At 44.8% G+C, this 57,671-nt stretch carries 59 protein-coding genes and 1 tRNA gene (2 of these 60 running past the window's edge); 6 read left to right on the top strand and 54 right to left on the bottom strand.

Features of this window, described 5'->3' with window-relative positions; genetic code table 11:
- The 11 genes from A8709_RS05555 to A8709_RS05605 form a co-directional block, all read right to left on the bottom strand.
- Positions 1-154, bottom strand: partial view of a glycosyltransferase gene (locus tag A8709_RS05555; RefSeq protein ID WP_065851173.1) — the 5' end (the start) only. 950 nt of this gene lie to the left of the window's left edge; only the first 154 of its 1,104 coding nucleotides appear in the window; its start codon is at positions 152-154; the stop codon falls past the left edge of the window.
- A 222-nt stretch (positions 155-376) separates the two neighbouring features.
- Positions 377-2,116 carry an ABC-F family ATP-binding cassette domain-containing protein gene (locus A8709_RS05560; RefSeq protein WP_065851174.1) on the bottom strand — a complete coding sequence of 580 codons (1,740 nt, stop codon included), beginning with the start codon at positions 2,114-2,116 and terminating at the stop codon, positions 377-379.
- A gap of 136 nt (positions 2,117-2,252) precedes the next feature.
- A complete protein-coding gene (locus A8709_RS05565) occupies positions 2,253-3,032 on the bottom strand; it encodes an APH(3') family aminoglycoside O-phosphotransferase (RefSeq protein WP_065851175.1) in 780 nt (259 codons plus the stop codon).
- 396 nt (positions 3,033-3,428) lie between these two features.
- Positions 3,429-3,638 carry a hypothetical protein gene (locus tag A8709_RS34425; protein WP_065851176.1) on the bottom strand — a complete coding sequence of 70 codons (210 nt, stop codon included), beginning with the start codon at positions 3,636-3,638 and terminating at the stop codon, positions 3,429-3,431.
- A 71-nt stretch (positions 3,639-3,709) separates the two neighbouring features.
- Positions 3,710-4,513, bottom strand: coding sequence for an HAD-IIA family hydrolase (locus A8709_RS05575; protein ID WP_065851177.1), 804 nt, complete (start codon positions 4,511-4,513; stop codon positions 3,710-3,712).
- Positions 4,514-4,531: 18 nt separating this feature from the next.
- Positions 4,532-5,503 carry a metallophosphoesterase family protein gene (locus A8709_RS05580; protein ID WP_065851178.1) on the bottom strand — a complete coding sequence of 324 codons (972 nt, stop codon included), beginning with the start codon at positions 5,501-5,503 and terminating at the stop codon, positions 4,532-4,534.
- Between the two features lie 23 nt (positions 5,504-5,526).
- The gene (locus A8709_RS05585) at positions 5,527-6,819 is read right to left on the bottom strand and encodes an ABC transporter substrate-binding protein (RefSeq protein WP_065851179.1); all 1,293 of its coding nucleotides are present in this window, start codon (positions 6,817-6,819) and stop codon (positions 5,527-5,529) included.
- Between the two features lie 60 nt (positions 6,820-6,879).
- Positions 6,880-7,707 (bottom strand): carbohydrate ABC transporter permease, encoded by an 828-nt coding sequence (locus A8709_RS05590; protein ID WP_065851180.1) that lies wholly within the window; start codon positions 7,705-7,707, stop codon positions 6,880-6,882.
- Between the two features lie 19 nt (positions 7,708-7,726).
- Positions 7,727-8,617, bottom strand: a complete 891-nt coding sequence (locus A8709_RS05595; protein ID WP_065851181.1) for a carbohydrate ABC transporter permease — start codon at positions 8,615-8,617, stop codon at positions 7,727-7,729.
- A gap of 217 nt (positions 8,618-8,834) precedes the next feature.
- On the bottom strand, positions 8,835-9,422 hold the full coding sequence (locus A8709_RS05600) for a glycerol-3-phosphate responsive antiterminator (protein ID WP_065851182.1): 588 nt from the start codon (positions 9,420-9,422) through the stop codon (positions 8,835-8,837).
- 513 nt (positions 9,423-9,935) lie between these two features.
- Positions 9,936-10,697 carry an SDR family NAD(P)-dependent oxidoreductase gene (locus tag A8709_RS05605; RefSeq protein ID WP_065851183.1) on the bottom strand — a complete coding sequence of 254 codons (762 nt, stop codon included), beginning with the start codon at positions 10,695-10,697 and terminating at the stop codon, positions 9,936-9,938.
- A 238-nt stretch (positions 10,698-10,935) separates the two neighbouring features.
- On the opposite strand from A8709_RS05605, the gene A8709_RS05610 reads away from it, so the two are divergent.
- A complete protein-coding gene (locus tag A8709_RS05610; RefSeq protein WP_065851184.1) occupies positions 10,936-11,526 on the top strand; it encodes a TetR/AcrR family transcriptional regulator in 591 nt (196 codons plus the stop codon).
- 224 nt (positions 11,527-11,750) lie between these two features.
- Here the strand turns inward: A8709_RS05610 and rlmH are convergent, their stop codons facing one another.
- On the bottom strand, positions 11,751-12,230 hold the full coding sequence (gene rlmH / locus A8709_RS05615) for a 23S rRNA (pseudouridine(1915)-N(3))-methyltransferase RlmH (protein WP_065851185.1): 480 nt from the start codon (positions 12,228-12,230) through the stop codon (positions 11,751-11,753).
- Positions 12,231-12,499: 269 nt separating this feature from the next.
- Positions 12,500-13,813 carry a purine/pyrimidine permease gene (locus tag A8709_RS05620; RefSeq protein WP_065851186.1) on the bottom strand — a complete coding sequence of 438 codons (1,314 nt, stop codon included), beginning with the start codon at positions 13,811-13,813 and terminating at the stop codon, positions 12,500-12,502.
- Positions 13,814-13,927: 114 nt separating this feature from the next.
- On the opposite strand from A8709_RS05620, the gene A8709_RS05625 reads away from it, so the two are divergent.
- Positions 13,928-14,803 (top strand): LysR family transcriptional regulator, encoded by an 876-nt coding sequence (locus A8709_RS05625; protein ID WP_065851187.1) that lies wholly within the window; start codon positions 13,928-13,930, stop codon positions 14,801-14,803.
- 140 nt (positions 14,804-14,943) lie between these two features.
- On the opposite strand, the gene helD is transcribed toward A8709_RS05625, so the two are convergent.
- From helD to A8709_RS05640, 3 genes are all read right to left on the bottom strand, one after another.
- Positions 14,944-17,367, bottom strand: a complete 2,424-nt coding sequence (gene helD / locus A8709_RS05630) for an RNA polymerase recycling motor HelD (RefSeq protein ID WP_065851273.1) — start codon at positions 17,365-17,367, stop codon at positions 14,944-14,946.
- A 944-nt stretch (positions 17,368-18,311) separates the two neighbouring features.
- A complete protein-coding gene (locus A8709_RS05635; RefSeq protein ID WP_065851188.1) occupies positions 18,312-18,479 on the bottom strand; it encodes a CxxH/CxxC protein in 168 nt (55 codons plus the stop codon).
- A gap of 60 nt (positions 18,480-18,539) precedes the next feature.
- Positions 18,540-19,769: a S1C family serine protease gene (locus tag A8709_RS05640; RefSeq protein WP_065851189.1), complete on the bottom strand. Its 1,230-nt coding sequence runs from the start codon at positions 19,767-19,769 to the stop codon at positions 18,540-18,542.
- A gap of 274 nt (positions 19,770-20,043) precedes the next feature.
- On the opposite strand from A8709_RS05640, the gene A8709_RS05645 reads away from it, so the two are divergent.
- On the top strand, positions 20,044-20,253 hold the full coding sequence (locus A8709_RS05645) for a hypothetical protein (protein ID WP_065851190.1): 210 nt from the start codon (positions 20,044-20,046) through the stop codon (positions 20,251-20,253).
- Here the strand turns inward: A8709_RS05645 and A8709_RS05650 are convergent.
- From A8709_RS05650 to rpsF, 21 genes are all read right to left on the bottom strand, one after another.
- Entirely contained in the window at positions 20,222-21,022 is an 801-nt protein-coding gene (locus A8709_RS05650) for an MBL fold metallo-hydrolase (RefSeq protein ID WP_065851191.1), read from the bottom strand. The genes A8709_RS05645 and A8709_RS05650 overlap by 32 nt on opposite strands.
- Before the next feature lie 63 nt (positions 21,023-21,085).
- Positions 21,086-21,910, bottom strand: a complete 825-nt coding sequence (yycI, locus tag A8709_RS05655) for a two-component system regulatory protein YycI (RefSeq protein ID WP_065851192.1) — start codon at positions 21,908-21,910, stop codon at positions 21,086-21,088.
- A gap of 30 nt (positions 21,911-21,940) precedes the next feature.
- Positions 21,941-23,230 carry a YycH family regulatory protein gene (locus A8709_RS05660; protein WP_065851193.1) on the bottom strand — a complete coding sequence of 430 codons (1,290 nt, stop codon included), beginning with the start codon at positions 23,228-23,230 and terminating at the stop codon, positions 21,941-21,943.
- The gene (walK, locus tag A8709_RS05665) at positions 23,227-25,062 is read right to left on the bottom strand and encodes a cell wall metabolism sensor histidine kinase WalK (protein ID WP_065851194.1); all 1,836 of its coding nucleotides are present in this window, start codon (positions 25,060-25,062) and stop codon (positions 23,227-23,229) included. Before walK ends, A8709_RS05660 begins: the two co-directional genes overlap by 4 nt.
- Positions 25,063-25,064: 2 nt before the next feature.
- The gene (gene yycF / locus A8709_RS05670) at positions 25,065-25,784 is read right to left on the bottom strand and encodes a response regulator YycF (RefSeq protein ID WP_065851195.1); all 720 of its coding nucleotides are present in this window, start codon (positions 25,782-25,784) and stop codon (positions 25,065-25,067) included.
- A gap of 182 nt (positions 25,785-25,966) precedes the next feature.
- The gene (locus A8709_RS05675) at positions 25,967-27,511 is read right to left on the bottom strand and encodes a M23 family metallopeptidase (protein ID WP_065851196.1); all 1,545 of its coding nucleotides are present in this window, start codon (positions 27,509-27,511) and stop codon (positions 25,967-25,969) included.
- Positions 27,512-27,874: 363 nt separating this feature from the next.
- The gene (locus tag A8709_RS05680) at positions 27,875-28,549 is read right to left on the bottom strand and encodes a hypothetical protein (protein ID WP_065851197.1); all 675 of its coding nucleotides are present in this window, start codon (positions 28,547-28,549) and stop codon (positions 27,875-27,877) included.
- A gap of 151 nt (positions 28,550-28,700) precedes the next feature.
- The gene (locus tag A8709_RS05685) at positions 28,701-29,987 is read right to left on the bottom strand and encodes an adenylosuccinate synthase (RefSeq protein WP_065851198.1); all 1,287 of its coding nucleotides are present in this window, start codon (positions 29,985-29,987) and stop codon (positions 28,701-28,703) included.
- Positions 29,988-30,536: 549 nt separating this feature from the next.
- Entirely contained in the window at positions 30,537-31,910 is a 1,374-nt protein-coding gene (gene dnaB, locus A8709_RS05690) for a replicative DNA helicase (RefSeq protein WP_065851199.1), read from the bottom strand.
- A gap of 118 nt (positions 31,911-32,028) precedes the next feature.
- Complete coding sequence (rplI, locus tag A8709_RS05695; RefSeq protein WP_065851200.1) at positions 32,029-32,478, bottom strand: 50S ribosomal protein L9; 450 nt, start codon at positions 32,476-32,478, stop codon at positions 32,029-32,031.
- A complete protein-coding gene (locus A8709_RS05700) occupies positions 32,475-34,436 on the bottom strand; it encodes a DHH family phosphoesterase (RefSeq protein WP_065851201.1) in 1,962 nt (653 codons plus the stop codon). Before A8709_RS05700 ends, rplI begins: the two co-directional genes overlap by 4 nt.
- An 18-nt stretch (positions 34,437-34,454) precedes the next feature.
- The gene (locus A8709_RS05705; protein WP_084224691.1) at positions 34,455-35,369 is read right to left on the bottom strand and encodes a DUF2232 domain-containing protein; all 915 of its coding nucleotides are present in this window, start codon (positions 35,367-35,369) and stop codon (positions 34,455-34,457) included.
- 6 nt (positions 35,370-35,375) lie between these two features.
- Positions 35,376-35,687 carry a MazG-like family protein gene (locus A8709_RS05710; protein ID WP_065851202.1) on the bottom strand — a complete coding sequence of 104 codons (312 nt, stop codon included), beginning with the start codon at positions 35,685-35,687 and terminating at the stop codon, positions 35,376-35,378.
- Positions 35,688-35,889: 202 nt separating this feature from the next.
- Positions 35,890-36,585 (bottom strand): response regulator transcription factor, encoded by a 696-nt coding sequence (locus A8709_RS05715; RefSeq protein ID WP_065851203.1) that lies wholly within the window; start codon positions 36,583-36,585, stop codon positions 35,890-35,892.
- Between the two features lie 17 nt (positions 36,586-36,602).
- Positions 36,603-38,030: a sensor histidine kinase gene (locus tag A8709_RS05720; protein ID WP_065851204.1), complete on the bottom strand. Its 1,428-nt coding sequence runs from the start codon at positions 38,028-38,030 to the stop codon at positions 36,603-36,605.
- A gap of 12 nt (positions 38,031-38,042) precedes the next feature.
- Complete coding sequence (locus A8709_RS05725) at positions 38,043-38,795, bottom strand: ABC transporter permease (RefSeq protein ID WP_065851205.1); 753 nt, start codon at positions 38,793-38,795, stop codon at positions 38,043-38,045.
- A complete protein-coding gene (locus A8709_RS05730) occupies positions 38,782-39,507 on the bottom strand; it encodes an ABC transporter ATP-binding protein (protein WP_065851206.1) in 726 nt (241 codons plus the stop codon). The genes A8709_RS05725 and A8709_RS05730 overlap by 14 nt, the downstream gene beginning before the upstream one ends.
- A gap of 62 nt (positions 39,508-39,569) precedes the next feature.
- Complete coding sequence (locus A8709_RS05735; protein ID WP_065851207.1) at positions 39,570-40,811, bottom strand: hypothetical protein; 1,242 nt, start codon at positions 40,809-40,811, stop codon at positions 39,570-39,572.
- 187 nt (positions 40,812-40,998) lie between these two features.
- A complete protein-coding gene (rpsR, locus tag A8709_RS05740; protein WP_028557221.1) occupies positions 40,999-41,286 on the bottom strand; it encodes a 30S ribosomal protein S18 in 288 nt (95 codons plus the stop codon).
- Positions 41,287-41,311: 25 nt separating this feature from the next.
- Positions 41,312-41,803, bottom strand: coding sequence for a single-stranded DNA-binding protein (ssb, locus tag A8709_RS05745; protein WP_065851208.1), 492 nt, complete (start codon positions 41,801-41,803; stop codon positions 41,312-41,314).
- Positions 41,804-41,837: 34 nt separating this feature from the next.
- Positions 41,838-42,125 (bottom strand): 30S ribosomal protein S6, encoded by a 288-nt coding sequence (gene rpsF / locus A8709_RS05750; RefSeq protein WP_028557223.1) that lies wholly within the window; start codon positions 42,123-42,125, stop codon positions 41,838-41,840.
- Between the two features lie 241 nt (positions 42,126-42,366).
- Here rpsF and A8709_RS05755 point away from each other — a divergent pair, with 241 nt between their 5' ends.
- Positions 42,367-42,555 (top strand): YjzC family protein, encoded by a 189-nt coding sequence (locus tag A8709_RS05755; RefSeq protein ID WP_065851275.1) that lies wholly within the window; start codon positions 42,367-42,369, stop codon positions 42,553-42,555.
- 90 nt (positions 42,556-42,645) lie between these two features.
- On the opposite strand, the gene A8709_RS05760 is transcribed toward A8709_RS05755, so the two are convergent.
- The 5 genes from A8709_RS05760 to A8709_RS05780 form a co-directional block, all read right to left on the bottom strand.
- Positions 42,646-43,083: a hypothetical protein gene (locus A8709_RS05760; protein WP_065851209.1), complete on the bottom strand. Its 438-nt coding sequence runs from the start codon at positions 43,081-43,083 to the stop codon at positions 42,646-42,648.
- A 189-nt stretch (positions 43,084-43,272) separates the two neighbouring features.
- Positions 43,273-43,360, bottom strand: a tRNA-Ser gene (locus tag A8709_RS05765).
- 75 nt (positions 43,361-43,435) lie between these two features.
- A complete protein-coding gene (locus A8709_RS05770) occupies positions 43,436-43,651 on the bottom strand; it encodes a DUF951 domain-containing protein (RefSeq protein WP_065851210.1) in 216 nt (71 codons plus the stop codon).
- 1 nt (position 43,652) lies between these two features.
- Entirely contained in the window at positions 43,653-44,540 is an 888-nt protein-coding gene (locus A8709_RS05775) for a mechanosensitive ion channel family protein (protein WP_244163102.1), read from the bottom strand.
- Between the two features lie 12 nt (positions 44,541-44,552).
- Positions 44,553-44,795, bottom strand: coding sequence for a putative Se/S carrier protein (locus tag A8709_RS05780; RefSeq protein ID WP_065851211.1), 243 nt, complete (start codon positions 44,793-44,795; stop codon positions 44,553-44,555).
- A gap of 97 nt (positions 44,796-44,892) precedes the next feature.
- Here A8709_RS05780 and yyaC point away from each other — a divergent pair, with 97 nt between their 5' ends.
- A complete protein-coding gene (yyaC, locus tag A8709_RS05785) occupies positions 44,893-45,516 on the top strand; it encodes a spore protease YyaC (protein WP_065851212.1) in 624 nt (207 codons plus the stop codon).
- Here the strand turns inward: yyaC and A8709_RS05790 are convergent.
- From A8709_RS05790 to rpmH, 12 genes are all read right to left on the bottom strand, one after another.
- The gene (locus A8709_RS05790; protein WP_065851213.1) at positions 45,491-45,982 is read right to left on the bottom strand and encodes a DUF4446 family protein; all 492 of its coding nucleotides are present in this window, start codon (positions 45,980-45,982) and stop codon (positions 45,491-45,493) included. The two genes, yyaC and A8709_RS05790, sit on opposite strands and share 26 nt — an antisense overlap.
- A 15-nt stretch (positions 45,983-45,997) precedes the next feature.
- Positions 45,998-47,158, bottom strand: coding sequence for an aminotransferase class V-fold PLP-dependent enzyme (locus A8709_RS05795; RefSeq protein WP_065851214.1), 1,161 nt, complete (start codon positions 47,156-47,158; stop codon positions 45,998-46,000).
- A 426-nt stretch (positions 47,159-47,584) separates the two neighbouring features.
- Positions 47,585-48,457, bottom strand: coding sequence for a ParB/RepB/Spo0J family partition protein (locus A8709_RS05800; protein WP_065851215.1), 873 nt, complete (start codon positions 48,455-48,457; stop codon positions 47,585-47,587).
- Entirely contained in the window at positions 48,454-49,212 is a 759-nt protein-coding gene (locus tag A8709_RS05805) for a ParA family protein (RefSeq protein WP_065851277.1), read from the bottom strand. The genes A8709_RS05800 and A8709_RS05805 overlap by 4 nt, the downstream gene beginning before the upstream one ends.
- A 163-nt stretch (positions 49,213-49,375) precedes the next feature.
- Positions 49,376-50,191, bottom strand: coding sequence for a nucleoid occlusion protein (gene noc / locus A8709_RS05810; protein ID WP_065851216.1), 816 nt, complete (start codon positions 50,189-50,191; stop codon positions 49,376-49,378).
- 305 nt (positions 50,192-50,496) lie between these two features.
- Entirely contained in the window at positions 50,497-51,222 is a 726-nt protein-coding gene (rsmG, locus tag A8709_RS05815) for a 16S rRNA (guanine(527)-N(7))-methyltransferase RsmG (protein WP_065851217.1), read from the bottom strand.
- A gap of 3 nt (positions 51,223-51,225) precedes the next feature.
- Complete coding sequence (gene mnmG / locus A8709_RS05820; RefSeq protein ID WP_065851218.1) at positions 51,226-53,121, bottom strand: tRNA uridine-5-carboxymethylaminomethyl(34) synthesis enzyme MnmG; 1,896 nt, start codon at positions 53,119-53,121, stop codon at positions 51,226-51,228.
- 46 nt (positions 53,122-53,167) lie between these two features.
- Positions 53,168-54,544: a tRNA uridine-5-carboxymethylaminomethyl(34) synthesis GTPase MnmE gene (mnmE, locus tag A8709_RS05825; RefSeq protein ID WP_065851219.1), complete on the bottom strand. Its 1,377-nt coding sequence runs from the start codon at positions 54,542-54,544 to the stop codon at positions 53,168-53,170.
- A 73-nt stretch (positions 54,545-54,617) separates the two neighbouring features.
- Positions 54,618-55,235, bottom strand: coding sequence for an RNA-binding cell elongation regulator Jag/EloR (jag, locus tag A8709_RS05830; RefSeq protein ID WP_065851220.1), 618 nt, complete (start codon positions 55,233-55,235; stop codon positions 54,618-54,620).
- Positions 55,232-56,005: a membrane protein insertase YidC gene (gene yidC, locus A8709_RS05835; RefSeq protein ID WP_065851221.1), complete on the bottom strand. Its 774-nt coding sequence runs from the start codon at positions 56,003-56,005 to the stop codon at positions 55,232-55,234. The genes jag and yidC overlap by 4 nt, the downstream gene beginning before the upstream one ends.
- Before the next feature lie 71 nt (positions 56,006-56,076).
- Positions 56,077-56,436, bottom strand: coding sequence for a ribonuclease P protein component (gene rnpA, locus A8709_RS05840; RefSeq protein ID WP_065851222.1), 360 nt, complete (start codon positions 56,434-56,436; stop codon positions 56,077-56,079).
- A 140-nt stretch (positions 56,437-56,576) separates the two neighbouring features.
- Positions 56,577-56,711, bottom strand: coding sequence for a 50S ribosomal protein L34 (rpmH, locus tag A8709_RS05845; protein WP_028557239.1), 135 nt, complete (start codon positions 56,709-56,711; stop codon positions 56,577-56,579).
- Between the two features lie 627 nt (positions 56,712-57,338).
- On the opposite strand from rpmH, the gene dnaA reads away from it, so the two are divergent.
- Positions 57,339-57,671 carry the 5' portion of a chromosomal replication initiator protein DnaA gene (gene dnaA, locus A8709_RS05850; protein ID WP_065851223.1) on the top strand. 1,035 nt of this gene lie beyond the right edge of the window, so 333 of the gene's 1,368 nt are visible here — the first part of the coding sequence; it begins with the start codon at positions 57,339-57,341; its stop codon lies beyond the right edge, outside the window.

The following is a 57,671-nucleotide window of genomic DNA, read 5'->3' on the forward strand; positions in this document are numbered from 1 at the left end:
TAAATTGATTTTCGAGCGGCCCAGGATCCCCTGTTACAAACACTGAAATACCTTGTTCTATCAATTCTTTCGCAAGTGATAGAACATGCGTCTCCGTTCCTCCAATATCAAAAGCATCCAGCACCAATAGCACTCTTACGTCTTGACCTTCCAAATCTTCATCTCCTTCATTCCTCAGGTAACTATCAATTAACCTTCATAATGTAATAAGTAATGAAAATAGTAGAAGATATGAAGCGGCTGCTAACTATATCCTTGTAATATGTATAGTTGCCTTTATACGGTTCACCGCGAAGTCTGTAACAGCAAGTAAACATATAAAAAAGCCTCCCTTAGACCCAAAGTCTTCAAGGGAGGCCGCAACAATTGTTGTCATTTAAAGCAACTTAATTTGCTCTTCTAGCTCTTCAACCAATACTTTTGCAAGTTCGAAATTCGTATCTTTTAAAGCCAATTCTATTTTCATTTCCAGCGCTTTTTTATTTTGTTCCTTTTCTAGATAGTCTCTGTCAAAATGACTAGCATAAATCATCTGTCTAAATTTGCGCATACTCATTTTTCTAATCGTCTTATCGTCAATGATTAACACATAATCCATACCATTAACGACCGAATAGAAATCATGAGAAATCATGAGAATCGCGCCATTATAGTCTACAATGGCTTTCTCCAAAGCTATTTGTGTATAGATGTCTAAATGGCTTGTCGGTTCATCAAGAAGCAATACGTTTGCTTTACTGGCAGCAACTTTAGCCAATTGAAGCATATTTTTTTCTCCACCAGATAAAGAAGCTATCTTTTGATTAACGATTTCTCCTTCAAAGCCATAGTTTGAAAGGTACGATCTAACCTCATCATACGTTTGAAACCCAGCATCGATGAATTCTTCTAGTATGGTATTCGAATCCGTTAGCACTTCGCCTTGATTCTGAGATAAATAAGCTACTTTCACATCCGCATTGATTTCAATGGAAGCCTGATTATTTATAAATATATCTCGGAGTAACGTCGTTTTCCCGGTACCGTTCGGACCAATAATGGCTACTTTATCCGTAGATTTGATCTCAAAGTTCACGTTGTCTAAAAGCAGCTCATCAAAGGCAACACGATAATTATTGACATTTACAACAACGGTGTCTTCCATTTCATGATCGATACCGAAATTGATCGTCGGCTGCTTAATATCAACAAATGGCGCTTTAATTCTACGCGCTTCCAATCTCTCTTGAAACCTAACTCTAGCTTTTAACGCTCTACCTCTAGAGGCTTCTGAATTATACGTTGCGATAGCTCTAAGATTATCAATAATGTTATCGTATCTCTCAATTTCTTCTTGTTCAGCGACTGCGATTTCTTGCAACTCCATTTTAGTCTGAAGTAACGAGAAGTTATAATCTATATATCGCCCATCAAACTCTTGGATCTCCGTGTTTTCAAGGTGTATAATTTTGTTGAAGCAATGATTCAAGAGATATCGGTTGTGCGTAACAACTAGCAGCATGCCTTTGTGAGAATTAATCAGATGTTTAAGCGCATTTAGGTTTTCAAAGTCTAAAAATACATCGGGTTCGTCCATAATGATTAAGTCTGGATGACTAAGCATTTCCTTCATCACTTGAATAAGTTTGAATTCCCCACCACTCAGATCGGATACCTTAACATCTTTTAGCTTCATGAGGTTGGCTAGATTTAGTTTCTTATTCATGTTACTTTCAAAATCAGCCCCACCCATGGAATCAAACGCGTCTAAAGTGAATTGATACTTTTCTAGTAACGAATCCAGATCTGTTGATGTTTCCATTTCCGTACAAATAGCTGTTATTTCATTTTGTAACGTAATAAATTCTTCCCCTATATATTCAAAAACCGTTGTTTCCTTCGTCTTGTCTAGTTGTGAGAATTGACTCACATGCCCGATTTTGCAAGTCGGGTCTATTTCTAACTTGCCCTCGAATAAATATCTTTCTGGATCCATGAGTATATCGATCAGTGTACTTTTCCCACTGCCACTTGTTCCTATAAAAGCGCAATGTTGTCCCTCTTCAAGCGTAAACGAAATGTTGGTATATAGTTCTTTTTGCGGAAATGAGAAGGATAAGTTTTCAACTTTTATCATCGTATTACCTTTCTTTATAACTAAATTTGTGGCTATTATTTAGAAGAATTGCAAAGCGTAGATTCCGAGTTTACCGTTGTTAGAGTAACACTGTTTACAATTAACTTCAATTGATTTGTATTCCCTGTTTTAATGATTAAAAGAACTCGTCCATGAGCTGATAGTAAAGTGCTTTTGTTTCATCTAATTCTGTTAAACCATAATGTTCAAGAAAGGCATGTATAGGCTCATCACCAAAGTTATATTTTATACTTCTGATTGCCAAGGCTATATCCTGATACCTGTCTGCAACCCCAGCCCTGCCCCAATCAATAAAACCATGAACCTTCCCATTATTTATTATGATATTAGGTAAGCAGAAATCGCCATGGGTAAAGACTAAGTCCTCCTTAACGGGCTTTTTGCTAAGTAGCTCATGAAATAAGTCTTTAGCCTTCAAACCTTGTCTATGTGGATCAAAATTTTCTTCATCAACCAGATTATCTTCTACTCGCTTCTTGGCTTCCTTTATCTTACTGTCTAATCTTTGATTAAAAGGGCAACCTGCAACATGTATGTCATGAACCGCTCTCAGACCATAAGCCAATTGCTTCATTAACTGTGGTAAGATGATTTCGAATGACTTTTCAGAAGCATTACTACCCTCGATTTCAGTTATGAGTAAGTATTCATTAGAATCGTCTTGACCGTAATAGACCACTTCTGGGACAGGCAGTTTGCCTTGTAACCATTCCAATCGTTCTTTCTCATTCAATAGGCTTTCAACAGCGGCGAGGGATTGGATTTTCAAGTATAGATTACATGAACTGCCTATCAATAAGTACGTTTTTGATTCTGAATGACCAATAGTATTTCTTCTCCACGTATATCCGTTAATCATTTTAGATAAGTTCTCTGGAAGTGCAAATTCCTCCATGTATTGTTCCCCTCACCTTCAATAAAGAGTCTTTATCATTCCACAAATCATAAAAATACTGTATATAATAAATCCAATCAAAATGGAACCGAATATTGTGTGTAAGGTTGTTCCCTGATTCTTTGCAATGGGTACAAAGTTTATAAAAAACAAAATAGATGCAATAACAGTTGCAATCACCCAAAACATTCCAGCATCCCCTCAATAAAATCATTCTATTCTTACTAACTTATGCTTATCGATACCCCTTATTATAACATTCACTTACAAATTAAGGATATTGGCGGTATTCTTACACAAATAAAACAAGGGCACTCATTAGAGTGCCCCCGGGATAACCACTATTTTCAGTTTGTTGACCGATCGCTTCGACGTAGGAATTGCGTGACGATTTTTTTATGATGTAATATCATCAAAATTCTGCACTACCGAGATATTCACCGCTGCACCATCCAAATCACCGAGCTCATTCCAGCTAAAAAAGTTGTTTGGCACATTACAGACAACTACTTTAACTTCGTAAAGGACGAGAGCGAGTGGAAGGATACCGACATTATCTTTGAAATTTCCAGTAAAGACGGCAAAACAGAAGTTCGATTCACGCACGTAGGCCTCGTTCCCGCGTATGAGTGCTACGCTGTCTGTACGGACTCCTGGGGCATCTACAATGATTCCAATTAATTAGCGAGAACGTTTTCGTAAAGCTCTGACAACGTTTCAAATTTCCAAGTCGGCGAAACTTTTGAGACTTTGTGGCCCAATGGATGCGACCCGTAAATCCATACGGAGCGCATGCCAGCAGAAACCGCACCGGCAATGTCAGTGACTGGATTATCACCGACCATTATGCACTCAGATGCCTTCGCACCATAGGTGTCCATCGCCATTTCGTATAAACATAAATTCGGCTTGCCTATGCTTTCGATAGTAGAACCCATAATCACTTCAATCGCAGCGAGAAGCGAACCTGTCTCAGGAACAACCTTGCCGTCTTCACCGGGATGGTAATAATCCGCATTCGTACTGATGATCCGGGCGCCGAGCCTAGACTCATTCACGATCTGCTGCAGCCGATTGTAATCGAAATCGATGTCCCTTCCGATAATCACCATGTCAGCCACCTGAGTATCGTTCCATTTCAGCAGCTGATGTCCTTGATTGACGATCGCCTGGCTCAAGCTCTGGCTCCCTGCCACTTTGACTGACAAGGAACCGTGACGCTGATTCAACCACACGGCAACTGCCTCTGTCGCGCTCACAATATTCTCGCCATCTAATTGCAAGCCCATTGCCGATAACTTAGCTCGGATTTCCTCTGCATTCTCCCGGGAGTTGTTCGTTATAAAGCCGATTCGACAGCCGCGGCGCCTTAGAAGGTCTAGCAATTCATTTGCCCTTTCGGTCAATTTATGCCCATGGTAGATGCAACCATCCAAATCGAAGAACCACGTGTTAACTTTGTCGTCAAATATTTCGTCCATTATACAGATAACCCCGTTTTAAAGTTGTTCCGATTTCGACTTCATGTAGCCATCCAGCGATTCGGTCCCGCCTTCTCCTTCGAGCAGAATCACCTCGATGTTAGGAACGCCGTTGCGCATTTTGACAGATAATATATGGTGGATGTCGCCTTTGCCTTTAAAACAGTGCAATCCGCCTGTCTTACCCATCTGAATATATTGGGATCCGTTTTTCTCGGTAACCTCCAAGTAATGAACATGTCCAGCTACGACCGTGAACTGACGGCCGTTAAGCAGATTCTCCAATCTTGTGAATAGCGGGTCATCCTTCTTCCATGCAGGTTGATGCAAACAAACGAACGTCCACTCCACATCTGTGTTATCCGCAATTACTTTTTCAAAAAAGTCGATTTGCACAGAGCTTAGGTGTGGTTGAATCAACCAGTCCTCTGTCATTGTCATATTGTTGGATGCTTGCTCTCCAAACACAGCTTTCGTAGCCTCAGCAAATGTCAGTTCCGGATTTTTTATTAAATGACGGTTAATCATCTGGATGAACCCTACCATTTTCTCATCATGAACGTAATCTTCTGCTTCTGTGTTTAAGACGAGGAAGAGTGACTTACCATATCGAAACGCGTAATAATCTACTCCCTTACGCTCACGCCATACTCTCTTCATCGTACTTGTAGAATAGTCATGATTGCCCACAGTTTGGAAGAGTGGAATACCTACGCCTTCAAGAAGTGCGTCCATACGATCCCATTCTTCATGTGCTTCCACTTCATCCGTCCAATACCCTTCAACAATATCACCGATGGAGATAATGAATTCCGGGTTTAACTTTTGCGCTGCCTCGAGCCCTTTTTCGAACATGCCTTGAACTGCTCCGCCTGTCCGATCACTAATAATGGCAAAGTCGTAATCTCCGCCTTTTGCTTCCTGAAGCTGACCGAACCAAGGTCTTAGACTAATATGTGAGTGAGCGTCGTCAATATATTTTTTTGTCATGTAAATTCCTCCAATTATAATTATTAATGGATCAAAGCGTTAGCTTGCTTGGCTGCCTCTTTCATTGCTTCTTCTGGCGCTTTTTGACCTTGCAGAGCAGCCTGAATTTGGTCGGTAATGATCTTCTGAATTTTGGTGCCGCCTGTTCCCGGGAAGTTGAACCAAGGGACCATTTGATCAACTTGAGAATAAGTAGTCTTATAATTTGGGTTTTTATCCAGATATGCCTTCATACTTGGATCCTCTAGAGCACTTTTTGTGGTAACCATGTAACCCATCGCTTGCGCGATTTGAATAGAACGCTGTTTATCAGTAATATACTTGATGAAGTCCCAAGACGCGTCTTGCTTAGCCTTATCTGTAGTAAAGATCATCAAATTCGAACCACCTGCTGGTACGGTTCGCTTTCCCCCGAATGTAGGGTATAGGGCAGTACGCAAATCATACTTTGCGGTCCCTCCAACACTACTAAGCGCAGCGGTCGAAGTAATTAGCATTGCAGCATCGCCTTTAATCATGGTGTTGATAGACTCGCCATAGTTTGGCACAACCGGTAAGGACTTATCTTTGAGCGCCATATCTACAATTGTTTGTACAGCCCTTATACTTTCCGGAGAGTCAAGTCCTACCGACTTGCCATCCTTGGCCATCATGCTGCCCCCATATGTCTCCATCATCGCCTGGTACAACCAAGCCCAATCAATCGACATTGTCAGACCGAATTTTCCGTTGCGTGTCAATTCCTTAGCTACTTTAGGAAGCTCTTCCCATGTTTTTGGCATATTGTCTGGATTCAACCCAGCTTCGCGGAGCTTATCCGCGTTGAAGTACAGAATTGGGGTACTGATGCCAAAAGGTAGACCGATTTGCTTACCTTTTTCATCCTTGCCCAACGCTAACATATTCGGAAAGAAATCATTTGTGTTATACCCATCTCTTTGAATAAATGGCTCAAGCGGGACTGCGTGCACCGTTTCGCTAGCAAAACGTGTGTATAGCAAGCCGTTTAAGGATACGTCAGGAAGCTTTTTCGCTGCTGCCTGCACTTGCAGTTTCTCCACAATGCCTTCGTAGTTGTTTTGAACGAATACAGGTGTGACTTTAACTTTTGACTGCGATTTATTGTACTCATCCACCATTTTAGTCATCAGATCCCCGCTCAGCGCATGCCAGAATTCGATTTCTACTGGAGCAGATGGCGATGCTGTCGGAAGAGATGATTTTTCTTGATCCTTATTTGTAGATGTACTACATCCCGCTAATGCGAGAGACAAAGCTACTACGGCACTAACTGACTTAAGCTTTTTGCTAAACATGTTCTTCACTCCATTCTTTTTTTAAATTTGATTTTGCTATAGAAATCAAAGCGGTAGGTTTTACCCTTTCAATCCGCTTTGAGCAAAGCCTTCAATGATATAGCGTTGTGCCGCTATATAGAGAATCACCACTGGCAGCATGGATAAGGTGGCAATGGCCATCGTGCTGCTCCAGTCCAAACTCGTTTCGCTTCGAAAGTACTGGAATGCAAGCGGTAATGGCATCTTGTCCGGATCGGTTAAGATGAGTAATGGCCAATTAAACTCGTTAAAATTGTTTAGAAATAAGATAATGCCTAGCGTCACCAGTACCGTTGTGGACAAGCGGGCATATACGTTCCACATGACTCGTAATGGACCGCATCCATCAATGGTGGACGCCTCCGCCAATTCCTTCGGCACAGTCATGAACGACTGCCGAAGCAGAAAGATAGCAAAACCACTAGCCAGATGTGGGACAATAACCCCACTGAACGTATTTAAAGCATTCATCTGATTAACGATAAGAAAGGTTGGAACTAATGTGACTTGCATCGGTATCATCATGGTCATGAGAACGAACATAAACAGTAAGTCCCTGCCAGGAAACCGATAATACGAGAAAGCGAATGCTGCACAGACTCCTATAAATAATTGACCTAGCGTCTGAAGGATTCCAATTCGAAGGCTGTTACCCAGCCACCGGAAAAACGGCACATCGAATAGTGCACTCTTATAGCCGTGCCAATCGATGGGACCCATCTGAAAAATTTGATCAGACAGCGCATTGTCATTGGAACGAAATGAGATGGATATCATCCATAGGATCGGGATAAGCACGATGAAAGCAATGATCAACAACAACACATGCTTAAGTGTCTCTTCTGTCCATTTCCGATATTGAATCATGAGAACCTACCCTTTCTTATCAACCGTAGTGCACGGTCTTCTTCGAGATTTTAAGCTGCACTACAGTAATCGTCAGTACGATCAGGAAAAGCAGTAGAGAGATGGCAGCAGCACGTCCGATGTTAAAGAATCCGAAAGCCTCCTGATAAATCTGGTAGACCAGTACGTTTGTCGAGTTGTTCGGCCCGCCTCCTGTCATAATTTTAACGAGCGCGAAATTCTGGAACGAGGAAATCATGCCCATGACGAGAAGGAACAATGTGATCGGCGATAGCAAAGGCAAAGTGATGTGTATCAGTTTGTGAGTACGGCTTGCTCCGTCAATAGAAGCGGCCTCATACAAACTTTTGTCGATCGATTTCAGGCCAGAAATATAGAGCAGCATCTCAGAGCCCAAACTTTTCCAAATACCAACGATGGCAATTGCCCACAATGCAGTTGATGAATCTGCCAACCAATTCGGTCCCTTGATACCAAATACTCCAAATAGTTGATTAATAATGCCATGATGTTGGTCGTACATTAGCATCCAAACGATGGAGACGACGGCAATCGACGAGACGACGGGAAGATAGAAAATAAACCGGTAAAATGACTTGCCGCGTTGCAAGCTCTCAATAAACAACGCCAATAAGAAGCCAAGTGTCATTGATATAGGGATCGTCATGAGCATGTACAAGAATGTATTGACGAGCGCCTTCCACAACACTTCATCCTTGAACAAGGAGTAGTAATTATCCCAACCGACGAAATCTTTGTCTGGGTTGATCATGTCCCATTGATGAAAACTTAAAAATACTGTGTAAGCAAGTGGATATAGGAAGAAGACAGCGTATAACATCAAGGCGGGAGCCAAGAATATCATTGGTATTAACATCCATTTAAATCGGCGATTACGTGAAACGGTCATTGCAGCACCTCCAGAAAATAAATAAAAAAAGCTCTGAACAACAATAAATAGGCGAATATTCCATCCGCATAATTATTGTTCAGAGCTTTCTCTTGGTCATCACTCTAAGCAAAATTAATTTACTTATATTAAGTTCTTCGAATCTCTCATCTAATAATGTAATGATATCAACGAATTGTTCTCGCAATATTAATTGAATGTATCCGTTTTGTTAAAATTAGAGAGACAGCTGATCGAAGCGAAGGTTCCAAAGTAACTCCGAGCTGACGGACAATGATGTGGCTCCAGCAGATAACGCAGCAGTTGCTTCTTCTTCAGTCTGAATTAAGCCGCTCGCAATAATTGGCGTATTTTCCAGCTCATAGGAGAACATATGTAGAATTTTTTCAACGACTCCGGGCATCAATTCAATGCCATCAGGTTCAATCTGCCGGCAAAGTTTTAATCCATTTTCTAAAGCCCCAGAGTCCAGAATGAACAAATGCAAAATACCGAATAGTCCCAATCTCTTAGCTTCCTTAATTAAATGCCCCTTGGGCGTTACTATGCCGTCGGCTCCTACGTACTCCGCAATCCATTCGACGCTCTCTCGATCTGTGTTGGATAAGCCCCGAATGAGATCAATGTGAACAAAAGCACCTTTCCCGGCTTCTTGGGTGAGTTCAACGCTACGGACAATTTCCTTGACGGTCCCACCCATAAAAAAAATATTTGCCACGGAGCTGTTTAGTGCTGTCTCCAAATCTTCTATTTTACGAACTGCGGCAATGATTGGATGACTCCCAATCTTGTGAAGAAGTTGCATAACGTCCCAACTTTCGATGTTTAGAATAGGCAAATTTGATTTAATTATAACGTGGGAGTGTTAACGGAATTGATCCTTAATATTATTGCTGCGTTAATAAATTTGAAATTATTGATACTTATCTTAGCAAATTTAAGGCACCCTTTTTGGGGTGCCTCTACTTCGCCTTACTTGTGATACGGTTCAGCTTAAAGGGTCTATCGGCGAAAAAATGGCCACAAATAATTCCCATTTCATTCTTGCTCATCCTCAATACTCAACTCATCAATCTCTAGACGAAGAGGCTGGTTGTTCGCCCCGAAAATCACCTTTGCCCGCTCTGATAAACTTTAGAATGTCATTTTGATTTTGTAACTCCCTCTGTATTTCATTCATAGACTCCTCATTATCTAGATCCAAAGCTTTAACCAGTAGTTGAAGACTCTTAATTGCCTTTCATTTTGCTCATTCCCCTATTCATCGCCAGCGTCAAACAGGGCTGCCCCTATCGGGACAGCCCTGTTCGCCGTTCTCTTATCGAAGCATCAACGTTCCGCCGTCGATGGAGAAGACTTGTCCGGTCATGAAATGGGAATCCTCACTGCAGAGGAAAGCCATAACAGGAACGAAATCTTTCTTGGTGTCACCCAGTTTGCCGCCGAGCGGAACCGCTGACTTCATCATCTCGTCATGCTTAGCCAATTGCTCAGCCGACATGCTGGCTCTCGTCTTATCATACATCGGCGTCCAGATCGCGGGTGCGATCGCATTGACTTGAATATTGTACTTGCCCCACTCTCCCGCCAGAGATCTCATCCAGGCGACGACGGCGCCTTTGCTCGCAGCATAAAGAGCTTTGCCCACGTAGCCTTGAACGCCCGCAGCGCTTGCGAAGTTCAGAATCGAACCGCCGCCTTTCTCTTTGAAATAAGGGAATACAGCCTTATTGGTGAGGAACGTGCCTGTCGAATTAATCGACATGACCTTGTTCCAATCCTCAAGCTTGATGTCCTCGGCAGGACCGCCCGGCGCGATTCCCGCAGCGTGAACGAGTACGTCCAGACCGCCAAGCGTCTCTACCGCCTTCTTGACCGCGTCTTGCACGGACTGCTCGTCCGCTACGTTGCAGGCAATGAATGTGGCTCCCGCTTCCTTGGCGGTCGGTTCTCCCACTTCCGCATTCAAGTCGAAGCTAACGACCTGCGCTCCGAGAGCCGGCAACGACTCGACCAAGCTTTTTCCCATTCCGCTGGCTCCGCCTGTTACAATGATTTTTCTTCCGGTTAAGTTTGTCATTTGGTTTACTCCTTTTTCTATTATTCTCCCCTAAAGATAATAACCGACAGATTCATAAGGAAGACGATTCTAATTGCAAAGTGTCGTTTAACTTTCTTTCAAGAACCATTATATTTATAATATCAGGATATAAACAACCACCAACATTAGCGAAGTTGTCGGTTTACCGATACATAATCCGGAATCGTACGTTAAGTTTCAGAATTAAATGTGCAAACGGTATAAGGAGCAAACAAATATGACAGACAAACGCGTAATTCGTTCAAAAAAAGTATTCAACGACACGCTCGTGACACTGCTTAAGAAGAAGGATTTTTCGAAAATTACCGTCTCAGAAATTATCAGAACCTCGGATCTGAATCGTTCGACCTTCTATCAGCATTACAACTCCAAGGAAGACTTACTGAAAGAGGCCATGGAGAATGAGGTCGAGGGGATCAAACAAGCATTATATGAACCGTTCCAGAATAGCAATTCCGTTGTGCTGGAGGCGGACCGACTCTCGCTGATCAGGGTCTTCGAATACATTTATCAGAATAAGAAATTTTTCTCTACTGTGCTATCCTCAAGCCTTGCCATCGACTTTCTCAAGAAGATTCACGAGGAATTGATCTACCATGGTCATCATAATCTGACCTACTCGTTCAATCCTGCAAGCACGGTGAACGTCGATCTATACATCCAATATGGGATGTCCGCTCTTATCGGCCTGATTGCCAATTGGATCGGGAACGACTTCCCGTATACGCCCGAGGAACTGTCGAAGGAGTTGTCGAAGATTATTGTCACCGCTCCTGAGGCAGTATCGTTTCTTAGCAAAGAAAAATAAAAACCACATGGAGTTGTTACACTCGCATGTGGCAGAAAAAGTTAGAAGTTAGAAATATCAACTTTTTTAGTTTCATGACCATGACCTATGCAGTTTCAGGTAAATCCAGGTAAATCTCAGGTTTAGGCGTAGCCCAAAGAAGCATCAAATAATGTTCCGGCCAAAATAATTAAATGAGCCTTGCGAATTGCTGCACTTGTGTGATTTATACCAAAAAATTTGCGTCATTTGTGATACGGTTCCCCCCGATTTATCCGCATCGCGCGATAAATCTGCTCCACCAGCACCAGCCGCATCAACTGGTGCGGCAGCGTCATGCGGCCAAAAGACAGCCGCATATCCGCACGGCGCAACAGCTCGCTGGACAGCCCGAGCGAGCCGCCAATAACAAAGGCCACCTGGCTCCGCCCGTAGGTGGCCAACTTATCGAGCGAGCTCGCCAGCTGCTCGCTCGTCCACATCTCGCCGTCGATGGCTAGCGCCACGACGTACACATCCGCGCCGAGCTTGGCTAACAGCCGCTCGCCCTCTTTAACCTTCACCTGCTGCTCCTCAGCAGGGCTCATATTCTCAGGTGCCTTCTCATCCGGCACCTCAATCATTTGCATCTTGGCATACGGGCCAAGACGCTTCACGTACTCCGCGATCCCGTCCACGAGATAGCGCTCCTTTAATTTCCCAACAGTCAATATCTGTATATGCATAACGTACCCCTTCACTTATCCCATTCATTTTTTCATTCTTTTCTCTCTTATAACCAATCATTCCTCCCATCATACCATTCGATGTATATACGCACCAATAGCACCCGTTCACGCCAAAAAAGCCAGAGTTATACCAACTCCAGGCTCCCTTTACTCCTATTAAATTAAACCTGCGCCATCAACTGATTAAAATCCGCTATACTCGGATTGGCCATATATTGCAAGAACAAAGAGCCAGTTTCCTCCATTGAGGAACTTGGCTCTTTCTTTTAGTTCGAAACGATTAATTTGGCGTCCGTCTGCCAGAACCGCTCAAGGGCCATGACCACTACAGTGGCAACTAACAGCCCGTTTCCAAACGCATACTGCATCACTACAGGAAGCTCAGGCAAAGGTGAAGCCGCGATGAGGGTGAACCCGGCACCGACGAGAATGCCGATTCCCAGAATCGTCAACTGGCGCTGTGTTTGAACGACGCGTGACAAGGAGGAGAACGAGTTACTGGTCATTTGCACGAAGGTCGCCAACGAAACCGCACTGGCTACGGACGTAGGCAGCTGGGCAAGAAAATGGACGATCGAAGGGACAAGAGCAACTGCCGAGAGCGCCAAGCAGGCGATGATGAACGGCATCCTTCTCGTTTGCCCCGTCATTTTGATAAAACTCGCCGTAACCGGAAGAGAAACGACACCGACAGCGGAAAATAAAGCCGAAAGTCCGTGAGAAACGCCTGCGATTAGGCTAGCCCGGTTATAAACATCTTTACCAGGGAGTTCCTTCCTCGGTAAGGCCTGCTGGGCCGCTGTAATAGCGGCAACAAGATTTGAAACAAGGATCAGCGTAAATAGCGCGGCTGTCAAAGCCATGCCGGGATCCAACCGGGGCAATCCCCATGCCCATATATCGGGAAGTTTGATCCATGCACCGGAAGCCGAGCCAGCACTGGATATCCCACCGACGGCCAATGCCTGAAGCACCCAACCGCCGGTAATCCCTAGCAGTACGGCATAGTTACGCGTCCATCCTTTCCCTTTTACATTCAGGAACACCACGCCGCCGAATACCGCTAACGAGATTAGCATCGTTCCATAATCTACGGCCCCTTGCCCAGCTTTCAAGCCGAACATGCCTTTCAGAAATACACCACTCAACTGCAAAGACAAGATGAACAAGAATAAATTCGTCACCAGTGGTGTAAATAGATTAAGGAGTTTATAAAAGAGGCCCGTTATCCCCAGTAAAAACAACAGCACACCAGCCATAAGCAGCCCGCCTTCTAGAATCTGCAGCGCTTCTTTGGCCGTGTGACCTTGGTTCGCGGAGATCCCAGCGATCATGACAAACACGCTTACCCATGAACCCGCTGGACCATCCACGATCGGAAATCGATGCCCGAGTGCTGCTTGCAGCATGGAACTGAGCCCGACTACGAAAAATGTACGCTGCATCAACGAGGCAATTTCGTCCTGAGACAAATGAAACAGACCACCAATGACGATAGGAAGTGCCACGGAACTAGCGGTCATAAAAATAAACCATTGTAGAACATGTAAATATGGATTGGAATGATACTTTCGAAGCATAAAGGCTCCCCCTTTTCTATCGGCTTCTATGGTATCATATCGATAAGTATACGAAAAATATCTATATCCTTTAGTTTTCATACTTTTATCCTTTGGAAAAGAGGTCACCCTACGATGGATATTCGCCAACTTCGTTATTTCATCGCAATCGCGGAAGAGAAGCAAATTACCGCTGCCGCCCAAAGATTGCACATGACGCAGCCCCCGCTAGGCCAACAATTGAAGCTCATGGAGCAGGAGCTCGGCGTCCAGCTTATTCTTCGAACGGGTAAAGTCATCGAACTGACCGAAGCCGGACAGGCCTTATATAAACATGCCCTACATTTGACGAAGCTTATAGAGGAAGCGGAGAATGATGTAAAAGAGATCGGCATGGGTACGCGCGGCAAGTTACGAATAGGCGTTAACACGCTGTCCTCGGCACAACTGCCGCAATTGCTGCGTATTTTTAAAACTCGCTACCCTGAGGTTACGTATAAAATACAACAGAATGAATCCGCTCAGCTGCTTCGGCTTATTCGGGAACATACCATCGAGCTTGCTATTATCCGGCTCCCGATGGAACTAAGTGATTTTGAAGTCGTCCAGCTGCAATCGGAGCCTTTCTATTTCGTGGCCGCTCCATCCTTCGCGTCGGAATCACTGTCATTCGCTTACGCTGATATTCAGCGTTATCCGCTCATTTTGCCAAGTACAGAGGGGCTTGGGCTGTATCACAGTATCATCGACCAATTTACCGAACGTGGTCTGCTTCCTAACGTCATCGGGGAATGTTCCGATATGGTCACGCTATTGGAATGGGTATCCTCTGGAGATGCGACAACGATCGTACCGGAGTCTATTGTTAAATTGCATCGCGAGTATGCGTTTCAAGCTTACGAAATCGCAGACAGTCAGCTCAAATTAGCAACGGGATTGATTTGGCTGAAGGATCGCCATGTATCCAAAGCAGCCCAGCATTTTATCGAGCTTATCCAAGAAACCAAATAACATTTGCGTATTCATTTCGAACTATCACCTGACCTACTACGACGCAGAAAAAGGCATCCAGACCCCGTCTGAATGCCTTTCTACTTCTAAGCCCTGTTACCGTGTGGTATCCTTATCCTTTTATCTTCTAAAGGCGTGCGTTATTCATGTAAGGGCTCCATCTCATATAACGTCTGGCTCAACGCCCGAATATAAGGTGTCCACTCCTTATCCGTGTAAAGCAAAAGCCGATGCATTGCGCGCGTACAAGCCGTATAAAAGAGCTTGCGCTCGCTTTCTCGATGATACAATGCTGCAGAAGCATCGTAGATCATGACGGTGTCAAACTCAACGCCCTTAGCAAGATAAGAAGGAATCACCATGATTCCCCTTTCGAAAATAGGCGTTTCCTTGGTAATAAGCCGCAATCCCTCGCATCCGTGGGCTGTTAAACGGTCGTATGCCTCTGTGCTCTCGGCTTCTGTCTTCGTGATCACAGCGATGGATCCCAAGCCTTCAGCTTGCAGCGCTGCTAGGTCTGCAGCTATCCGCTTCGTCCTCATCTCCTCGCTGCCGGCCTCAATGAGAAGAGGCTTGCTCCCACTTCTCTCAAAAGGCACAATCTCCTTGCCATTTGGCAGCAGCGGCCTCGTAAATTCGACAATCTCACGCGTTGAGCGATAGCTGCGGTACAGAACAATTTGGCTCGTTTCGTCTTCGCCGTATAGCCCGATCAAAGGAGAAGTCGCCCCATGTAAACTCGTTGCATGCGTGAAAATCGCCTGACCGAAGTCGCCGAGCACGGTCATACGAGCACGAGGGAACAGTTTCTTAAGGAACTCATATTGGAACATCGAGTAATCCTGACCCTCATCTATGAAGATATGGCGTACCTCCGTGTTCGTCCGAGCGCCTTCTATAAGTTCTTTTAAATACAAATACGGGGCAGCATCCTCATAAAAAAGTTCCTGCTTACTCAGCTTCTCCTTGGTCTGTTCACAGATTTCCGGCCATAAGGCGGGCACTACAAACCTATTTGTCATTGCTTGATACATGCCATCCTCTTGGAACAGCTGCTTATACAGCCCCTGCACATCAATAAACAACATTTTCTTTACACTCCGCCTCAGCGGTTTAAAAGACTCCTTCACAATCACACGGCGCAGTAATTCTTCCTCTCGCTCCGCATAATCGAAGTCACCCTCATCTCCACGGCGCTGTTTATGAATAATCTCATAGGCTCTCGCATATTTCTCCGCGAAATCAAAGAGCCCCCGCTCCTTGTGCAGTACTTGGAACGCATCGGCATACTGCTCATTCTCCAAATAGTTTATTTCCTCCTGAACCCAAGGGGCATAACGTTCCTTGCGCTCTATCAAGCTCAATTCTTGCAGCAGCCACTCTTGCAACAGCGCAATGCGGTTGGTCAATCGAATGGAAGCATCATAGCTGTAAAATTGGGCTTTTATTTGATCACCTGAAATCAAATCACGATCTTGAAAACGAATGCTATGAAACAGCATACCCTCTTGTGCAAGCCATGACGCGTATGTTTTCAGAACTTTAAGGAAATCTTCCGAAGATTTATATTGAATGCCACTCAACCGGGACTCATAAGCTGGAGCTGATTCCGCTGTCAGTACATACTCGAGCTGATCAAAGGGATCCTCCAGACGGAACGTCGATCCTAACCAATATTCTAGATATTCTTGGAAGGTTGCCTGCTGCATGTTCTCCTCGCCTAATTCGGGAAGGACGGTAGACACATAACTATTGAACATCGGATTTGGTGAAAAAAGAACAATCTGATCAGCCGTGAGATGCTCACGGTGTTTGTATAACAAGTAGGCTACTCGCTGCAGAGCCGCAGAGGTCTTTCCACTGCCTGCCGCACCCTGCACAATAAGCATCTTGCTCGTATCGTTACGGATAATCGCATTTTGCTCCTTTTGAATCGTAGCGACAATGCTCTTCATCTGTGTGTTTGCACCCTGGCCTAGTACCTGTTGCAGTAATTCATCGCCAATCGTTATGCTGGAGTCGAACAAATTTTGAACCTTCCCGTCACGAATTTGGTACTGTCGCTTCAGGAGCATCTTCCCCGTAATTTGCCCACCAGGTGTTGTGAACGCGACCGAGCCAGGGGAATAATCGTAATACAAACTTGCAATAGGCGTTCGCCAGTCGTAAATTAAGAAATTCATCCCATCTGTATCTGCAAAAGAAGAAACACCAATATATATTTGCTCACGCGTGTTCTCTCCATCTTCTTGAAAGTCGATCCGCCCAAAATACGGCGATACAAGCAGCCGATTCAAATTCTTCCATTGCTGCTTCCGCAATGTATGGATACGTTCCCGTTCGGATAACAATGCCGCTTGCTGCTTGATCGTGAAGAACGTCTCCTCGAAGTCTTCATCCGTGCTTGTATTGATCGTAACTTCTTCCCAGAAGCGTTTACGGATGTCGGAAGCCTGACCATACAATTGATCCACCTCAGGCTCTAACTCGATAATTCTCGAACGCAGTTTCTCTGTAACTAGATCGAGCCACTTCTGCTCTTGTTCCCAATCGTTGAAGTCCATCATCTTCTTGAATACACTCCTTCTACGTCAAATATGGAGAAGAAAAAGAACATTTGACAAACAGCGAATCTACATGGTAAGATAAAGATGTAGATAATATGCAATAACTATGCCATTACATAAAAATAAAATAGCAATAGTGCTCCAATCATACCATACTAGTTCTCTATGCGCAATTTATTTCATATCGAAGGACCCGGCAGACATGTCGGGTTTTTTTTTATTAAGTCGCCCAATTCACGATTCATTTAAGCATCGTATACGAACATTAGCCAAGATTAGCGAAGCACCCGATCGGCTTGTAAAATAAACGGCTACGCCGTCATCCCAGGACGAGTGCGTTTATCCAAAAATATAGCCGACCTATCATACTTCCCTTAGTGTCGATTTATTCGACATATTCACTTTCGCAGGCTCCGATTTTCCTCCATGTCGATTTCTTCGTCTTATTTGTTTGCGCAGGCCTTGGTTCTCTCCTGTATGTCGATTTATTCGACTTATTCTCTTGTGCAGGCCTCGATTTTCCCAAATATGTCGATTTCTTCGACTTATTCGTTTGCGCAGACCTTGGTTCTCTCCTGTATGTCGATTCCTTCGACATATTCACTTGTGTACGCCTCGATTTTCCGATATATATCGATTTCTTCGACTTATTCGCTTGCTGCGAGGCCTGCTTCCACTCGAGTTAATCGGATTATCCGTTCATCTCACCACTCCGAGGCCCGATTCTACTCAAGTTAACCAGATTTTCCGACCATCTCACCGCTCCCAGGCCGCATTCTACTCAAGTTAGCCGAATTTTCCGTTCATCTCACCGCTACAGTGCCCGATTCCACTCTACATACTCGGGTTTTCCGACTATCCTCCGATTCCCGATTCTACTTCTGCTAGTCAGTTACGACCGACTCCCCCAAAAAAGAAAAAAGAGGCCGCAAAGGCCTCCCTCATACAATGAGAAAACGTGATAATGACTGGCAATGCTCGCAATGCTCAGGCGGTGACCAGTGGGCGAAGTGGGTCTTCTGCAAATCCACAACGTCTGGTGCTTCCTCGTACTCATCAACAAATTCATCTATGGCTATTTCCACATGATCTTTACAAACGACATGCATGTTGCTACCTCTCATCCGTGTGCGGTTCTGTAGATTTCTTTTTATCAATTGAGCTTACCTTTACTTATCCGTCGCCTCGACCAAAGTCAGCACCGTCGTCAGCTTCTTCCCGCCGCGATAGTACACCACATTGATCTTGTCGCCGATCTTCTTCTCGTTATAGAGGTACTTCCGCAAGGCGATCGTACTATCGATCTTGCGATCATCCAGCTGCACGATTACATCCTGTGCTTTCAGTCCCGCTTCCTTCGCAGGGCCCGACACGTCGAAGACGATAACACCAGTTTTCACATCTGGAGGTAACTTTAATACATCCGTCCCTTTAAAAGCTTGCAGCTCCTGCGTCGACACCCCAATCAACGGCCGTTTCACCTTATGGTCCTTGATTAGACTATCAATAATGGGTTTCACACTATTAATTGGAATCGCGAAGCCTAAGCCCTCTACGCCTGTATCTGCAATCTTCATCGAGTTAATACCGATGACCTTACCTTCGATGTTCACCAGTGGGCCACCGCTGTTACCTTGGTTAATCGCGGCATCCGTCTGGATAACGTCCATCTCCCAGTCATAGTCCGTGCCTTCACGTGACAGCGCGACCGGTATCGTCCGCTTCGGCGAAGATACGATCCCTTGAGTTACCGTTGGCGAGAAGCCAAGCCCTAGCGGATTGCCCACGGCAATCGCCATTTCACCCGCGCGCAGCGAGTCGGAGTCACCGAATTCCGCAAGCACTTTCACATCCTTGCCATCGGCCTCTAGTACGGCCAAATCCGTAATTTTGTCCCGACCCACAAGCGTAGCCTTACGATGCTCACCTTCGAAATTCACGATTTCGAACTGATTCCCGTTCTCTACGACGTGACTATTCGTTACGATACGAACCTTATCCCCGTTTTTCGCAAACATAACGCCGGATCCAATACCAATGCCCGTTTCTTGGCCAGCATCGTCCTTCTTCGAGGAGATCACGCTGACCACGGCTGGTTTTATTTTGTCCGTTGCCGCAACGACAGCATCATTACTGTTCATCGGATGAACTTCAGCCTTGGCCACCACAGGAATCGCTAGTGCGGTCTTAGACGAAGTGCTGCCTCCGAACGAATGAACGATCCCTACAACGACTAGCATTCCTACTGCCCCAACGACACCTGCTATGAGGGCGACATATCGTCTTCGGCCCGTAATGCTTGTGAAACTCCTGAAATTCCCTGTCTCTTTGGGACGCCAGACCGGCTCGCGCTTTCTGGACCTTTTGGTCGAATAAAAATCATCATCAAACAAACTCATTTCAGGTCCCTCCTCGCTGACGGGGCCAGCGCCATACTCGCCTTGGTTTATTGTCATCCATGGATCGTTTCAAGCAATCCACGATTGGATTTTTGCAAATAATAGGAATGTTTCGCTCGCTTCTTGCCTACAATAATAGTAAACCAAATCTCTTACCGAATTACTAGAGTGTAAACCAACTTTTCCACATATGAAAGGATAAGTTTTCGATTCCCGAAAATTGCTTTTCTTATTGGCGATATCACTAGAACATTATCTAAAGGAGAATGCTGCCATGAACCGTATTCCTACTCATTTTGAAGAAATTAATATGATCGGTAAGCTCGCTGACCTCAAGGAAAGCCACTATCACCAGTCCCTCGTCCTCTCATCTCTCATTCAAGTGTTGATTGATAAAGGTCTTGTCACTGCGCAGGAAATTCAGCTCAAGTCCCAAGAACTCGACGCTGCACTTACTCCGAATCCAATACATCCCATTTCGTAGAACGGTCAAAATACGTATCCATCAATCTCAGCTGTTTCGCCTCAGGGGCCCGCTCTTCTACAATATTATTCACGGTCAGCCTGGCCAAATCCATTAAGTTATGATCACGGCTAAGGTGAGCCATGTAGACCGATTTCGTCTTATTCGTCATCACGTCACAGAGCGCTTCCCCTGCGGCTTCGTTGGATAAATGTCCTTTGTCCCCAAGAATTCGACGCTTAATGCTCCACGGATAATGCCCCACACGCAGCATGTCGACATCATGGTTCGTTTCCAGGACTAGAGCGTCAGAATCCGCGATCTTTTCCTTGACCTTCTCACTCATGTACCCAAGATCCGTCACAACGCTTAGCTTTTGATCCCCTTCATAAAAGACGTACCCCACCGGCTCCGCCGCATCATGCGAAATCCCGAAGGATTCCACCTTCAGCGTGCCGAATTCCTCCACACCGCCGGTGTCCATCACGCGTTTATTCCCCTCGGCGATGACGCCAATCTGACGATCCAGCTCCACCCATGTCTTCTCATTCGCATAAATGGGCACATCATATTTCCGCGCGAAAGCACCTAATCCTTTGATATGATCGGAATGCTCATGCGTAACTAGGATCCCGTCGATACTGCTCGCCGCGAGCTCGCGCTCCTTCATTAACAGCTCCATCTTCTTCGCACTGAAGCCTACATCAACTAAGAGCTTTACCTCACCGTTATCGATGACCGTTGCATTCCCTGTTGAACCACTTGATAACACTGTAAATCGAATGCCCATCTACCCTACTCCTCTATGCTACCTGTCTGCCAGTTGGTTATTCGTTCATAGCCGTTCATTCTTCTACTTCTTAGGTGTGCTCTTGTCGTCAGGAGCTGGCGAAGCCTTCGGTGCGCCATCCTCTTCATCCTTACCGAAAGGCGGAGGATCTGACCCATTCTGCAGGGACTCCACTGCACCATTGAATGCTTGCACATAATAAATGTCTCGGTTATCGACCGCAATCCGCCACTGTGGGAACATCGGCTGTGTTTGCGAATTATAAGGTTGTCCATGATACCCCAGGCGAACCTCGGTAATGATCGAGCCATCACTTAAATAATTGTCCACTAAGCTGCGGACCGCCAATTGTGCCGAAATCAACTTCTGCTCGGTCTGTTCTACCTCTGATTCTACTTCAACGTAAGCTTGACGGTAACTGGTAATTTCTCCATTTTTCTCATTCAGCTCGACTCTTACATCAAATAACGGAATCTTGCCATATAACTGTGAAAATACATAAATGCCGTTCCGGCTTATCGCCGAATCTAACTGATACATCCCGAAGTTTGGAATCTCCGAAAGTGACTGACCTTCTTTACTTGCCCCTTTACCGAGCAGCGTGCTCATGATAAGGGGTACCCGCAATGTCTTTTCCTCACCCGGTTTGATGCTATCATCATACTTCACGGTAATGACCTTCAGCTTCGGCTGATCAGTTGGCAGCTCATCCGTGAGTCGGATATTTTTATTGCGGAGGGCACGATTCAGATCCTCAACCGTACTGGAGGCGTCCGAAGAAACGTCTGTTTGATTGGAACGATTGGTGGACCATAGCTGGAAGCCGAGAATCATATTCAACAGTAAAAAAGAAGCAATCAAAATCGATTTAGCCCTACTCCAATTCATAATCTCACCAACCTTTCCCGAACATCTGACTTACTCGATAAAATCATACGTACCATCCCGCATCTCTAACGCCCACACGCTGGTTAAGGTCAGCGTCTTATCCGTCACCAGAGGACGATAAGCCGGGAAAATAGAAACGATACTAGCCCGATTCTTGTAATATTGTAATCTTTCTTCTAAAGCTTCGCCTGACATCAATTGGCTGTCACGTCGCTGCCCGGATTTCAGATCGGGAATAACCATGGATCGCTCGAAACCAGAAATAACACCCTTCTGTACTTGCATTTTCATCGTACCGAAGCCTTCCGGCTGTGCAGTCACAATCGGCAGCGAATCATAGTATTGGCGGAACATGAAGGTCTGGTTGTCCAAGAGCTGCTTTTGCGGTGTGCGGGACACCATATATTTCCCATCCCACCCGATGTGCTGATTAATAAATTTGATGCCGGCTAACAAATCGTCCAGAACCTCGGTTTTACTTACAGCCGGTGCTACAGGATCGGAATAGGTAACCCACCGTTGATCCCGGTTGAGTTGGAATCCGCGCTTGCTGTCCGTGTAAATCTCCGAACCATCGCGCTCTTTGAGATAGCGGGTAATCCCCGGATCAACGAACAAGCTTTGCTTGAGCTGATCGGCCGTAAGCTGTGTATAGGTAAACGTGTAGCTCGGAATACTCAACGGCTTCAAAGGCAGGTAATAATCGCCGCTATTCGTTGTTTTGTACAAGTTCGTCGGCTCGCCGTAAGCAACGAAGTTCTCAACGTCCTTACTCGTAAAATCCGCCCCGATGACTTCATAACCCACCCCAGGCGAATCTGTGAAAAAGAATGCCCGAACCTCATCATTCGTGCCCTTCGAATAGATCCAGATCTTAGTGATCTTATCGTTCTCTACAGGGATCTCGCCTTCGATCCGAAACAACTGCTGCAGGATGGTAAAAGGGATGCCATCACGGAAGCGAATCTCCACACCAAGCTGCTTCGTCCGAACTTCCTCCCAATTTACATTGACGAGGTACATCGACGTTTTACGAAAGCCTCTGAAACTGCGCTGCTTGATGTTATCCAGCAATCGGGTGTAGTAATAATTGTTCGGATACAGCACCGAGTGCTGTTGGTTCCCCAAATGGATGATCAGCTGATCGGGAAATAACATATCCGATAGCTCCGCTTGCTTGCCCAGCGTCTCCGTCTGAACATAATTGCTTTGCTGTATTGGTTCAATCTTAGGAGGACTATAGGATGCGAGTATGAAGCTCTGATACAGACTTGTACCAATCAACACGACAAGAAAGATCGATTTCAAGCTCTCAATCATGCCTCATCCTCCTCAGCCTGCATAATCGGTAACGTAAATAGGACACGTGTTCCTTGTCCCAATTCAGATTCTAGTCCGATGGTTCCTCCATGTGCTTTCACTATTTCCCGGGCAATGGACAGTCCGAGACCTGTGCCTCCCATGTTGCGGGAGCGCGCTTTATCCACCCGATAGAAGCGGTCGAAAATACGTGAAAGGTCCTTCTTCGGAATCCCCATTCCGTTATCTTGCACGGAAATTTCCAGCATCTCTCGCTCCATCTTCCGAGCTTCCAAGCGAATCATTCCTTCATCACCGGTATACTTAATCGCATTCGATACCAAATTATCGAGCACTTGATCAATTTTATCGCGGTCGAGCAATAAACTGGTTACGCCCTGATCGACTTGAATCACAATCTGAATTTTCCGTTGCTGCAGCTGAAAAGAAAACCGGTCCGCGACCTCCTCCAGCATCTCGCTGACGAGAGTCGAGGACTTGCTCATCATGGATTGCTTCGAATCCAGCCGCGATAAGTGCAGGAGATCCGTCACCAAGCGGATCATCCGCTCGGTTTCGCTCCGCGTCACGCTGATGAAGCGTGATGCAAGCTGCGGCTCCTCGATCGCTCCGTCGTCGAGCGCCTCGAGGTAGCTCTTGATCGTCGTCAGCGGCGTGCGCAGCTCATGTGAGACGTTCGCGACGAACTCTCGCCGAGCTTGCTCGAGCTTCTCTTGATCGGTGACGTCCTGCAGCACCGCAATGATCCCGTGCTGCCCTTCGCCGCGCTTATGAATCGGCGTGAACGTAATACGCACCGACAGCTGCTCGTCCTCATCGTCAGGCAGCTTGATGTCCAGTAAGGTCGTATTCACTTGACCGGTCACCAAACCGCGAATCGTTTCCAGGGGAATGCCGAGCACCGTGGAAATATCGAGGCCAAGTGTCGTCTCTTCCTCCACTTGCAGAATCTGCTTCGCCCGTCGATTCAGCACGATCACCTGACCTCGGTCATCTGTCGCGATGACACCGTCATTCATATTCGTCAGAATCGAAGCAAGCTTCTCCTTCTCTTCCTCATTGAGCGAGAGCGCTTCTTTCAGCCGATTCATCATGAAATTGAAGGTCTGTCCCAGCTGCCCAATCTCATCGGTTCCCTGAATCACGACCTGCTGGTCGAAGTTCCCTTCGGCTACCGCTGTCGCTTGTCTCGTAATCTCTTTAATCGGATTCGTTATCGTGCTCGTTAAAAGAACGCCAAGAAGTGCCGTCAATCCCAAGGCAATCAAAGTCGCCGAGATCAGGATACGATTAATTGAGCGAATCGTCTTATACACATCTTCCATGGACGCGATAATATACACCGCGCCTAAAACACGTGCCCCAGTTCCGACCGGCTTGGCGATAATGACCTTCCGATAGCCATCCTCGTCCGTAAAAATCCGCTGATTGTCCTTAATCCCTTGCAGGGCTCGGATGACTTCGGGCTGTGTATTTTTTTGCTTCAAATGGCTGGCAACGGACGTACTGATGACGTTCCCGTTGGCATCTATGATTTGAATTTCTGCATTATTAATTGAGAATAAATTGCTCACGAATTCATTTAAATCCGCATACGTCTTCTTACCTTCCGTCGCATTCTTGCTGTCCTGATCCCCTGTCAAATACGACTCCACGAAGCCGGCGAGCAGCGTCACCTGACTATTGCGCGACGCTAAGAAATCGTTCTTGAAGTACGTTTCTACCGTCTTATAGAAATAGACGCCAATCAACTGCATCGCGATGAGGATCAGCAGCACATATATAATAATTAGCTTCGCTTGAATCGATTGAAAGAAGCGGATGCCCTTCATGCTTAGAAGCCACCGGCTTTCGGACTGCGCATCAAATAACCAAGACCTCTGCGCGTCATGATATACTCTGGACGGCTAGGATCCGTCTCCAGCTTCTCGCGCAGGCGACGAATCGTCACATCGACGGTTCGGACGTCGCCGAAATATTCAAAGCCCCACACCGCTTGCAGCAGATGCTCGCGGGTCATCACTTTGCCTGAGTTTTTGGCCAAATATTGAATCAGCTCGAACTCCCGATGCGTCAGATCAAGGGGTGTCCCATCCTTGTATACCATGTACATGTCGTTATCGATGAACAGTGCATGAATGCGCGTCCCGTTGCGCTGCGCTTCCGGCTCGTTCGGCGCTGTTTGCGCTTTCGTCTGTCTGCGCAGATGTGCCTTCACGCGGGCTAGCAGCTCTCTCGTGCCGAATGGCTTCGTCACATAGTCGTCAGCGCCCATCTCCAGCCCTAGAACCTTGTCCAGCTCCGTATCCTTCGCTGTTAGCATAATAATCGGCGTATTGAGCTTGGAGCGCACCTCACGGCACACATCCATGCCATCCTTTACAGGCAGCATGAGATCCAGCAGAATCAGATCTGGCTGCTCTGAGAAGGCAAGCTCCACTGCGCTTCCGCCATCATAGGCACAGATCACCTGATAGCCCTCTTTTTCCAAGTTAAACTTCAAAATATCAGCAATTGGTTGTTCGTCATCGACCACAAGAATTTTCCCAAACATACGACCACCGCCTACTATGTAATCACTGACATGGCTCACTTCCAATAGCGATCCAATGGTCAGCGTTCAATTCTATGCCTATCAGGTATTTCATTCATGTTTATGATCATTTTACCATACATTGAAGTAAAAAGAGACAAGGCCCTCCGAGTTAACCGGATCAGCCTTGCCTCAATTGTTTGTTAACGATTCAAATATTTCAAAGGATTTTCCAAGTTTCCACTGCTGTGAATTTCAAAATGCAAATGCACACCTGTGGAGTCGCCAGTGCTCCCCATAATTCCAATTTTATCGCCCTTCTCGACGATGGTGCCTGACTTCGCGATAATTTGGCTCAAATGGCCATATAGTGTTTCATATCCATTTAAATGGTTAATAATTATATAATTGCCGTAATCGGATTTATAACCTGTTTCAACAACCTTGCCATTATCTGCAGCCATAATACTCTTGTTACCTGTGATGTCGATGCCCTTATGTAACTTGCCCCAACGATAACCGAATGTACTTGAGATACTTGGCGAAATTACGGGCCATGCGAACTTCCCGGTACCTTCACCTTTAATGACTTTGGTTCCTTTTTTCACTTTCGCCGTAACTGGCTGATCCACGATTTCTTCATTCACGACCTGCTCTGCGGTCATCAAACCATCGACCTTCGTCACCTCGATCGTTACTTTCTTGAGACCATTCTTACCCGGTGAAATCGGTTCGACTACGCCTAAACGCATGGAGTCGTCCTTCACATACTCGGTATCGTACTGAATCTCCTGATTCCTTACGACCTTCTCCGTTGTTTTCACGGAAAGCGTAGGTTTCAACATCGTAACATCCAACTGATTGCCGATCTTCAGCTTATCATCTTGAAGTCCTGGATTGTTATCATAAATAAACTGCTTCGACAGTCCCAATTTCTTCGCAATACAGGATACACAATCGCCTTCTACAACGGTGTACTTGGCGGGTTGAACATCACCTGTGAGCAAAGATTTCACAACATCCTCAGGCTTGGCTAGCTCTGTAGGATTAATGGGTACTTCCAGCGTATCAACTTTCTGGACGAATTCTACCTTCTCCAGCTCAGATGGAGCTGTCGAGATATCATCGCCAATACTTGTTGATAGCGCAGCAACTTTGGCATTATCTTTTGATTTTGGCGTGAATGGATCTCGAACTTGACCAAGAATCGTATCCACGGTTTCCTGATCCTTCACAATTGCGATCGTCTTGCCGTCCACTTTCAGTGCAACACCAACGGGTTGCGGTACGAGCAGCTCATCTAATGACGAAATAACAGACGAATTATCCGTTTTCTTATTGTAAGCCCTTTCAGACGTGTAGGTGATACCGTCTGTTTTCAGCACAACGTGAACATTAGGAAAACTCTTCTGTACTTCTAACGGTTTATTAAGCTTATATGCATCAATTATTTTATTATCGCTTACGATACCTATTTCTTGATTGTCCAGCATCACATGGTAGACATTATCCATGCCCGCTTCTACATACTGATGTCCGGAGAACGTAATCGCTCCCGCAAGTACAACAGCACCTACGCCTAGTGCAAGTGACCATTTATGTTGTTTGAATACCGTTAGCGTCGTTGATGTCGAAACCTCTTCTGGCTGCTTGTCTGATATGGATTCATTTCCGGTCAAGCTCTCTCGCTTAGGCGTGAATCTCTTAATGAGATCCATGACAAAACGCATACCCCTGAAACCTGTCATGATCTTCTCCCTTTGAACGGTTTTGCATCTATGACGTAATAGCTCAGATATCATTACCTGAATCATTACGATAGAGATACATAAATAAACCTTGATTAGACATAATATCCATTATGCTATCTTTCTTTTGTTAAATTTAACACACTTTCTGTGCCTATTTCAACAAAATACTCGTTCACCATGTGATAGATTCGTGTCTAGCACCAAAAGAAGTCGTTTTTGCACCCATATTTTGTTCAAAATCCCAATGGCCATGTTATTATTTTTACAATAATTGGCGAAAATACGTGAAACCTAGCAGGAAAGCTCCCATTGCTCCATTCATGTGTCAGCAGCTTTCCTACGTTTTCATACACCTTGTCATCAATATTTATTTAAAATATCCATGAGCTGGGTCATCTCTTTGTCACTCAAATACTTCTTAAGCGTCGTGTTCACTTGATCAAGCTCCTGCGTCGTGATCCCATCTTCCAGGATCGTCGAAAGCTTCTGCACTTCATCCTGGGGCAGCTTCGAGACGACTAGTGAGAATATTTTCATCTTATCATCACTCGACAGCGCTTCTTTCTTTTTGGCAAAATCTTCTGTGGACATGACAAGCTCCTTCTTCTCGCTCTCCTCCGTTCGAGCGCTTCCCATTACGGGTATGGCATCATCTTGGCCACTCGGCAAAGTACCTATACCACCAGACGAACTAATACCGTTCACGGGTTGTTGATCATTCGGATTTGGACTAGGACTTGGGCTTGAAACGGCCCCAGACGGGTTGGAACTAGGCGTTGCAGACGGTGCAGGAGACGAATTATTCCCCAGCGCGGTTTGCTTCCCCCCGTCTTTCCCCCTAACTATATTCAGCTCTCCCGCTAATCTTGACGCAAATTCACCAAATTGAATCTTTTTACCCATAGCAGGCAGCTGATATTGTCGAAATATATCCTCCACATACATGTTCACCACGTACCACGTTGTAAACATCGTAATTGATGTTATAAGGACGGTGCCTATGACGATTTTACCTAACCATTTAACTAGTTTCATTCGCTATGTATCACTCCCAACGTTACGTTCGCATCGATATGCTCCTCCTTCCAGTATGGACGAAAACCCTGCCATTATATCCCTATAGGCAAAAAGAAAATCCTCTAAGCTGCTGATCAGCCTAGAGGATTATTGCGTTTATCTATGGATGTTACGCGTAGATCGGACGAACCAAGTTCGTTTGCTCACGGTTACGGCCTACGGAGAAGATCGCGATTGGAATGCCTGTTAGTTGCGAAACACGCTCAACATAGTGTCTAGCGTTCTCTGGCAGATCGCTCAGTGTACGAGCTTCGGACACATCTTCTGTCCAGCCTGGAAGCTCTTCGTATACAGCTTCACACTCGGAGATAGCCTTCAAGCTAGCTGGGTAGTGCTCGATCAGCTCACCGCGGTACATGTAGCCTGTGCAGATTTTGACCGTTTCTAGACCTGTCAGAACGTCTATGGAGTTCAAAGACAAGCCCGTGATGCCGCTGACGCGTCTTGCGTGACGTACGACAACACTGTCGAACCAGCCGACACGACGAGGACGACCTGTTACCGTGCCGTACTCAAAACCTTTTTCGCGAATCCAAGCGCCGATTTCATTGTCCAATTCCGTTGGGAACGGGCCGTCGCCAACACGCGTTGTGTAAGCTTTCGCTACACCGATGATGTTGTGGATCTTCGTTGGGCCTACGCCTGAACCGATACACACACCGCCTGCTGTCGGGTTCGAGGAAGTTACATACGGGTATGTCCCTTGGTCGATATCCAACATTACGCCTTGCGCGCCTTCGAACAACACGCGGCGACCTTGGTCGATATATTCATTCAAGATAACTGACGTGTCTTTCACGTAAGGGCGAATCACTTCTGCGTACTCGAGGTACTGACGAAGGATTGGCTCCACATCAAGACCTTCGGATCCGTAGACTTGCTCGATCAAAACGTTTTTCTCAGCAACGATACGGCGCAGCTTCAATTCAAACTCTTCAGCATCCATCAAATCCGCGATACGAATACCGTTACGAGCTGCTTTATCCATGTAGCAAGGGCCAATCCCTTTGCGTGTTGTACCGATTTTGCTATCACCTTTGCGATCTTCTTCAAGACCATCAAGCACCAAATGATACGGCATAATAACATGCGCGCGATCACTGATATTTAGGTTCGTTGTTGTAAAACCATTATCATGAATGTAGTTAATTTCTTCAATGAGTGCAGCCGGGTTGATAACCATCCCATTCCCGATGACACAAGCTTTATCTCTGTAAAAAATACCGGAAGGAATCATCGTAAGCTTATATTTCTTCCCGCTAATAATGATCGTATGACCTGCATTGTTACCACCTTGATAACGAGCAACAACCTCAGCAGACTCTGCTAAGAAATCCGTGATTTTACCTTTTCCTTCGTCTCCCCATTGCGTACCGACAACAACAACCGTTGACATATGCACTTACCTCCGTACGGTGACAAGTCACCCATAATGAGCCGTTATGGCTGTAAGACCACAGAAGAAAGTTGGACTTCATTAAAGCGCTAAAGCGTTCAGCGTCCATTGCACTTTCCCTCTGGCGATTCTGGTGATGCAACTTCCTCTATTCACTGCTGCACACAGCAACAGATTAGAGAGCTAACTCTCACTTACTCACCGGAAAGGAATACCTGGTCTCTTTTCTTCGGCAGTAGTCTGCAGGAGGAAGGAAACCTACCCTTCGGCATGAAAAAACGACCTTATTTCGAGTTACCTGCTCTAAGGCGGCATTCGATCAAGGTTTTTTCACCGTCTTTAGTTTAGCAGTCCCCCATGCCAAAGTCAATGAAAAACGAACGATTATAGGGGTGTCTGTATAATTGTTCGGAATTTACGCAAACTCTTTCACTGCTGGTCATAAAAGAGTACAAACCGCCAGCTTTGCTCCTGCTCTTATGATATTCACTTCTCCCTAAGTTGCCTCTGTAGGGCTGTTTTTATGTCTGTACAATAAAAAAACAGCCGTCAATACTGCCCGGCTGCTGCTTCTTGATGACTGCGATCCATATTCACGAATTTATTGAATTGTTTTAAGAAGGCCAGCTCGACGGTGCCTACTGGACCATTCCGCTGTTTGGCAATAATAATCTCGATAATGTTCTTCTTCTCGGATTCTTTATCGTAGTAATCGTCCCGGTAAAGGAACGCTACGATGTCGGCATCTTGCTCGATGGAACCCGATTCCCGAAGATCTGACATCATCGGACGCTTGTCCTGCCGCTGCTCAACGCCCCGGCTCAGCTGCGAGAGCGCGATAACCGGTACATTCAGCTCACGGGCAATCTGCTTCAGCGTACGAGAGATCTCAGAGACCTCCTGCTGACGATTGTCGCCGCCTTTACCCCCACGGCCAGCAATTAGCTGCAAGTAGTCGATGAGGATCATGCCGAGCCCTTTTTCCTGCTGTAGACGACGGCACTTCGCCCGGATATCCGCGACCGTAATCGTCGGGGTATCATCGATATAGATGTTCGCCTCGGATAAGGCACCGATCGCCATCGTCAGCTTCTCCCAGTCGTCGCCTTCGAGATACCCCGTCCGCATACGGTTCGCATCGACGTTGGCCTCGGCGCAGATCATACGTTGGACGAGCTGCGCGGCCCCCATCTCGAGCGAGAAGATCGCGACGGTCTCTTTGGCCCGAACGCCGACATTCTGCGCCACATTCAGAGCAAATGCGGTTTTACCAACAGAAGGTCGAGCGGCCAAAATAACTAAGTCAGAACGCTGGAAGCCGGACGTCATCTTGTCCAAGTCAATGAATCCTGATGGGATTCCCGTTGACCCGCCCTTGTTCGAGTAGAGGTTTTCAACCTTCTCGAACACTTCCATGAGCACGTCGCGGATGACGACGAAGCCGCTGGAGCTCCGGCGCTGCGAGATCTCAAGGATCTTCGCCTCCGCCTCACTGAGCATCGCCCCGACATCATCCTCATTGGCGTAGCCATTGGTGACGATCTGGGTCGCGGTGCGAATCAAACGGCGAAGCATCGACTTCTCCTCGACAATCGCCGCGTAGTAGTCGATATTCGCTGCGGTAGGTACCGCATTCGCCAGCTCAGAAAGATACGTTACGCCGCCGATTTCCTCAAGCTGCTGCTTGTTCTGAAGAAGCGCCGTCAATGTAATCAGATCGACTGGCTCTTGATCCTCGGCGAGTTCCACAATCGCCTCGAAAATCCGCTGATGCGTGCCGCGATAGAAATCATCGCTTGTAATCCGCTCCATCGCGGTAATTAAAGCTTCACCGTTAATCAGGATCGCACCTAAGACGGCTTGCTCCGCTTCTATATTTTGCGGCGGTACGCGATCCACAAACATATTATCTCCGTTGCTCATGCTACTGTACCCGCCTTTCATTTCTGCTTAATAGGTTCATATATGTGCCAATTATTGTGTCTACAAGAGACAAGAGCCCCAGACTGGGACTCTTGATCTTAAAGTCTATACGTATATCTTACTTCTCTTCCGTTACTTGCACATTCAAGCTAGCCGTAACTTCCGCATGCAGCTTCACAGGAACCTTCGTTACACCTAGTGTACGAATAGGCTCTTCCAACACGATTTTACGCTTATCGATCACGATCTTATATTGTTTCTCAAGCACTTCTGCGATTTGTTTACTAGGAATAGCTCCGAATAAACGTCCACCCTCGCCAGACTTCGCTTTAATTTGAACGGTCATTTCGCCAAGCTTCTCACCTAGTGCCTGTGCGTCAGCCTTCTCTTGATCTTTGCGGCGTTGCTCCGCTTTCTTCTGGTTATCCAACACCTTAACTGTACCTTGTGTAGCTGGAGCAGCAAGTCCTTGTGCGATCAGGAAATTCTGTGCATAGCCCTCAGATACTTCTTTCACTTCGCCCTTCTTACCTTGGCCTTTAACGTCTTTCAGTAAAATTACTTTCATTCGAAAAGTCCCTCCTCTTCCTGTATATCAGCTAGTACTTGTTTTAGTCGTTTCGTTGCTTCCTCTAATGTGCAATCCGTCTGTGTAGCTGCGTTGGTCAAATGCCCGCCACCGCCTAGACGCTCCATAACAACTTGGACGTTCATCTGCCCCAGCGATCTCGCGCTGATGCCGATTAATCCGTCCGGTCGTTCGGCAATTACGAAGGAAGCCATAATATTCGTCATATTTAACAATGTATCAGCAACTTGCGCGATCATCAACTGAGAATATTTACGTGATGGCTCAGCAACTGCCAATGCCACATGATCATAGATCGTTTCGGTGTGCTTAATAACCTCGGCTCGCTCAATATAAGAATCGAGATCTTCCTTCAGCAGCTTCTGAATGAGCGCAGAATCCGCCCCATTGCGACGCAAGTAAGATGCGGCTTCGAAGGTTCTGGCTCCCGTCCGCAGGCTGAAGCTCTTCGTATCTACCACAATCCCAGCAAGCAGCATCGTGGCCTCCAGCACTTCCATCGACAGCTTCTCGTTGATATACTGCAGCAGTTCCGTCACGAGCTCGCACGTAGAGGACGCGTAAGGCTCCATATAGACGAGCGTCGCATCGTGGATGAATTCCTCACTCCGACGGTGATGATCGACCACCACGACCCTGCTCGTCAGCTGTAGCAGCCTTGGCTCAGCGACCATGGATGCTTTGTGCGTATCTACGACAACTGCTAGCGAGCGCTGCGTCGTAATCTGCATGCCCTGCTCCGGCGTTATGAACCAACGGTGCAGGCGCTCGTCAGCGGAGATCGTCTCCATCACTTTCTGAATGGCCGGATTCACGCCTTCCAGTACGATGTAGCCTTCTTTGCCGACTACTTGCACGGCTTTCAGCACGCCAATCGCCGCGCCGATGGAGTCCATGTCTGCGAAGCGATGTCCCATGATGACGACCTTGTCGCTGTCCTTCATCAGATCACGCAGCGCATGCGAGATGACTCTCGCTCTGACGCGTGTGCGCTTCTCCACCGCATTCGTTCTTCCGCCGTAGAAGGAAAGCCGCTGCCCAACCTTCACCGTCACCTGGTCACCGCCGCGGCCGAGTGACATGTCCAGCCCCATTTGTGCCATCTGACCAAGCTCTGTTAGTTGCTCAGCCCCTGAGGCGATCCCAATGCTGAGCGTTAGCGGCAATTTATTCTCGATTGTCAGATCCCGAACGTCATCCAACAATTCAAACCGTGTTTGTTCCAGTTGGCGTAATGCCTTCTGATCCATCAAGATGAGGAACCGATCGGATGAGGTACGCCGCAGATACAGCTGGTGCTTCTGGGCCCACTCGGTAATTTCACCGGTGACCTTCGCCAGCATAATACTGCGCGCCTGATCATCCAAGCCCTGTGTCGCTTCCTCTAAATTGTCCATCATCACGATGCCGATCGCTGTTTTGCTGTCTTCATACTTCTTCGCAAGCAGCGCATGCTCGGTGATTTCACGCAGATAGAGGAGCCTCTCTTCAGGCCTGGTCCATACTTGATAAATAAATTGGCCGACCTGCAGCTCCAGTTTATCGCTTTTGTCCTTCTTATTTTTCAAGTCAGGGAAATATTCAAAGAGCGACTCACCGATGACCGAGTCTTGCCCTAGCATTTTCGCTACGAAGGGGTTGTGCCACTCAATTCGCTTCTCTTCATTATATAAAATAATGCCGATCGGCAGGCCGCTCATGACTTCATTGCCCGCTTTTTTCACCCGATGGGATATCGTTCCGACGTACGTATTCAGTTCACGACGAAAAGCTGTCTCTGCTTGCAGCGTAAAGTACGCCATAACGCCACAGAGCACGAAAGCCGTTAGGCCCAGCCACCATTTGAACATATACAGAATGGCTGTCAAGACGATGAGCAGAACGAACATCCACACAATATGTTGACCGTGCCACCGCTTCAAAAGGAACTTCGGCATTCCAACTAGCTCCTAATCCTATAAATTTTTCTTGAACCGTTCACGGATTGGAAACGCAACATCAAATACCCCTAATAAGCTGTAAACAATAAAGAGAGGCGGCATGAAGACTAAGATAATGATCGCAACGATCGGTAGAATGGGCTTCCACTTATTCGCATGTGCCACATAGAACAGAAAGCCTATCGCTTGCACAGCGAATACGAGCATGAGAAGCGGCATCGCATTCATCAGCAGCGTAGAAATGAGCGAGCTCGAATCCGGCTTTGTGAATAGATCCAAAACGAATGCTACTAAGTAGATCCAAACCAGCGATCTTTGCAGCATCCACTCCCGCATCGGGCGTAATCCCGGTATTCCCTCACCTGTTTTGTTCAAGAACCAGCGCGTTACACCGTGTGTGACGAAGGTCAAGAATAACGCCACAAAAATCAAATATAACGGGATGACTTGCACAATGAATCCGACATACCAATCTTGGTCTTTAGGTAAAATCTCCTGAATCCCGGCTGGCATTGTAGCGATACTATCGATCATGAATTGCTTGAACTTGGCAACTGGATCAAAGCCCATGGCATAGCTGGCAAGCAAGCTTAACAATGATTCTGCCAGAATCGTCACGATGCCCGCCGTCATAACGGACCTAGCCGCTGCTTTGCGTTTATACAAATTTCCCATAATGAGCACTGGCGGTAACATAATCAACGCAATTGTTATTAGGTAGAGGCCCAGCCACTGTGTAAGTACGTATACAACAAGCAGGGAGATGACGTAGCTAATGACAAAGCGTTTGGGACTTGATTTCACATATAACATAAGAACCGGAACCATTAGAAAACTACAGGTAAAAATAATAAATGGCGTCATCAGCGACAGCAATGATAGGATCATGATTGCGCTCCAGATGACATTTTGCCAACTTCGATTCCCCAACCGGGCTCACCTCTTACGTAAATGTTCTTCGAGCGATGAAATGTCGCCGTACCAGTCCTCAAGTTGATGACCCTCTTGGCGGTGCTTCTTCATTTTATCAATAATAGCTTCGTCCAAACTGCGATAAGAAATCCCCAGTCTGCGACCTAAAATGTAGCCGCTCGATATTAAACTGGCCAAGGCATCGACCATCTTCGCATGACTGCCTTCCCACATGCCTTTGAGCAGATGAGCAACATGATCTACGACTTCTGTTTTGAGCCACTCAATGACTTTGGCCCGTCTGGCTAGGTCAACTTCCTTATCCCTATTCAGCAACCGTCATCTCTCCTCATCTCACCAGAACGATATTATTTAATTATACCACAAATAGGCACTAGAAAAGAAAGCCTCTACAACGCGATTCATTCGCCAGTCCTTGAGGATATGGAGATTGACCGCCGTAGGAACGCATATCGCTTTAAAATAAAAAGCTGACCCTTGAAGTAGTAAACCTACTTAGGACCAGCTCTTGCGCGGATCAAACGATAAACCTATACCCAGATCCCCAAACAGTGCCGATATACTGGGGTTTCGATGGGGTTTCTTCAATTTTCTCTCTAATTCGGGCAATATGAACGGTTACCGTAGAGGCATCGCTCATCGCGTCCATCCCCCAGACTCGCTCGAAAAGCTCTTCCTTGCCGAATACCCGATTGGCATTCTGTAACAGAAACAGCAGCAGGTCAAATTCCTTTTGCGCTAAAACGACTTCCGTTCCGTTCACAAAAGCTCGTCTTGCATCCTTTTGTATCTCTAGACCTCTAACCTGAATCGTGCTTCCTTCATTCCCTTTGCCAAACCGCTCTTTCATCCGCTCAAATTTCTTCAAATGTGCTCCCACCCGAGCAACGAGCTCGCCAGAGCTGAATGGCTTAGTAATATAATCGTCCGCACCGAGGCCGAGGCCATTGATTTTATATATTTCCTCTGCTCTTGCCGAGACCAGAAGCACGGGAATGTCATCCTGTTCACGTACTTTTCGCAATACCTCGAACCCATCCATATCTGGCAGCATGATATCTAAGATAACGAGTGCAAAAGCTTCCTCTTTGAGCGCCTTCAAACCCGCTGATCCGCTGTCTACCATTTTCACCGAATAACCACTGAGCTCAAGATAATCTCTCTGGAGATTGGCAATGCTGTGGTCGTCTTCAATAATTAGAATCTTCTTCATCCTAACCTCCAAACCTACTAGAACTTTTTCAGAGATATCATGATCCGAGTACCTTCTCCCAAGGCACTTGTCGCCCATATTTTCCCGTCATGCCCTTCAACAATTTGCTTAGCTATAGCAAGGCCCAGTCCACTGCCGCTCTTTCTTGAAGGGTCTACTTGATAGAATCGCTCAAATATATAGGGAAGCTTGCTCTCGGGTATTCCTTTTCCATTGTCTTTTATCTCTATAATGGCAGACGTTCGCGTTTCCCTGAGAATAATATCAATTCTTCCATCTATCTTCTCGACATATGTCATCGCATTATCCAATATATTTTGTACGACCCGCTTGAGTCGTTCACGATCGATTAAGACTTTAACCGGCTCGGTTAATTCATTGATTAGCGTTAAAGTTAAGTTAGCCTTTTCACATTCATATCTATGATCCGCAACACAATCCTCGAAATAGCTAGTCAAATCACTTTTTTCAAAATGATAGGGAAGCTGGTTCAAATCAAGCTTGGAATACAACAGCAGATCATCAATCATCGCATTTACCAAAATAGCTTTGGAACGTGCTGTTTCCAGATACTCTTCCATTTTCTCAGGAGTCTTGGCGACCCCATCGATTATACCTTCAATATAGCCTTTAATGGATGTAACGGGCGTCTTTAGGTCATGCGATATACTTGAGACGAGAAATTTTCTATTATCATCATACTTTTGCTGCACGTAGACAGCTTCCTTCAGCTTGATCCTCATGAGCTCCAGGGTTCTGCCTAGTTCGCGAACTTCCCCTTCGCCCTCTTCTGCAATCTCGTGGCTTAAATCCCCTTCGCTAATTTTCTGAGCAACGTCTTTTAGCCGGGATATCGGGCGAATAATGCCGCGTGAGAATCGATACGAAACCCACAAGTTCGTTAGCAAAAAAACAAAGGTGAAGAAGCTGACTGCAAAAATGCCAAGCAGTTTAATAAAGTTCGTTTTTAGCTTCATGGGGGCAAGCAGCAACATGCCGGCGGCATCGCCAGACGAAAGTTTATAATCTGCTCTAGTAAACATAAACGTTTTACCGTCAAGCTCGATCTCATCTGAAGTCGACTGTTCATCAGACAGCATAAGGCTTTTCTCGATATCGATCTTATTGAAGTTTTGCGTAGCGTATACGACTTCTCTATTTTTAAAAATAATCGCACTGGCATCCAAAGCGTTAACACGATCAGCAAGCTCCTGTTGATACTTGGCATCTAACAGCTGCTCAAACTTTAAGGTTTGTGCTTCTCTTTTGATTTGGCTTATCGCTGCTCGAACTTCGAAGGCTTTTTGAAACTCCTTCGTATCGGCCTCGTTGCCAAAAACTTTCGTATGCGCAGCAACAAAAATAATGACAGCCAGAACTGTCAAACCAACGGAGAGCAACACAACCAGCGCATTCATCGTGAAAAAACGTTTGGTTAAATGCATGTGTATCCCTTTCTATATATCCTTACTGTCAAACAAGTAATATCCTGTTGTAAATACCATAATACCACAACCTGACATGATTAAAATCTGGCGGAATATTTTAAATACGTTAATCGTTTCCGATATCCATAATGTGTACCAGTCAAACATCGAAGTAATAAAAAAGCTGGAATACGATGAGAAAACAATGCCTAAAGAATTAAACACAATAAACACAAGGATGGAGAGGAAGAAGACAGCTAGTCCGCCTTGAATCACATTGGATAGCAAGACGACAATAAGTGCAAACACGAAAACGGGGAAAAACGTTAATCCGTAGGAAAGAATCACTTTTAAGATCCCTGGCAAACTAGCGGACGAAGGATTGAAAATGAATCCAGCCAATAGCGAAAGCAGCATAACAAACAAAAGGTTACCCGCAATAAACAAGGCTAGATTTAACACCTTTGCACTGAACACGCCAAACCGGGATACAGGCCTTAAGAGCGTTATTTTCATCGTATTGGATGACGACTCGCCGTTAAACATATCGATGGCTACAAAGATGGCGAACAGCGGTAGGAGCGTATACGTAATAAACGATAGCACCACTATGGGAAATTCAACACTCCCTACAACCCTTAATCCTAGGCCATGCTTAATCGTCGTAACTGCAATTTGCCCGATCATCACAGCAAGGATGGACAAAATTGCGGCTGCCATCATTTTTTTCTTCTTCAGCAGCTTCACAGCTTCATTCACAAATGCGGCTTTAAACCCTACCATTCCTGTCCACCTCACTAACAAAAAAGTTTTCAAGTGAAGAATAATACGAAAGAATATTTTGCGTATATTCTACATTCACCAGCTTGCCTCCATATATGATGCCAATTCTTGTGCACGTCAGTTCCACATCATGAATCAAATGGCTGGAAATAAAAAAAGTCGTGCCTTCCTGAGAAAGTTGTTTGATCAATTTTCTCATCTCCAGCATGCCTTCGACATCAAGTCCGTTCAGTGGCTCGTCCAAAATCAACAATTTGGGTTTCGACAAAATGGCCGCGGCGATCCCTAACCTTTGTTTCATCCCGAGTGAAAACTTCTGTGATTTTTCATTTTTGTACTTTAGCATGCCTGTGATTTCAAGACATTCGTCGATTCTCTTGTTATCCACATGTGGATAAAACCTTGCGAACAGCTTCAAATTCTCATTTGCTGTCAAATAGGGATAAGATTCCGCTGTTTCGATCATACAGCCCACATATTTCATGGCATTCACATAGTCTTCTGAAATACTGGCCCCAAAAATCTTTACATCGCCGCGGTCCGGCTTCATAAGTCCCGTGATCATCTTCATGGCTGTCGTCTTCCCCGCACCGTTGGGCCCTAGAAAACCGAAAATATCGCCTTGATCCACTTCTAAGTTCAACTCACTGATTCCTCGACCATTTTTAAATGATTTGGTTAATCCGCTTATTTCAATCGCCTTAACTGTCAAGTTTTATCAGCTCCCTAAAAAATGTTCAGGAAGCCGCACCTGCGGCCTCCTGAACCTTTGTACTATTCGAATACGCGAGTAAATTCTCCATCAAAATATAGCTTGGAATTCGATCTATACGAATTCTTGTTCATGTACTCTATATTCATTTCAGCATAAATCTTGCCTGGGGCACCTTGATGAATCGATCCGTTTTTTTGCTCACCTTTGGCATCCTTATAGGTGAATGTTGGGGAAGTAGCCGAGTCGTATTCAAAACCGAACGCATCCGGATCCGGATACTGACTCTCATAACCAGGAATAACCGTTTCGGTATATTTCCCTGTCACTTTACCACCATTGTCTACGCTTGTGATTTCAAGCTTTCTCTCGCCGATTTTCACAAACTTGCCGTCTTTGTCCATAATAATATCATTTTTATAGGTTCCCACATATTTGCTGCTAAAACCGTTGGCATAGTTGACTTTCTCAACATTTGCGCCTGTAATATCAGGTGCGACGATCTGCGTATTGCCAACCGCAGAAAGCTTTACCAGGATATTTAGGTTCAAATCATGTTGAACGCCGTTCTTATCTTTTCCAGAGAGTGTGATATCACCTGTTACATTCTCTAGGTAGCCGGCTTTATTTTCAACAGCTGAGCCCACCACTTTTTTCACAAAAACATCGCTTTCGATAGCGGGTATTTCGGACCTATTATTCAGCATCCGCTGAACACCAAAGGAAGTTACGGCATTCAGAATGGCCGGAACCTGCGTTTCGGACAAGCTGCCCGAGAATACTTTTCCGCCTTCAGGGCCTTCCTCTACCTGCACATAATCTTTCAGACCGCCGACCACGGCGTCAACAATCTTTTCGATCTCTTGAGCGCCTTTCTCTTTGAACGGATTATTAAAAGATGGAGCTTTCCTGTTCATGTTAGCCGGATACTCCATGACATAGTACGTACTGTCTGTTCCATTTTTATTAATGGAGCGTTTGGAATCAGAGTACGAATAACTCGACGCTACTTCGCCTTTTGCCGTTTTCGTCACCGTATTGTCTTCCGTCATTTGTTTGTCTGTATCCATTTTTTGCGTGGAAGAAGCTTGAAGCAACGTTTGATCGTTATCTTTCAACGTATACAAACCCTCAAGTGTATAGTTCTTCATATCCTTTTCCATAAGAGAGGCAGTTGTTTTGGCAGAGCTTTTCAAGCGGTCATAGCCAGACCCAAGCAATGTATCCGCGAAGGCCGTCGTTACGAATAAACAAGCACCAACCGTAAACGAAAGTAGGGTAATCGATTTTTTGCTAAGTTTCATTTCATTTCATTTCTCCTTTACAACCAATATGCGGGAAACGTTTCCTTACTACTTATTTTAATACAAGCCTATTGAATCCATCTAAATGGATTATTAACAAAGTATAAACTCTTGTTTGTCATCGCGATTGACTAATAAATAAAATAAAAAGAGCAGCCGGTTGCCCGACTGCTCTTTGTTTCGAAACCTATTCCGTTGTGTAAGGAAGCAACGCGATTGTACGGGAACGCTTGATAGCGATCGTCAAAGCACGTTGGTACTTAGCGGAAGTTCCAGTAACACGTCTAGGAAGAATCTTCCCGCGCTCACTGATGAACTTTTTAAGAGTCTCGATATCTTTATAATCAATATGCTTGATTTTGTTTACAGTGAAGTAACAAACCTTACGGCGTTTGCCTTTACCGCCTTTGCCACGAGGAGCAAATTTGCGATCAGCACGGTCATCACCATTGTTGTCTCTTTTTTGGAAAGCCATTGTGTCTCTTCAGTCCTTTCTACGTTTAAAATGGCAAATCATCATCGGAAATATCGATCGGTTTTCCGTCATCAATGAAAGGATCCTGCTGCTCGCGCGATCCACCGCCACGATTGCTGCTTCCGCTTCCGCCGCCGCTATAGCCGCCACCTGCGTTTGCATTAGATGATCCGCCCTCTTCGCGATTCCCGCCGCCGCTTGATTCAAGGAAACGTACATTATCGGCAATAACTTCGGTTACGTATACACGTTTGCCTTCATTGTTGTCGTAATTCCGCACTTGAATGCGTCCTTCAACTGCTGTTAAACGACCTTTACGCAAGTAGTTCGCGCATGTTTCGGCAAGCTGCCTCCACGTGACGATATTGATAAAGTCCGCTTCACGTTCTTTCGAGCCACCGCTCGTAAAAGGACGATCCACAGCAAGCGTGAATTGGGTAACTGCTACCCCAGCTGGTGTATAACGAAGTTCTGGATCTCTGGTCAATCGACCGATAAGAATAACACGGTTCAACATGGAACAACCCTCCTGACGAAAATACTGGCATTGATTAAGCTACGTCGTTTACGATTAAGTGACGAATAACTTCGTCCGAAATCTTAAGTACGCGATCAAGTTCAGTTACAACAGCAGGTTCTGCGTTGAAGTGTACAAGCACGTAGTGCCCGTCACGGAACTTCTTGATCTCATACGCAAGACGGCGTTTACCCATCAGGTCATGTTTGGAGATTTCTCCCCCACCGTTCGTGATGATGCCTTGAAATTTTTCTACCGTAGATTGAACAACTTCTTGCTCAACGTCAGTACGAATGATGTACATCAATTCATATTTGCGCATGTATTTCACCTCCTTTTGGACTAAGCGGCTCCTATTCAAACTTGCTAGGCAAGCGAAGGAGCAAGGAGCGAGGATTCTATTCAAAACTCGCACCTGAATACTATAGCAAATCATGCGGCAAATTACAAGTTATTATCCCATGATTCGCAGAGGTGGAAGCTGGAAGTCTGTCACGTACATGCTTCCCTTCCCTCAGGGCAATCATAACTATGATCGTTATTCTTATGAAGAGGTGATTCATATGGGTGAATGGACGCAATTCAACGAAGGCGACCACGTTCCTAACGATGGCGAGTATATGGAAGTTGGCGAGAATGCTTTCCATATGGGGATCAGCAATCCCAAAACAGTTTCACTGAAGAAGGGTGATACCTTCCCAGCAACAAGCAATCATAATCGCAAGTGGCATCGCAAAGGGTTACGGCAATAACTTATTCTTTTACAGCAAAAGAACACCTCTCACTGTAAATGAGGGGTGTTCTTCACATTCACCTGTAGGTACGTCTCGTCTAAATGGGAATTACTTCTGAATCACACGCTTCTCGGAAATCTTTCCATTCGAATTATATACGAATTCCGCATAGTAGCCGGGTTGATTCGAAATAGCAAACTGATACGTTTGTTTTCCGTTCTCTTCCTTCACGAGCTGCCCTTTGGCCCCTGTCTCCTTGACCAAATCATCATAGGTACTCGTCATTGAAATTTTCTCGACTTGTTCTTTGGTAATCTTAGAGGGGGTAACAGCTGTCCCTCCATTCGAACTAGCCTTCGGTGTGGCTGAAGTTGATGCCGTACTTCCTGGCGTTCCCGTACTTGTCCCGCTAGGCGTCGCAGAAGCCCCAGACGAGGGTTGTACAGTCGTTCCCGGGCTTGGACTAGCCACGCTCGTGTTGTCCTTCTTAGAGCAGCCTGAGGCCACTACAGTGAACACTACAATTACGATCATCCATGCTTTCATTTATTTCGTCCTCCTAAGATCTATTGTCCATATCCTAACTGTTAGGTTGCCTCGGATCCCATCCTTTTATCCCTTATTTTTCATATAAACTAATATCTTGATATTTAAATAGGACTTTAAAAAAGGACAAACAAAAAAGCCGCCTATATCCATAAAGGATATAAACGGCTTGTCTTCGATGTTCTAGTACGGAAAGAGTGGGAGTCGAACCCACGCACGCCTCGCGACGCCTAACTGATTTCGAGTCAGCCCCCTTGGACCACTTGGGTACCTTTCCAAGAAAATGAGAACAGGACTTATTGTATCAAAAAAGTCTGTCTCTCGCAAGTGTTTTGCTAAAATTTATGAAAGTCTAAGTTGACTCTTCTTCTGTCGCGGCATTGCTACGCAAAATCTTTTTGAGCTTGCTCTCGAACTTCGTTCTTGGTACAAGGACACTGTGCTTGCAACCTACACATTTGATCCGAATATCCATTCCCATTCGAATAATTTCCATTTCATTCGTGCCGCATGGATGGGGCTTCTTCATCTGAACAACGTCGCCAAGTTGGTATTCCTTCTTTTCCATCTTAGTTCCCCTCCACCTTTTCTTGTTTCAAGTAGGTCACGACTTTCGGATATGGGATTTCAATGCCGTGCGCATCCAAATGCTTTTTGATCTCCGCATTTAGGATCCGTCCCACTTCCCCTTGCGTGTTCGGCTTACATTCTGCAATCACTCGTATTTTCAATTCCGAATTGCCGATCATTTGCACGCCGAGCACCTCGGGTGTTTTGACAATATTCTCTGTGCGCTCATGTACATGAGTCACGATCTCACGCAGCAACTCCATGGCACGATCAATGTCTGCGTCATAGGCAACGGAAACATCCACAACCGCAATCGAATTGTAGGTAGAAAAGTTGGTCACCTGCTTGATATTTCCGTTCGGGATAATATGCACTTCGCCGGTCCAGCTTTTAATCCTCGTAACTCGAATCCCAATCTCTTCAACCGTTCCTTTGAACTGGTCAATTTGAATCACATCGCCTACTCCGAACTGATCCTCGAAAATGATAAAGAACCCTGTAATGACATCCTTCACCAAACTCTGTGCTCCGAAACCTATGGCTAACCCGAGAACGCCTGCTCCTGCGAGCAAGGGGCCTAAATTAAAGCCTACTTGTCCAAGGATAAGCATGATAGCAACCAGATTCACCGTATATGAGATCAGATTATGTATGAGAATGGAGATCGTATTCGATCTTCGTCTATCAATTTTTATTGGTGACTTCTCTCTAGCCACCATCATGTGGGTGATTGTTTTATCTGCAATTTTGATAATGATTCTAGCAATTATATATATGAGAACAATTTTGATAATAATCCAAAATACCGACGCGATGATCTCGGGCTTCGAAATATGTTCTCGCATCCAGTTCATAAGATCTTCGAAATAATGTGTTTCAAAGGTCACTAGCAAACCTCCTTAATTTTCTACTATGGTACCATACCCATCTTCTTTTTTAAAATAGATTCCCCTAATTTCTACGTTCTCGCTCTCTACGATCTCTTGAACCTGAGCTAAATCGGCTCCAGGAAATTCAATAGAGAGCGCGCAACCTGCTGTAATTTCCTTTGGCGTAGGCCTAATGTCGATCTCGATATCTGCATACTCTAGCAACATTTCTGCCCGCAGTGCCTGTTGCGTAGAATCGAAAGCTAGCAACATGATAGAAAATTCCAGAGAAAGCTCCCCTCTCTACGTATAAATGTCCCTATCTCTCCATATACTAGTAAAAAAAGATTTACTACTTTGGAGGGATATCATGAAATTCCAATTTGGTTTCGACGGCGATAAAACCCCAGTACAAGAGCCTTTAAAAATTCAACATACCGATTCGGATACCCCTTATCTTCTCGCCAAGCACCTTCAAACGATTTTCAGTAAACTACCAACCTATCAACCTGTTGTTGTCATCTGCGTTGGAACGGATCGTTCGACAGGTGATTCTCTCGGACCTTTGGTTGGCTCTCATTTAAACCGTACAACGACACTTCGTAATCTGCATCTTTTTGGCACGCTTGATGAGCCTGTCCATGCCATGAATTTAGCAGAAACGGTTGAACGCATTCACAAACAATTTCAAAATCCATTTATCGTTGCTGTTGATGCCTGCTTAGGTCAAGTTGCAAGTGTAGGGTGCATCCAGGTTGCTCACGGTCCGCTCAAGCCAGGGGCTGGCGTGAATAAAGATCTTCCCCCGGTTGGCGATATCCATGTAACTGGCATCGTGAATGTTGGTGGCTTCATGGAATACTTCGTCTTGCAAAACACGCGGCTAAGCCTCGTGATGAATATGGCAACTGTCATTGGCGATGCGCTGCACTCCGCGATCCGGCGGACGCAATCTTTTGCCCCCAGTGCTACGACTGCTTTAAAGTTTGAGTAATAGCTTCTTTTTCTTCCGGGCTTAACGTGTAAGTCGACTGCCCTTTTTGAATCGGCTTGGCATATACATACATCTGCTCTCTACTATGTATCCCTGTGAGGATCACACCATCTTGTTCCTCATTAAGCATCGCTAATGTGAAGCTTAAATCACTGCCACCCTCATTGAACGCGTTATACCGGCGAATCCCGATATTGGACGTCATTTTCATCATCAGTTGACGAATGGTAGTAATATTGGCTGAAGCCTTCACGGATTCGGCCTTTTGCTCGTTTATGGCGTTTTGCATATCCATCAGCAGTTGTTCCATGTTCTCCGCACTAGATCCATTGATCATTTTGGTGTAGCGTTTGCGTAATGACGACAAGCGGATGGAAACGATGAGCAGAAAAATAAATAACACGATTATACACGCGAAGCAAACTAACATCACATATTCAGCATTCAAGCCAAACAGTTCCCCCATGATTGATCCCTCTTTCTACTTAACATACTGCGTTTGAATCTCTCGCACAGCTCCAATGAGCGCATCCACTTCTTCAGCGGTTGTAAAATAACCAACACTAGCTCGCACTGCGCCTTTTGATAAAGTCCCTGCAACTTCATGTGCAAGCGGTGAACAATGATACCCTGCTCGTACAGCAATTTGGAACGACTGATCGAGAATGAAGGCAACTTCCGATGAATCCACATCCTGAATGTTAAAGGAAACGATTCCTGTTTTATTTTGTCCAAGCTTTGGTCCTAGAATCGTTACCCCTGCAATTCCCAGTAACCCTTCCATTAAGCGTTGCGTATGCGCCCACTCTTTCTCATGAATCTTCTCTACCGTTTCAGCAAGGATGAATTTCACACCCTCGTTCAAACCAGCAATCCCGACGGTGTTCTGTGTACCAGCTTCATAGCGATCTGGGCGCACTGTTGGCTGGTGAATGGCTTCTGATTGACTGCCCGTTCCCCCATGCAGCAGCGGTTCCAAATCGATGTCCGGATGGATGTACAAGCCACCCGTTCCTTGAGGCCCCAGGAGCCCCTTGTGGCCCGGGAAGGCAAGCATGTCTATATTCATGTCAGTGACATGAATAGGCAGTATGCCGGCGCTCTGAGCCGCGTCTACAAGCAGCTTTGCGCCATGCGCTTTGCAGATCTCCCCGATCTCAGCAATCGGCATGATCGTCCCAAGCAAATTAGAACTATGATTCACAACGACGAGTGTTGTATTAGGGCGAAGTGCTTCCTTAAGATCATTTAACTGCATATTTCCATCCACATCGTGTTGCAGATAGGTAAGCTCTACTCCTGCCGAACTCTTCAAATATTCTACTGGCCGACGCACCGAATTATGCTCCACGTTCGTGCAAATCACATGATCACCCGGCTTCACAAAGCCTTTAATCGCCTGATTCAACGCGTGTGTCGTATTCAGAGCAAACGAGATATCGTTCGGATTACGAACGCCAAATAATTTGGCCAAGTTTTTTCTGGTCTCGAATAACGCACGGCTAGCCTTAACCGCCATCTGATGACTGCCCCTGCCTGGGTTAGCTGCATACTCTTGCATGCACAGCATCATTGCCTCCATAACAGCTGGTGGCTTCGGCCACGAAGAAGCGGCTTGATCGAAGTACATAACACCCTTCATATTTCCAACCCCCTTTGAGAGAATTTCTAATTTGATCAAACCCATAATGGGATCGCGTTAGAAAAATTGTTTTAAGATTATGAAGACCACTTTTGCGAACTCGTCGATTCACCGCTACGACCGATTTTGGATTACCGTCTCTCCCTGCTGCGATAGCTTTAGAAGAATTTTTGCTTCGGTAAATCCTTTAGACGATTCCTATAGATAATCTCATTCGGCTATCCATAAAATCGCAAACGCGTATAATCATAAAACCTCTACCACGAATTCCAAAATATCAGCCACGTATAGAAGAGGTTTTCTCCATCCAATAAATTAGACGATTTCGACAAGCGATAGTTTATTTTTCTAGGTCTGTTCATAAATATAGCATACCTTAGTTTGTTCTTTCTGCTCGAAAGAAAAACATAGGTATGCTAGCAATTTTTAAGAGATTTTACCTTGCAACAACTCTAGTAATCGGTTGAGATCGTCCTTCGAGTAGTAGAGCAGCTCGATCTTCCCTTTGTCTTGCTGATGTTTAATTTTCACAGAAGTTCGATAAATGTCTCGTAGTTGCTCTTCTGCTTGATTAATGTAAGGGTCTTTATTTTTCTCTTTTTGCTTTACCTTTTCCTTCTCAGGGCCAGGTGGTTCTTCAAGCATCTTAATCGCTTCTTCTAGTTCCCTAACACTCCATTGTTTAGAGATCGTTGATTCAGCGAGTTCTTTCTTGATTTTATCATCCTTCACACCAACAATAGCTCTTGCGTGTCCCATTGATAATGTTCCACGTGAAACATATTGTTTAATTGATTCTGGTAGTGAAAGCAGTCTGAGGAAGTTCGCAATGTGAGATCTGCTTTTTCCTACCTTAGCTGAAAGCTCTTCTTGAGTTAAAGAGAACTGATCAATGATCCCTTGGTATGCAAAAGCGATTTCCAATGCATTCAAATCTTCCCGTTGCACGTTCTCAATTAAAGCAATTTCCATAACCTGCTGATCAGAAAGAATTCGTTCAACCGCTGGAATCGTTGGCGTCCCTGCTACTTGGGATGCACGGAAACGACGTTCCCCAGCAATGATTTCGTACCCTTTTAGAACCTTACGAACAATAATCGGTTGAATAACACCGTGCTCTTTAATCGATTCGGAAAGTTCTTTAATGCTATCTTCATTAAAATGCTTTCTAGGCTGATATGGATTCGCTCTCAATTGCGCAAGAGGGATTTGAATAACCTTATCACTATCATCAATATGCAAGGATGTAATTAACGCGTCTAATCCTTTACCTAAACCTTTAGAAAGGCCTTTGGTCATACTGAGATCACTTCCTTAGCAAGTTCTAAATACACTTCCGCGCCCTTTGATCTAGGATCATACGTAATAATAGATTGGCCATGACTCGGTGCTTCGCTAAGACGTACATTACGAGGAATAATTGTTTGATATACCTTCGTTTGGAAGTACTTCTTCACTTCTTCAATAACTTGGATACCCAGGTTCGTTCTCGCATCAAACATCGTCAATAGTACCCCTTCAATTTGAAGGCCTGTATTTAAATGTTTTTGAACTAGACGTACGGTATTTAGAAGTTGACTTAATCCTTCTAATGCGTAGTATTCACATTGAATCGGAATGATGACGGAATCAGCAGCAGTTAGAGAATTAATCGTTAGTAGGCCAAGTGACGGAGGGCAATCTATCAAAATATAATCATATAAGTGTTTAACTAGTTGAAGGGACTTCTTCAATCTAACTTCTCTTGAAATGGTAGGAACCAACTCAATTTCAGCACCAGCAAGTTGAATCGTAGCAGGTACAATTTTTAGATTAGGGACGTTCGTATCTACGGTTGCGTCTTTCGGATGAACATCATTAATCAAGACATCATAGATGCAATTTGTAACATCAGCTTTATTGATACCGATTCCGCTTGTCGTGTTACCTTGTGGATCAATATCGACAAGAAGAACTCTTTTACCAAGCGAAGCTAATGAAGCGCCTAGATTCACAGAAGTCGTCGTCTTACCGACGCCACCCTTCTGATTCGTTATTGCAATAATTTTAGACAAAACCATTTCACCTCTATCGCTTATGTTCCAAAATGCTATTTATCAAGCAGTAGTTCTATCTTACCATATCTAGCATGGAGTTACCTTATGAATATTTGATAGTTTCGTGCCATAAGATGCAAAAAAACGGCTTGCGCCGTTTTAGGGTAGCAAAATACCTATATTATCGTTTAGGAATTTTAATTATGATTTCATAATGATCTTCATGATCCTGCTCGGATGTATTAATGTTCAAACCTGAACTTGTTACCATCTCAACCGATTGTCGAATGGTATTCAACGCAAGCCTAACATCTTTCGTAAAGGAAACACGACGCGATTTCTTGATCTTTGCAGCTTCCTTCAAGAAACTGATTCTCATTTCGGTCTGTTTCACATTCAATTCTTTCGTGATAATTTCCTCAAGAAGCTTAACCTGCTGCTCTTCTTGATCTAAGCTAAGAAGTGCTCTAGCGTGACGTTCTGTGATTTTCCGCTCCATCAAAGCCATTTTGACAGGCTCACTCAATTGTAGCAATCGAATTTTATTAGCAATCGTGGACTGACTCTTACCCAAGCGCTGAGCTAAGCTCTCCTGCGTCAAATCATGCATTTCAATTAATTGATGATACGCAGCGGCCTCTTCGATTGCGGTAAGGCCTTCACGTTGCAAATTCTCAATAAGAGCAATCGATGCAGCCTGCGAATCATTGAAGTCACGCACAATAGCTGGAATCGTATCCATACCAAGCTTTTTCACAGCTCGTAAACGACGTTCACCAGCGATTAACTCAAAGGTATTATTTTTGACCCGAACCACGATAGGCTGAATGATACCATGTGTACGAATGGTTTGGCATAGTTCATCAATGCGATCATCGTCGAATAACGTTCTCGGCTGATAGGGACTTGGAATAATACTATTTACGGGTATGTTTTTGACCTCATCCGTCGTTGAACGATCTGCAAGGCCAAATAGCTTCGATATTTGTTCTTTCATAGGAAAACTTACCACCAACTCTTCCCGTAGTTTAAGCGATCCGTACAATCATAGATAGACGAGCTGTTCGTCCTACACAAGGTGAAAAGATCTCTTCGCCATTCCGAGACGATGTAATTCTAGCTGCATAACGCTAGTAAATCTAATCTATCAAATCGCAATATCTGTCGTTAAATCACAAGCAAAATCTAAAATCAAGCCGTCCTACAACAATCATTTACCTTACTATATTAATTCTCCACAGAAGGCTAAAATCCTTCTCCTCATTGGAAAAGCAACCAAATGTTTCACGTGAAACATTTGGTTTATTTGGTCAGCGGCTCCTTCAAAGGCAAGCCTGCTTTACGCGGATATTTAGTTGGAGTCTGAGCTGTTTTCCGAATCTCTACAAAATGTCTGATGGATTCTTCAATGGGTAACAACATCCTGTTGACCTTGATTACCTTGCCTCTTAACTCTACTAAACTGTAAGAAGAGTCATTGATTTCATCATCAATCTCTGAACCTTTCATTGCAATGAACGTGCCACCATTTTTAGCAAAAGGGAGACAGAATTCATTCAAAACCTGTAACTTTGCAACAGCTCTAGCTGTAACAAGATCGAAATGATCACGATACTTAGGTAATCTAGCAATATCCTCTGCTCTACCGTGAACGCAATCCATATTAGTTAATCCTAGTTGCGAAACAATTTCTTTCAGGAATAAAATCCGCTTATTCAATGAATCTACAATTGTTACCTGCAGATGAGGAAAAGCTATTTTAAGCGGAATGCTCGGAAATCCAGCACCTGAACCAATATCAGCAAGGGTACTTATCTTTTCAAAATCAAAATTAAAAGCTACGGAAAGAGAATCATAGAAATGCTTGAGATAAACCTGATCTCTCTCCGTAATGCCCGTTAAGTTCATTTTCTCATTCCACTCAACGAGCGTCTTGTAATACTGTTCAAACTGATCCAACTGTTGCGCGGATAATGAAATATTCTCTTTCGCTAATAACTCTGTGAATTGCTGCTGTATCGCATCCATATGTTAACCTCTAGCCGCAATAACTCTGTTGTAGTGTTCCAAATACACAAGTAATATCGAAATGTCCGACGGTGTGACTCCGCTAATACGTGACGCTTGACCAATCGAAATCGGACGAATTTTTGCAAGCTTTTGCTTAGCCTCCGTCGCAATACCATGAACCTCGCTATACACAATATCATCCGGAATTTTCTTCTTCTCCATTTTGCGCAAACGATCAACTTGATTACTTTGCTTTTCAATATAGCCAGCATACTTAACTTGAATCCCAACTTGCTCCTTCATATCCTCATCCAGTTCGAAAGGAGACATGGTCATTTGCTCAATATGCTTATATTCAATCTCTGGGCGGCGTAACAATGAGATAGCAGGCACCGAATTCGTTAATTGCACACTTTCTAAACTTTGAAGCAATTCTTGCACATGCGGCTCTGGTTTTACCTTAACCGTAGACAACCGTTCGATCTCTTGCTCAACTAATGATTTTTTATTTAAAAAACGTTCATAACGCTCATCGGAAATCAATCCGATTTCATGACCAATCGGCGTCAAACGTAAATCTGCATTGTCGTGACGCAGCAACAAACGATATTCAGCTCGTGAAGTAAGCAAACGGTAAGGCTCACTCGTCCCTTTCGTAACTAGATCATCAATGAGAACGCCGATATAGCCTTCCGACCGATCTAATACAATAGCTTCCTTCTCTTGCACTTTACGCGCAGCATTAATCCCTGCCATTACACCTTGGCCAGCAGCCTCTTCATAACCGGAGGTTCCGTTAATTTGCCCAGCAGTAAACAAACCGCTAACTAGCTTCGTTTCCAACGAAGGTTTTAATTGCGTAGGCACAACCGCATCATACTCGATCGCATACCCAGTACGCATCATTTCTACTTTCTCTAGACCAGGAATGGAACGCAAAATTTCCAACTGTACCTCTTCCGGCATACTCGTAGAAAGACCTTGTACATAATACTCGGAAGTACTATGACCTTCTGGCTCAAGGAAAATTTGATGCTTTGCCTTATCAGCAAAACGAACAATTTTATCCTCAATAGATGGACAATATCTGGGTCCAGTCCCCTCAATGGCACCAGAGAACATTGGAGCGCGGTGAAGATTATCATTAATAATCTGGTGAGTATTCGCAGACGTGTACGTTAACCAACAAGGTAACTGTACATTATGATTAGAGCCGTATTTTGTTTCAAATGAGAAAAACTTTGGTTGATCATCACCAGGTTGAATTTCTGTTTTGCTAAAATCAATCGTATCTCCATGTACGCGCGGCGGCGTACCTGTTTTGAAACGAACAAGATCGAAGCCAAGCTTACGCAAGGATTCGGATAATTTAACAGAAGGCTGCTGATTGTTAGGTCCACTCTCGTACATCAGTTCGCCCATAATCACTTTCCCACGTAAGTACGTGCCTGTTGTCAAAACAACAGATTTAGCGTAGTACTCGGCACCAGTCTTCATAATGAGACCTTTACAAATGCCGTCTTCAACAATAAGCTCCTCAGCCATACCTTGACGTAACGTCAAGTTTGGAGTCGCTTCAATCGTTTCTTTCATTTTATGTTGGTAAGAGAATTTATCCGCTTGTGCACGGAGTGCGTGAACAGCTGGTCCCTTGCCCGTATTCAACATACGAAGTTGAATATATGTCTTATCAATATTGCGACCCATCTCGCCACCGAGCGCGTCGATTTCACGAACAACGTGTCCTTTAGCAGGCCCACCGATGGATGGGTTACAAGGCATGAAAGCAACCATGTCCAAATTGATCGTTAATAGTAACGTATTACAACCCATACGAGCTGAAGCTAGCGCAGCTTCGCAGCCAGCATGGCCGGCGCCGATGACGATAACGTCATATTCTCCCGCGTGATATCCCATAGAAACGTCCCTCCCTCTTTTATGAAAACGCAAATGCTGTCGATTTTCATTTTCCTAAGCAGAATTGTGTAAAAATTTGATCGATTAACGATTCTCCTACAGAATCACCGATAATCTCTCCTAGCTGCTCCCATGCAGCTCGAATATCAATTTGTATCATATCAATCGGCACGTACTGCTCATTTGCCTCTAATGCATCCTGCAAAGATCGCTTCGCCTGTTTCAACAATGAAATATGACGAACGTTGCTCACATAGGTCAAATCGCTCGACTCGAGCTTTCCTTCAAAGAAAATCGCAGCGATCGCTTTCTCTAAATCTTCAATCCCTTTATTCTCAATCAGCGATAACTCCACAATACGTTCCTGTGGGAAATAACTGAGGACTTGTTCGACATTCAACTTACGTTCCAAATCAATCTTATTCAAAATCACGATAGTTTGCTTATCGGCCAACTGCTTCATTAAGGCAATTTCATCTACCTGCAGCTCATCATTACTATTCAACACCAGTAAAATGAGATCCGCCTCTACTAACGCAGTCTTTGAACGTTCCACCCCGATTTGTTCCACAATATCTGAGGTCTCCCGAATCCCTGCCGTATCTAGCAACTTCAATGGAATCCCGCCAATATTCACGAACTCTTCGATCACATCACGTGTTGTTCCTGGTATATCGGTCACAATAGCCCTATTTTCCTGCGCTAATTCATTCAAAAGCGATGACTTACCAACATTAGGTTTACCTACAATGGCCGTCTCGATGCCTTCTCGCAAGATTTTCCCTTGCTCCGCGGTCACCAATAAACGATCAATTTCTAACATGACCGTGTCGCACTTCGTCTTGATGAAAGCATTCGTCATTTCTTCCACATCATGCTCGGGATAATCAATATTAACCTCCACATGTGCCATCAATTCAACCAAGACATATCGCAAATGCTTAATCTGCTTGGATAAATTGCCTTCCACTTGCTTAAGCGCAACTTTAAAGGCACGATCCGATTTCGCTCGAATCAAGTCAATGACAGCTTCCGCTTGTGTTAAATCAATACGACCATTCAAAAATGCTCGTTTCGTAAACTCTCCTGGTTCCGCTAAGCGAACCCCTTGCGATAAGAGCAAATCAAGAACCTTCTTCACGGAGACAATGCCCCCATGACAGCTAATTTCAACGACATCTTCTGTCGTGAAAGAACGCGGAGCTTTCATTAACGTAACGAGAACCTCCTCTACCTTTTCGGCAGAAGCAGGTTCTATAATGAATCCGTAATGTACCGTATGCGTAGCAGCATCAGATAATTTCGTTTTTGAGCGGAAAATGCGTTCCACGTGAGGAACAGATTCTTCGCCGCTCACACGAATAACCGCTATCCCACCCTCACCGAGCGGTGTAGAAATAGCAGCAATCGTATCATTTAACATAATTTTTGCACCTCGAATTTACCTCATCTTAAAGAAAAAGCAATGACATATAACCAAGTCATTGCGATCTGAGTTATTTAACAGCGATGACGACCCGACGATTCGGCTCTTCACCTTTACTGTATGTTTTGATAACAGGATGACCCTGTAATTCCGCATGGATGATCTTACGTTCTTGGGAATTCATTGGCTCAAGAATAACTTCCTTCTTCGACTTGATTACACGGTTAGCCAGCCGCAAAGCTAGTTCTTCCAGCGTTTTCTTCCGTCGATCGCGGAAATTCTCCGCATCTAAAATAATACGGAAGTGAGAATTCGCATACCGATTTCCGACAATATTCACTAAATACTGCAGGGCATCGAGCGTTTGTCCTCTTTTGCCAATCAGAATTCCTAATTCCGAGCCACTCATGTTTAAGATATAGCCTTCACGATCTTTATGTGTATCTATGGTGATGGAAATTTGCATCGCTTCGAACATATCTTGTAAGAAGGCAGTTGCCTCCTCAAGTGGATCTGGTATCAATTCGAGCTCAACCTTAGCAACTCTGGATCCAATAAACCCGAACAACCCTTTGGAGGGCTGTTCCAAAATATGAATGTGTACACGATCTTCCGAAACTTGCCATTGAGCTAAACCGGATTGCACCGCTAGCTCAATTGTCTTTCCAGTCACCACGATTTTCTTCATTTAGACAGGCCACCCTTATTATTTTGAGGTCCAGGCTTTTTTTGTGAACCAGGAGCACCATAGATGAAATAAGACTGAACAATAGTGAAAATGTTACCGTAAATCCAGTATAACGGAAGAGCAGCTGCAAAATTCATGGACATAACGAAAATCATGACCGGGAATATGTACATTAAGCTTTTCATTTGTTGATTCATTTGGGAAGACATAAACATTTGTTGAACGAACGTAGTCGTTGCAGCAATCAAAGGTAGGATATACAAATGATCCGGCTTACCAAGATTCAGCCAAAGGAACGTATGCTCATGAATTTCTTGGTTACGCATAATAGCCTGATACAGCGCAATAAGAATTGGCATTTGAACGATGATAGGGAAACAACCAGCTAACGGGTTAACACCGTTTTGTTGAAACAGCTTCATGGTTTCTTCCTGTTGCTTTTTCGCATCATCTTTATACTTCTCTTTAAGCTTTTTCATCTCAGGCTGCAAATCTTGCATCCGTTTGGAGCTCTTGTATTGCTTAAGGGTAAGCGGCAAAATGATCAAACGAATAATCAAGGTTACAACTAAGATCGATAAACCATATTGACCCCAGAGGTGATCAGCGAACCAATCCAGCGTTTGGGAAAGCGGGTACACAAAATATTTAACGAAAAAACCAGCTGTTTTCGGATCAATTGGTGCTGCTGTCGCGTGTGAAGTGCTACATCCCGAGAGAAGTAAAATCACCGAAGACAGTGCTATTAGCATATAAATTCGACGAGTCAAAATGAGATCCTCCTAAATGTCTTTTCCAACATAAACTATAACACATCTTAAGCCCGCAAGGAAATAATGCGTTACTTTTTTGTGAAGTCATTTTTTTTATATAAAGAAGCCTTCCGGATCACATGCCAGATACTCTTCTCCATATCCGCGTACGCCATCTCAACGACTGGTTTCCTGGCTAACAAAATGTAGTCATATTGGGGTGTCATATTTTCTTTTTTCAATCGAATGATCTCTTTCATCATCCGTCTCAACCGATTCCGTACTACGGCATTGCCGATCTTTTTGGAAACAGATACACCGAAACGAAACTGCTCGGCTTTAGGCTGCGGCAAATAATACAGTACGAATTGCTGATTGGCCATGGATTTGCCATAGCGATATACCTTGCTGAAATCTTCTCTTTTTGCTAACCGATATTGTTTCTCCACAGGCCATGTACACTCCAAACAGATCACATTCATCATCTTATAGAAAGAACACTACATATCTTATCTAGTTTTAACAAAACCAGTTCATTGTAAACCGTGAAGTAAAATGCAAAAAAAAAAGCCCCTTTCGGAGCCTTTTCTTACGCGCTAAGAACTTTTCTTCCTTTAAGACGGCGAGCTTGTAGAACTTTACGACCGTTCTTCGTGCTCATTCTTTTACGGAAACCATGGTTCTTCTTACGCTTTCTCGTATTCGGGTTAAATGTTGGACCCATCTATAGCACCTCCCTACCTGGCTGAGGATATCCATCCTACAAAATTTCTACTACTCATTAAATCATTTTCGCAGAAGAAAGTCAACCTACCCAAGTGTGCAGTAAAAGGAAGCAACATTTCGCTGCGGATGGTCAAAAGAACAAGCTGTGCATAAACTTTTGCCGAGAAAGAACAAATTTTGTCGAAAATCAACAGAATATCAACAATATCTTGTGTTGTGAACAATTTCTACCCACAACTTGTTGTAATTGTGGATAATGCGAAACAATCCGTTGATTAACAAGGTATCTTTTGTTAAGATAGTAATGTTTCTGCTGTGGATATACGCCACTAATCCTCCGACTTATCAACATCCTGTGGATAACAATGTGCACAAACTCCCTCTACACGAATAAGTCATTTCTGCGGATCCTTAACTGTGTGGATAAAACCGACAAAAGTCATCCTTTTTTGACCTCGCCATCATGCAGATTCGTTTAGACATAATTTGGGCACACTATATGCTAACTGAAATCCTATTCTAGATTCCGACGTGAGTATTTCGTTTCACGTTTTAACTATATAAATCAGCAACACTGTTACTACTGGCCTATGCCACATGTTTGATTCAAAAGGAGTGAAGTACTGTGGAAGGCCATTCTACGGACCTTTGGCAACAAATTTTAACGATAATTCAGACGAAGCTCAGTAAGCCTAGCTTTGACACCTGGCTCAAATCAACGAAGGCCACTGTATTCAACGATTCTACAGTTATTATTTGCGCGCCTAACAATTTTGCGCAGGAGTGGCTAGAAAGTAGATATACGAAGCTCATTGAAGGCACGATCTATGATTTTACGGGCAAGCACGTATCCGTCAAATTTATTATCGAAACAGATGAACAGAAAGCACAAGCGATGACATCGACTCAACCCGTTGTCATTCCACCCAAAGGACCGGCTATTGTATCCGGCGAAGAA

It is taken from the genome of Paenibacillus pectinilyticus, assembly GCF_001700435.1.
Classification (GTDB): domain Bacteria; phylum Bacillota; class Bacilli; order Paenibacillales; family NBRC-103111; genus Paenibacillus_E; species Paenibacillus_E pectinilyticus.

Excerpts from the sequence above, each read along its gene's own strand:
- A8709_RS05560 (WP_065851174.1), bottom strand. The coding sequence starts at position 2,116 with ATGATAAAAGTTGAAAACTTATCCTTCTCATTTCCGCAAAAAGAACTA.
- A8709_RS05565 (WP_065851175.1), bottom strand. The coding sequence starts at position 3,032 with ATGGAGGAATTTGCACTTCCAGAGAACTTATCTAAAATGATTAACGGA.
- A8709_RS05575 (WP_065851177.1), bottom strand. The coding sequence starts at position 4,513 with ATGGACGAAATATTTGACGACAAAGTTAACACGTGGTTCTTCGATTTG.
- A8709_RS05580 (WP_065851178.1), bottom strand. The coding sequence starts at position 5,503 with ATGACAAAAAAATATATTGACGACGCTCACTCACATATTAGTCTAAGA.
- A8709_RS05585 (WP_065851179.1), bottom strand. The coding sequence starts at position 6,819 with ATGTTTAGCAAAAAGCTTAAGTCAGTTAGTGCCGTAGTAGCTTTGTCT.
- A8709_RS05590 (WP_065851180.1), bottom strand. The coding sequence starts at position 7,707 with ATGATTCAATATCGGAAATGGACAGAAGAGACACTTAAGCATGTGTTG.
- A8709_RS05595 (WP_065851181.1), bottom strand. The coding sequence starts at position 8,617 with ATGACCGTTTCACGTAATCGCCGATTTAAATGGATGTTAATACCAATG.
- A8709_RS05600 (WP_065851182.1), bottom strand. The coding sequence starts at position 9,422 with ATGCAACTTCTTCACAAGATTGGGAGTCATCCAATCATTGCCGCAGTT.
- A8709_RS05605 (WP_065851183.1), bottom strand. The coding sequence starts at position 10,697 with ATGACAAACTTAACCGGAAGAAAAATCATTGTAACAGGCGGAGCCAGC.
- A8709_RS05610 (WP_065851184.1), top strand. The coding sequence starts at position 10,936 with ATGACAGACAAACGCGTAATTCGTTCAAAAAAAGTATTCAACGACACG.
- rlmH (WP_065851185.1), bottom strand. The coding sequence starts at position 12,230 with ATGCATATACAGATATTGACTGTTGGGAAATTAAAGGAGCGCTATCTC.
- A8709_RS05620 (WP_065851186.1), bottom strand. The coding sequence starts at position 13,813 with ATGCTTCGAAAGTATCATTCCAATCCATATTTACATGTTCTACAATGG.
- A8709_RS05625 (WP_065851187.1), top strand. The coding sequence starts at position 13,928 with ATGGATATTCGCCAACTTCGTTATTTCATCGCAATCGCGGAAGAGAAG.
- helD (WP_065851273.1), bottom strand. The coding sequence starts at position 17,367 with ATGGACTTCAACGATTGGGAACAAGAGCAGAAGTGGCTCGATCTAGTT.
- A8709_RS05635 (WP_065851188.1), bottom strand. The coding sequence starts at position 18,479 with ATGCATGTCGTTTGTAAAGATCATGTGGAAATAGCCATAGATGAATTT.
- A8709_RS05640 (WP_065851189.1), bottom strand. The coding sequence starts at position 19,769 with ATGAGTTTGTTTGATGATGATTTTTATTCGACCAAAAGGTCCAGAAAG.
- A8709_RS05645 (WP_065851190.1), top strand. The coding sequence starts at position 20,044 with ATGAACCGTATTCCTACTCATTTTGAAGAAATTAATATGATCGGTAAG.
- A8709_RS05650 (WP_065851191.1), bottom strand. The coding sequence starts at position 21,022 with ATGGGCATTCGATTTACAGTGTTATCAAGTGGTTCAACAGGGAATGCA.
- yycI (WP_065851192.1), bottom strand. The coding sequence starts at position 21,910 with ATGAATTGGAGTAGGGCTAAATCGATTTTGATTGCTTCTTTTTTACTG.
- A8709_RS05660 (WP_065851193.1), bottom strand. The coding sequence starts at position 23,230 with ATGATTGAGAGCTTGAAATCGATCTTTCTTGTCGTGTTGATTGGTACA.
- walK (WP_065851194.1), bottom strand. The coding sequence starts at position 25,062 with ATGAAGGGCATCCGCTTCTTTCAATCGATTCAAGCGAAGCTAATTATT.
- yycF (WP_065851195.1), bottom strand. The coding sequence starts at position 25,784 with ATGTTTGGGAAAATTCTTGTGGTCGATGACGAACAACCAATTGCTGAT.
- A8709_RS05675 (WP_065851196.1), bottom strand. The coding sequence starts at position 27,511 with ATGACAGGTTTCAGGGGTATGCGTTTTGTCATGGATCTCATTAAGAGA.
- A8709_RS05680 (WP_065851197.1), bottom strand. The coding sequence starts at position 28,549 with ATGAAACTAGTTAAATGGTTAGGTAAAATCGTCATAGGCACCGTCCTT.
- A8709_RS05685 (WP_065851198.1), bottom strand. The coding sequence starts at position 29,987 with ATGTCAACGGTTGTTGTTGTCGGTACGCAATGGGGAGACGAAGGAAAA.
- dnaB (WP_065851199.1), bottom strand. The coding sequence starts at position 31,910 with ATGAGCAACGGAGATAATATGTTTGTGGATCGCGTACCGCCGCAAAAT.
- rplI (WP_065851200.1), bottom strand. The coding sequence starts at position 32,478 with ATGAAAGTAATTTTACTGAAAGACGTTAAAGGCCAAGGTAAGAAGGGC.
- A8709_RS05700 (WP_065851201.1), bottom strand. The coding sequence starts at position 34,436 with ATGCCGAAGTTCCTTTTGAAGCGGTGGCACGGTCAACATATTGTGTGG.
- A8709_RS05715 (WP_065851203.1), bottom strand. The coding sequence starts at position 36,585 with ATGAAGAAGATTCTAATTATTGAAGACGACCACAGCATTGCCAATCTC.
- A8709_RS05720 (WP_065851204.1), bottom strand. The coding sequence starts at position 38,030 with ATGCATTTAACCAAACGTTTTTTCACGATGAATGCGCTGGTTGTGTTG.
- A8709_RS05725 (WP_065851205.1), bottom strand. The coding sequence starts at position 38,795 with ATGGTAGGGTTTAAAGCCGCATTTGTGAATGAAGCTGTGAAGCTGCTG.
- A8709_RS05735 (WP_065851207.1), bottom strand. The coding sequence starts at position 40,811 with ATGAAACTTAGCAAAAAATCGATTACCCTACTTTCGTTTACGGTTGGT.
- rpsR (WP_028557221.1), bottom strand. The coding sequence starts at position 41,286 with ATGGCTTTCCAAAAAAGAGACAACAATGGTGATGACCGTGCTGATCGC.
- ssb (WP_065851208.1), bottom strand. The coding sequence starts at position 41,803 with ATGTTGAACCGTGTTATTCTTATCGGTCGATTGACCAGAGATCCAGAA.
- rpsF (WP_028557223.1), bottom strand. The coding sequence starts at position 42,125 with ATGCGCAAATATGAATTGATGTACATCATTCGTACTGACGTTGAGCAA.
- A8709_RS05755 (WP_065851275.1), top strand. The coding sequence starts at position 42,367 with ATGGGTGAATGGACGCAATTCAACGAAGGCGACCACGTTCCTAACGAT.
- A8709_RS05760 (WP_065851209.1), bottom strand. The coding sequence starts at position 43,083 with ATGAAAGCATGGATGATCGTAATTGTAGTGTTCACTGTAGTGGCCTCA.
- A8709_RS05770 (WP_065851210.1), bottom strand. The coding sequence starts at position 43,651 with ATGGAAAAGAAGGAATACCAACTTGGCGACGTTGTTCAGATGAAGAAG.
- A8709_RS05780 (WP_065851211.1), bottom strand. The coding sequence starts at position 44,795 with ATGTTGCTAGCTTTCGATTCTACGCAACAGGCACTGCGGGCAGAAATG.
- yyaC (WP_065851212.1), top strand. The coding sequence starts at position 44,893 with ATGAAATTCCAATTTGGTTTCGACGGCGATAAAACCCCAGTACAAGAG.
- A8709_RS05790 (WP_065851213.1), bottom strand. The coding sequence starts at position 45,982 with ATGGGGGAACTGTTTGGCTTGAATGCTGAATATGTGATGTTAGTTTGC.
- A8709_RS05795 (WP_065851214.1), bottom strand. The coding sequence starts at position 47,158 with ATGAAGGGTGTTATGTACTTCGATCAAGCCGCTTCTTCGTGGCCGAAG.
- A8709_RS05800 (WP_065851215.1), bottom strand. The coding sequence starts at position 48,457 with ATGACCAAAGGCCTTTCTAAAGGTTTAGGTAAAGGATTAGACGCGTTA.
- noc (WP_065851216.1), bottom strand. The coding sequence starts at position 50,191 with ATGAAAGAACAAATATCGAAGCTATTTGGCCTTGCAGATCGTTCAACG.
- rsmG (WP_065851217.1), bottom strand. The coding sequence starts at position 51,222 with ATGGATGCGATACAGCAGCAATTCACAGAGTTATTAGCGAAAGAGAAT.
- mnmG (WP_065851218.1), bottom strand. The coding sequence starts at position 53,121 with ATGGGATATCACGCGGGAGAATATGACGTTATCGTCATCGGCGCCGGC.
- mnmE (WP_065851219.1), bottom strand. The coding sequence starts at position 54,544 with ATGTTAAATGATACGATTGCTGCTATTTCTACACCGCTCGGTGAGGGT.
- jag (WP_065851220.1), bottom strand. The coding sequence starts at position 55,235 with ATGAAGAAAATCGTGGTGACTGGAAAGACAATTGAGCTAGCGGTGCAA.
- rpmH (WP_028557239.1), bottom strand. The coding sequence starts at position 56,711 with ATGGGTCCAACATTTAACCCGAATACGAGAAAGCGTAAGAAGAACCAT.